This window comes from Brachybacterium horti (genome assembly GCF_054777615.1).
This window is the reverse complement of record NZ_BAAHAM010000003.1, coordinates 560,784-616,397: the sequence shown is the minus strand read 5'-3', so window position 1 is coordinate 616,397 and position 55,614 is coordinate 560,784. Positions and strand designations below refer to the sequence as shown.

Here is a 55,614-nt window from a genome sequence, read left to right as displayed (position 1 = left end):
GACCTCCACGTGCTGCCAGGGCTCCCCGTGCAGCCCCGCCTCGAGCACCTCGCGGATCGCGTCCATCGTGCGGCCGTGATGCGCGTGGACGGTGCGGCCGCCGAGCACGATCCGGTCCACGTCCACGAGCCGCACGAGATCCAGCACGATGCTCGCGATGATCCGGGCGGCGAGCGCGTCGTCGCCCGCGGCGAGGGCGGCCTGGTGCTCGGCCTGCGCGCAGCCGCGGCGACCGCAGGTGCACGGCTCGCCGTCGAGGCGCACGACCGTGTGGCCCACCTCGCCGGCGTGGGAGTGGGCGCCGCGCACGATCCGCCCGTCGAGGCAGAGCGCCGCGCCGAGGCCGTCCTCGACGAGCAGCAGGGCGGCGTCGCGCAGCAGTCCGGGCTGGGACCAGGTCTCGCCCACGAGGGCGGCGCGCGAGTCGTGGTCCAGGAGCACGGGGAGGTCGAGCTCCGCGGCGAGCAGCGCCCGCAGCGGGGCGCCGCGCCAGGGATCGGGCCAGGAGGTGCCGCGGTAGACGCCGTCGGCCGCGTCGACCGGGCCGGGCATGCCGAGGCCCACGCCGACGAGCTCCCCGTCGCCGTGCCCGGCGAGCTCGCGCGCCTGGGCGGCGAGGGTCGCGACGAGCTCGGGGACGGGCTGCAGCCGGCCGATCTCGAGCTCGCGGCGGGCGATGATCTCGCCGGAGAGGTCGGCGACGACGCCGTGCAGGCGGGAGCGGGTCAGGTGCAGTCCGATCGCGCGGCGGGAGCCGGGCTCCATGCGGTACAGGGTCGTGGGCTTGCCGGGGCCGGCGATCACGGTGCCGGCCTCCGCGACCAGGCCGCGGCCCATGAGGCGGCCCAGGATCTTGGAGATGGCCTGGGGCGTGACCTGCAGCGCGGCGGCGAGCTCGGCGCGGGAGACGGGCTCGCCGCGGCGTGCGACGGCGAGCACGGCGGCATCGTGCGCGCCCGCCACGCGGTCGAGAGCGCCCGGGGATCCCATCGCGCCATCGTCGCACGGGACGTGATCTGGGTCAGGTCCGCCCGGGAGTTCGGCCCCGACCCCTTGACGTATCGCAACAGCGTTTGCTTATTCTGGTGCCGGGTCGATGGAGCCCGTCCCTGCACGTACTCCCCGCAAAGGTCGAACGCCTCATGACCACCATCGACGACCAGACCGGCACCGCCGTCACCCGATCCGCCGAGCCCAGCACCAGGACCGGCGTCCACGCCGCCCTCACCCCCGCCCGCCGCCGCCTCGCGCTCCTCGCGATCGCCCTCGGCGGCTTCGGGATCGGCGGCTCCGAGTTCGTCTCCATGGGCCTGCTGCCCGGGATCGCGGACTCCCTCCTCCCGGGCCTCATGGCCACCGACCCCGAGCGCGGCATCGCCCACGCCGGCGTCGCCATCTCCGCCTACGCCCTCGGCGTCGTCGTCGGCGCCCCCGTGCTGGCCCTGCTCTCCGTGCGCTGGAGCCGCACCTCGATGATCGTCGCCATGGCGGGAGCCCTCGCCGTGGGCACCCTGCTCTCCGGCATCATGCCGACCTTCGAGCTCACCGTCGCCGCGCGCTTCCTCGCCGGCATCCCGCACGGCGCCTACTTCGGCGTCGCCTCCCTGCTCGCCGCCTCCCTCATGGGCCCCGGCAACCAGGGCAAGGGCGTCGCCTTCGCGCTCTCCGGCCTCACCGTCGCGAACCTCGCGGGCGTCCCCGTGCTCACCGCCGTCGGACAGGCCCTCGGCTGGCGCGCGGTGTACCTGCTGCTGACCCTCGTCTTCGTGCTCACCGTCGTCGCGCTCCTGCGCACCGTCCCGCGCGAGGCCAGGGTCGAGGGCCGACGCATGGTCGACGAGCTCGCCGCCCTGCGCCGCCTCCAGCTCTGGATCATCATCGGCATCGCCGCGATCGGCTTCGCGGGCGCCTTCGCCGTCTTCAGCTACATCGCGGACATCACCACGCGCGTCACCGGCGCCCCCGCGGCCGCCGTGCCGTGGGTGCTCGTCGCCGCGGGCCTCGGCATGACCATCGGCAACCTCGTGGGCGGTGCCGGCACGGACCGCTCCCTCGAGAAGACGCTGCTCATCGGCTTCCCGCTCTACATCGCCTCGCTCGTGGGCCTGTTCCTCGTCGCGCACACCTCGCTCACCGCGCTGATCGTGGGCTTCTTCCTCGTGAACCTCACGAACTCCGTGCTGAACCCCGCCATGCAGACCTGGCTGATCCGCGTGGCGCGCCGCTCCGAGGTGCTCGGCGCCTCCCTGAACCACGCCGCGTTCAACGTCGCCAACGCCCTCGGCGCCGCGCTCGGCGGTGCGGTCATCGCGGCGGGCTTCGGCTACCAGGCGCCGATGGTCGTCTCGATCGTGCTCTCCGTGCTCGGCTTCGTCATGGTCTCCGGGACGCTCGTCGCGCTCCGGGTGCGCGCCCGCCGCACCCTCCGGACCCTCCGCGAGAACGAGCTGCCCGTGACCGGCTCGATCCCCGCGGTCGCCGTCGACGCCTGAGACCCCTCGGGGGTTCGCTCCGGGCGGAGCCCGCACCCAGCCACGGTGCGGGAATGCCCGATAGAGTGGGCGCGTCGGCATTGTCGGGACGCTGGAGAACGGCACCTCGCGACCGGCACCGGCCCGCCACGACGTCCATCTGAGGAGCCCTCGCCCATGGCACGCCACAACATCATCCTCGGCCAGGACAAGGCCGTGCGGAACGCGTCCTCCGCGCCGCAGTTCGGCCAGTCCTCGCAGCAGAGCGCCTACGCCCAGCCCGACTCCCGCACCCAGTGGTCCTCCGGCTTCGGCCCGCAGGCCTCCCAGGCCCCGCAGTTCGGCGGCGGGCAGCAGGAGGACCTCGAGGCGATCTACGCCCGTCCCTCCGCGACCGGCCACGACACCGGCCGGATGACCATGCGGGACGCCCTGAACGCGATCACCGCGACCCTCGGCGTCATCGTCGTCATCGGCTTCGTCGTCGCGATCACCCCGGCGCTCCTGAGCGCGACCGGCGGCTCCGCCGGTGCGCAGGCGGGCCTCGCGATCACCGGCGTCGCGACCGCGATCGGCGCGATCGGCGGCCTCGTGCTCGGCCTCGTCAACGCCTTCAAGCGCGAGCCCTCCGCGATCCTCGTGCTGCTCTACGCCGTGGCGGAGGGCCTCCTGCTGGGCGGCATCTCCGGGACCATGGAGTACTACTACCCCGGCATCGCGCTGCAGGCCGTGGTCGGCACCCTCGCCGTCGCGGTCACCGTGCTGCTCCTCTTCCGCGCGGGCATCCTGCGCACCTCGCCCACGCTCACGAAGATCTTCGCGGTCGCGATGATCGCGTACCTGCTCTTCGGTCTCGTGAACATCGGCTACCTGCTCTTCACCGGGCAGAGCCTCCGCGACGGCGTGCTCGGCCTCGTCATCGGCGGCCTCGCCGTGTGCATGGCCTCCTACTCGCTCGTCATGGACTTCGAGGACGTCCAGCGCGCCGCCAACGCGGGCGTCGCCCGGAAGTACGCCTGGCGCTGCGCCTTCGGCCTCGCCGCGACCCTCGTGTGGCTCTACATCGAGATCCTGCGCATCCTCGCGATCCTGCGCGGCAACGACTGAGCCGGCGCTTTCCGTAGGCTGAGCGGCGGGTCCCCGGAACCGGGGGCCCGCCGCTCCGTCGTGAAGGGAGTGCCCGTGCAGGGTCTCTGGCAGTGGATCACCGAGCACGGCGTCGTCGTGGGCACCTACGCCCTGCTCGTCGTCGACATCGTCCTGCGCCTCGCAGCGCTCGTGGTGGTGCCCCGCAACCGGCGCCCCGGCTCCGCGCTCGCCTGGCTGCTCGCGATCATGGTGCTGCCGATCGTGGGCTTCCCGCTGTACCTCCTGCTCGGCAAGGCCCAGCTGCCCCGCGCCCGCCGCGAGAAGCAGCAGCAGGTCAACCGCCTCATGCGGGTGCGGGCCCAGGGCATCCCGGACAGCGAGCTCGACGAGGACAGCCCCAGCTGGCTGCAGTCCGCCGTGCGCCTGAACCGCGAGCTCGGCGCGTTCCCGCTCGTCGGCAACAACGACGTGGAGCTCGAGATCGACTACGAGACCTCCCTCGCCCGCATGGCCGCGGACATCCGCACCGCCCGCGAGGACGTCCACGTGCTCTTCTACACGATGGGGCTCGACGAGGTCACCGCCGACTTCTTCGGCGCCCTCGGCGAGGTCGCCGACCGCGGCGTCACCGTGCGCGTGCTCTACGACCACTGGGGCTCGGTGAGCCACCGCCGCGAGTACAAGGCCATGCGCCGCTTCCTCGACGCCCACGGCATCGCCCACTTCCCGATGATGCCCATGCGCCCCTTCCGCGACGGCGCCTTCCAGCGGCCGGACCTGCGCAACCACCGCAAGCTCCTCGTCATCGACGGCGCCCGCGGCTGGATGGGCAGCCAGAACCTCATCGCCTCCCACTACGACAAGCCCGCGAACATCCGCCGAGGCCTGCACTGGCAGGAGACCATGGCCCGGCTGCGCGGGCCGATCGTCTCGGAGCTCAACCTGCTCTTCGGCATCGACTGGTACTTCGAGTCCGACGAGGTGCTCGAGGACGAGGAGCTCGTGCGCCAGGCACCGGACACCTCCGGCACCTACGAGTGCCAGCTCGTGCCGAGCGGGCCGGGCTTCGTGCTCGAGAACAACCTGCTGCTGTTCAACCAGCTCTTCTACTCCGCGCGCCACCGCATCTGCGCCGTGAGCCCGTACTTCGTCCCCGACGAGTCGATGCTCGCCGCCCTCACGACGGCCGCGAAGCGCGGCGTCGAGGTCGAGCTGTTCGTCTCCGAGATCGGGGACCAGTTCCTCGTCTTCCACGCCCAGCGCTCGTACTACACGTCGCTGCTCGAGGCGGGGGTGCGGATCCACCTCTACCGGGCGCCCACGATCCTCCACGCCAAGCACGTGACGATCGACGACTCGGTGAGCGTCATCGGCTCCTCCAACATGGACATCCGCTCGTTCCTGCTGGACATGGAGAGCTCGATGATGGTGGGCGGCTCCGACTTCATCGAGCGCATGCGCGAGGTGGAGGACGTCTACCGCTCCCGCAGCCGGGAGCTGACCCTCGAGGAGTGGAAGAAGCGGCCGGCACCCATGATGCTGCTGGACAACCTCTGCCGTCTCGCCTCCTCGGTGGTCTGAATCAGCCGGAGAGGCCGGTGAGGGAGTCGTACGCGGTGTTCTGCGCCTCCTCGTGCTCGGTGACGCCGACGGCGACGTCGGAGATGAAGGCGGAGGGACCCTCGGGCGTGCTGATGACGGCGACCATGATCCGCGTGCCGTCGGTCTTCTCGAGCTTGTCCTGGCCGAAGTGCAGCACCCCGGTGGTGCGGTAGCCGGACATGCCCGCCACGGTCACCGGCTCGGTCACCTGGTCCTGCACGGAGCGTCCCGAGGTGCCGTCCCAGATGGCGCTGTTGGAGACGAGGCACGCGAAGATGCGCTCCGCGGCGTCGCGGTCCCCGGGGTACTCGACCCCCGGCTGCCACTCGACCTCGCCGACCGCGACGGTGGAGTACCAGGTGCCCTCGACCTTCGCCGCTGCCCGGGACGCGTCGGTCACGAAGTTCGCCTGGGTGGTGTCGGTGCGGTCGTCGAAGCCCTTCGGGGGGATCATCTCGAGGCCGCCGCCGCGCAGCTTGCCCGAGGGATTCTTCGAGCTGCGGGCCTGGTCGGGGGACCAGCACCGCTCCTCCTCCGCGGCGCTGGTCGCCTCCGTGGTCTGCTCGGTGCTCGCGCTCGCCGATTCGGTGGTCGCCGTCGCGCTCGCCGTCGGGTCACCGCCGCCGGAGCCGGGACGCAGCACGAGATAGCCGACGGTCGCCCCGACGATCAGCAGGAACACGACCGCGAAGGCGAGGCCGCCGATGAGCAGCGGCATGCCGCGGCCGCCGCCGGGTCGCTGGGGCCCGGTGCCGGGGCTCGTCGTGGTGCTCGGTCCGGTGTGCATCGATGCTCCTGAAGGGCGGTCCGGTGGGGCGGGTCGTCAGCCGACGACCTCGAGGCTCGCGATGATGTCCTCGAGGTTCTGGACGTGGTCGGGGTGGTCGGCGGCGACGTCGGAGGCGAGGGCGCTGGGACCGTCCGGGGTCTCCACCACGATCGAGGTGACGATCGAGGCGCTCGTGCTGCTGAACTGGTCCTGGTCCTCGAAGTGGTACGTGGCCTGCACGATCCACGCCGGCTGGCCGTCCACGGTCGTCGGCTCGGAGCGGTGGTCGGTGACCTCGGGGTTCTCCCCGAAGCCCACGAGCACGCCGGAGGTCGTCGCGTAGCACTGGAAGATCGTCACGGCGGCCTGCTCGAGGCCGGGGTAGCCGCCCTCGTCCTCGGTGAACTCGACCTTGCCGAGGTTGACGACGCTGTACCAGGAGCCCTCGACGTTGCGGCCCTGGGAGCCGACCTCGGACATGTAGGGCAGCGAGCTCTCGCTCCACGGGTAGTCCCAGCCCTCGGGGGGCGTGTACTGGAGGTTCCCCCCGCGCACCGTCCCCGGATCGGCGGCGGCGGCCGGCGCGTACTCCGGCATCGTGCAGTCCGTGGTGGGCGCCTGGGTGAAGATCGGGGGCGGCGGGGCGAGGGACGGGTCCTCCTCGTTGGGGACGTACTCCTCGTGGCCCTCGGCGCTGCGCGACGCGGTCGAGGAGGCGACGGTGCGCTCCTCGTCGTCGAGGCCGCGGAACACGGTCTGGGACAGCACGAGCGCCCCCACGGCGAGCAGCACGAGCGCGGAGCCGATCACGGAGAGCACGAGCACGAGGGTGCGGCGCCGCGCGCCCTCGGTGGGGCCGACGGGATCGTCGACGCCGTGCTCGTAGTCGGGGAGCCCGTCGGGGCCCGACCCGACGAAGTCGGGCAGCCCGGAGGCGGAGCCCGTGCCGGTGCCCTGATCCTGCGTCGGCGACATCCCGCCTCCCCTCACCCCTGGTCCGGCGGTCCCGATCGTGCCGCCCGGGGGCGATTCTCGCACGGGCGCGCGCGGTGCACGGCGAGCGCACGCCCATCGGGTCACCAGGACCCGCCGCTAGACTCCCCGCCAGCGAACGAACGGAGAACCCCATGCGCCCGCCCCTCGTCCTCACCGTCGCCGGGTCCGACGCCGCCGGCGCCGCCGGCGTCCAGGCGGACCTCAAGACCTTCACCGCCCTCGGCGTCTACGGGGCCAGCGCGATCACGCTCGTCACCTCCGTGGCCGGACACGGACCGCGCGGCACGCACCCGCTGCCCCCTGATGTCGTGCGCTCCCAGATCGACGAGGTGGTCCGCGACCTCCACGTGGACGTCCTGAAGATCGGTGCGCTCGGCACCGCCGCGATCGTCCAGACGGTCGCGGACGCCGTGCGCACGCACCGCGACCGGTTCGGGCCGATCGTGCTGGACCCGGTGATGATCGCCTCCGACGGCGCCCCGCTGATCTCCGCCGAGGGGGCCGATGCGCTCCGCTCGGAGCTCGTGCCGCTCGCGACCGTGCTCACCCCGAACCTCGCCGAGGCGGCGCAGCTGCTGGGCCGCCCGCAGGCGACGACGATCGAGGAGATGCGCGAGCAGGCCCTCGCCCTGCAGGGGCTCGGCCCGCAGGCCGTCGTCATGAGCGGCGGGCTGCTGCCCGCGGAGGACGACGCCGTCGACGTCGTGGTCCATCCCGGCGGCACGGACCTGCTGCGCGCCGAGCGCGAGGCGGGCCGGCACGTCGCCGGCGCGGGGGCGACCTACTCGGCCGCGATCGCCGCGCAGCTCGCACGGATCGCGGACTTCGACCGGGCCGGGGAGCTCGAGGAGATCGGCGAGGAGGGCGAGGACGACGACCTCGCGACCATCATCGCGACCGCCCGCGAGTTCGTCGCGAGCGCGACCGCGCACGCCGCGGACTGGGAGATCACCCGCTCCGCGCAGGTGCGCCGGCCGCTGAACCACCTCATCACCCTCGACAAGAGCTGACCGCCCCCTGGGCGGCGCGGGTGATCAGGAGCCCAGCAGGCCTCGCTTCTCCTTGAGCGCGAGCATCCGTCCCGCGGACTCCCGCACCCGGGCCGCCTGCTCGGGCGACTCCTGCGCCCAGGCGGCGATCGCCTCCGCGAGCTCGGCGGCGATCGACGGGTCCGCGGTGAGGACGACGTCGCCGCCCGCGGCCAGCAGGCGGGTCGCGCGCTCCGCGACGGGGACGTCCGCGACGGCCTTCGCGGCGCCGATGTCGTCGGTGACCACGAGGCCGTCGAAGCCGAGGCTCCCGCGCAGCAGGTCCGTCACCACGGCGGAGGAGAACATCGCGGCGTTGTCCGGGTCGATCCGCGGGTAGACGGCGGAGGCGAGCATGACGGCGTCCGCGCCGGCCGAGATGCCCTCCGCGAAGGAGTCGAGGAACGGGTCCTCCGCGCTCGTGGTGGTGTCCTCGATGCCCTCGGCGGAGAAGTCGGTGTTCTCCCGCACCCGGCCCAGGCCCGGGAAGTGCTTGAGGGAGGCGCCCACCCCCTGCGCGTCGAGCGCCTCGACGGCCGCGCGCACGCACGCGCCCACCTGCTCCGGGTCCGTGCCGAAGCCGCGGTCCAGCGCGCCGACGGGCCCGTTGTCCTCGCCGAGCTGGGGGTCGACGACGTCCGCGACGGGGGAGAGGGCCAGCGGGATGCGGCGCGCGGCGAGGTCCTCGCCGATGCTCGTGTAAGCCTCCGTGACCGCCTCCGCCCCCTCCTCGCCGAGCCGGGCGGCGGAGGAGGTGCGACGGGCGGCGCTCCCGCGCAGCATGCGCACCTGCCCGCCCTCCTGGTCCACGGCGAGCAGCGGGGGGAGGTCCTCGCGGCCGCCGTCGAGGGCGGCGTCGACGACCTCGTCCACGGCGTCGGCGGACTCCCACACGCCGAGCAGGAAGAAGCCGCCCACGGGATGCTCCTCGAGCAGCTCCGGGTCGATCGAGGTGCCCGTGCGCACGCCCACCATGACGAGCTGGGCGGCGAGGTCGTCCTCGGAGAGATCCTCGAGCAGCAGCTCCGCGGCGCTCGGCGGGGCGGGGGTCGTGGGCTCCGCGGTGGCCGCGCCGTCCGAGGCGCCGCCGCCGTCGGACGCGGAGCCGTCGGAGACGCCCCCGTCGGACGTCCCGCCGTCGGCGGTTCCGTCGGAGCCGCCGCCCGCGGTGCACGCGGCGAGGGCGGGCGGCAGGGAGAGCGCGAGGGCGAGGGCACGGCGGCGGGGGAGGGAGGACATGACCTCGAGTGTTCCACGGCTCCCCGTGACCGGGGACACGGGCGGGACCGTAGTCTGGCCCCATGCAGGACCTCCCCGTCACGATCCCCCCGCAGGAGCACGCCCAGGTCGCCGCGATCGAGCGCGCCACCGGCACCCCGCTCGCCGAGTGGACCGCGCGCCTGGACGCCGCCGGCGCGCGCGAGCTGGGCCACCGGGAGATCGCCCGGCTGCTCGTGGACCGCCACGGCGTCGAGGAGTGGTGGGCGCAGGGCGTGGCCGTCGCCTACGAGCAGGTCGTGGGGCTGCGCGTCGTGGGGCAGACCTGCGAGGGCGACTTCGCCGTCTCCGCCTCCCGCACCGTCCCCGGGGACAGGGACGCGGTGCTCGCCGCGTGGAGCGCCTTCATGACCCCCGAGCGCCGCGAGGACCTCCGGCTCGAGGAGCCCGCGATCAGCGAGACCGCGCGCTGGCGCTACTGGCGCGCCTCCGGGCTCGACGGCTCGCGCGCCTCGATCAACATCTGCGCCAAGGACGAGCAGCGCGGCCGCCTCCGCTGCACCCTCGCCGTCGCCCACAAGGGCATGGAGGACGCCGACCAGCGTGAGGCCTGGAAGGCCGCCTGGAAGCAGACCCTCACCGACTTCACCGACAGCCTCGACGCCACCACGGACACCACGCAGGAGCAGCGATGAGCACCACCCCCACCCCGTCCCTGCCCGCGCCGGACGGCTCCTCCGACCCGCACCTGTGGCTCGAGGACGTCACCGGCGAGAAGGCCCTGGACTGGGTACGCGAGCACAACGCGCGCGCCGAGGCGGAGCTCGACGCGGTCACCGGCCCGGACGGCGCGCCGCTCGCCGCGACCCTCCAGCGGGAGATCCTCGAGATCCTCGACGCGAGCGACCGCATCCCCGGCGTCACTCACCGTGGCGGCCACCTCTACAACGTGTGGACCGACGCCGAGCATGAGCGCGGCCTGTGGCGCCGCACGACGCTCGAGTCCTACCGCACCGAGGAGCCCGAATGGGAGGTGCTGATCGACGTCGACGCGCTCAACGAGGCCGAGGGCGAGGACTGGGTGTGGCACGGCGCCCGCCTGCTGCGTCCCGCCCCCGGGCAGCCCTACCGGCGCGCCCTCGTGGACCTCTCCCACGGCGGCTCCGACGCGGACACGACCCGCGAGTTCGACCTCGAGACCCTCACCTTCGTGCCCGCCGCCGAGGGCGGCTTCGAGCGCCCCGAGGCGAAGGGCAGCCTCGCCTGGATCGACGAGGACACCGTCTGGGCGTCCACCGACTTCGGCGAGGGCACGCTCACCAGCTCCGGCTACGCCCGGCAGGCGCGGATCTGGCGCCGCGGCACCCCGCTCGCCGAGGCCGAGCTCGTGCTCGAGGCCGCGGAGTCCGACCTCGCGGCCTTCGCCTCCCACGACTCCACCCCCGGCTGGGAGCGCGACTGGGTGCTGCAGGCCCACGCCTTCTACGACCAGACCCTCCACCTCGTCGAGGGGATCGGGACCGAGGACGGCGTGCGGCTCACGACGATCGACGTGCCGCGGGACCTCGAGGCGAACGCCCACCGCGACCTCGGCGTCTTCTCCCCGCGCAGCGACTGGACCGTGGGGGAGCAGGTGTTCCCCGCCGGCTCCCTCGTGGTCGGCGACTTCGCCTCCTTCCTCGACGGGGAGCCGGACCTCCACCTGCTCTTCGAGCCCACGGACTCCACCTCCCTCGACGGCATGACCATCACCCGCAGCACGATCGTGCTCTCGATCCTCGAGGACGTCGTGCACCGGCTCGAGGTCCACCACCGCGACGAGGACGGCGCGTGGATCAGCCAGGACCTCTACCCCGAGCTGCGCGGCGCGCTCGGAGTCGCCGCCTTCGACGCGGACGAGGACGACCGCGTCTGGATCACCGTCACCGACTTCGTGGAGCCCACGACCCTGCTGCTCGGCGACCTCTCCGAGGTGCCCCATGGCGGCGCCCCCGGCGAGCTCGAGACGATCAAGCGCGCCCCGGCCCGCTTCGACGCGGAGGGCATGGACGTCACCCAGCACTTCACGACGAGCGAGGACGGCACCCGCGTGCCGTACTTCGAGATCTCGCCGCGCGGCGCCGAGGAGGCCGCCGAGGCCGGCACCCCCGTGCCCACCCTGCTCTACGGCTACGGCGGCTTCGAGATCTCCCTGACCCCGAGCTACGTCGGCCCGATCGGGAAGGCCTGGATCGAGCGCGGCGGCCGCTACGTCATCGCGAACATCCGCGGCGGCGGCGAGTACGGCCCCCGCTGGCACCAGGCGGCGCTCACCGAGCACCGCCACCGCGCCTACGAGGACTTCGCCGCCGTCGCGAAGGACCTCGTGGAGCGCGGTGTCACGGACCGCGAGCACCTCGCGGTGCGCGGCGGCTCCAACGGCGGGCTGCTCACCGGCAACATGCTCACCCGCTACCCCGAGCTGATCGGCGCCGTGGTGATCCAGGTGCCGCTGCTGGACATGAAGCGCTACTCGCACCTGCTCGCGGGCGCCTCCTGGATGGCCGAGTACGGCGACCCGGACACCGAGGACTGGGAGTTCGTGCGCACCTTCAGCCCGTACCACCTGCTCGCGGAGGGGGTCGAGTACCCGCCGTCCTTCGTGCTCACCTCGACCCGGGACGACCGCGTGCACCCCGGGCACGCGCGCAAGCTCACGGCGGCGCTCGAGTCCCTCGGGGCGGACGTCCGCTCCTTCGAGAACATCGAGGGAGGACACGGCGGCGCGGCCACGAACGAGCAGGCCGCACGGATGAACGCCCTGCTCTACAGCTTCCTGTGGAGCACGATCGGGCGGGACGAGCGCACCGCGTGAGGTCCGTCGAGCTCTTCGAGCGCTCCGCGCAGGACGACCTGCTGCTGCTGCGCGGGGACGTCATGACGGTGCTGCGGGAGATCTCGGGGGTGGACCCGCGGCTGTTCCCGCTGCGGTACGCCCGGCGCACGCCGCGGCATCCGCGGCCCCAGGACCTCGAGGCCGCGCGCCGCGCCGGGGTCGCCGCCCCGCAGGTGCCGCTGCTGCTGATCCCCGACGGGCCCGGCCGCGCCTCGGTGCTGCCCTACGACCGCCTGCGCCGCACCCTCAGCGACCGCGGCATGGACGTCATCATGATGGAGCACCGCGGGGTGGGGCTCTCGCGGCAGGACGGCGCGGGCCGCGACCTGCCGCGCCACGGCATGCGCCTGACGGAGGTGCTCGCGGATCTCGTCGCCGTCCTCGACCACGCGCACGTGCCGGAGGCGGCCGTCTACGGCGCCGGCTACGGCGGCCATCTCGCGCTCGCCCTCGCCGCGCACCATCCGGAGCGCGTGGCCTCCCTGGTGCTGGACTCCCCGCTCATCACCCCGGACGACGAGGCCGCGGGCCGGGACGCGCTGCGCGCCGCCTACTGGGACGGGACGGTCCCGGCGACCTCCTCCACGGCGTCGGTGCTGCGGCGGCTCGTGGAGGAGGGGCAGGTGGAGGGCCGGCACGCGGGAGCGGTGGTGCTCGCGGTGCACGAGCACGGCGGGCCCGCCGCGGTGCGCGACCTCGTGGACCTCCTCGCACTCGGCCGCGGCCGCCTCACCTGGAGCAGCGTGCGCCAGGTGCTCGCCCAGGACTGGCTGCAGTCCACCCCGTACGTCGACGAGCACGACCTCGTCGCCCCGATCGCGCACACCGAGCTCGGATACGGGCACCATGCCGACGGCGGCCCGCTGGACCCGCTGGGCCTCGCCGCCTCGCAGGGCCACGGGGTCCCGCCCTTCGCCGGGGAGCCCTGGGACATGCCCCGCCTCGCCGCGGGGATCACGACGCCGACGCTCGTGCTCGCGGGGGAGCGGGACCTCGTGCGGCCCCCGCACCTCTCGCGTGCGCTCGCCGCGGCGATGCCGGAGGCGGCGATGCTCGAGGTGCCGGGCGCGGGCCACGTGCTGCTCGAGTCGCGCACGCCGCTCGCGCAGGTCGCCGCCCGCTGGGCCGTGAGCGGGGCGCAGATGGAGCTGCCCCGCCTCACCCGGTCGCTCGCGGCGCTCCCCGCGACGCCCGCGGACCAGACCCTCGCGGGCGGCCTCCGGCTCGCGCTCGCCGCGGAGCGGTACTCGCCGTGGCGCCTGCGCGTGGAGTCCGCGCGCACACGGCGGCACGAGGCGGCGGTGGATCCGACGGCCCGGCGCAGCCGCTCCGTGAAGCTCTGAGACCGCGCCGGACCGCACCGGCGTGACCTGCACGGACCCTGGTGTCGGGGTCCGGAATCTCCCGATACCCTGTGCGCATGCGCCGTCGAGCCACCGGGATCCGCAGCTCCCTCCCCCTGCCGCCGCGCCGCCGCACGCCCGTGCTCGCGGCCGCCTCGTGCCTCGTCCTCGTGGGCGGGCTCACGGGTCTCGGACTCGCCGGCATGGGACCGCTCGGCGCCCTCGGCGGATCCTCCGCACAGGACGACGCCGGCAGCGCCGTGGCCTCGACGCCGCCCTCCGCGTCGCCGAGCGCCTCGCCGTCCGCCTCGGAGGAGCCGACGGTCGCACCCCCGAGCACGGAGCAGCCGACGACCGAGCAGCCCGCGACCGAGGCGCCCGTGACCGAGGCGCCGACGACGGACGCGCCCGCGGTCGAGGAGCCCATCGCCCGCGAGACCGCGGCCGAGGGCACGACCCCCGTCGAGCCGGCGACCACGTCCTCGACGCGAGGCAGCACGACGCGCGGCACCGGCGGGGACCACGGATCCTCGGGGTCGGGGTCGGGGTCGGGGTCGAGCGGCGGATCCTCCTCGGGCGGGACGGGGTCGTCCGGTGGGAAGGGCGGCTCCGGCGGCAGCGGCACCGGCGGGTCGAGCACCCCGTCGGAGTCGGAGGAGCCCGCGAGCCCCTCGCCCTCCGACCCCGCCGATCCCGAGCCCACGACGCCGGACCCCACGGTGCCCGATCCCGATGACGGCACGCCGACCGGCGGCGCCCCGGGCGAGGGGACGCCGTCGGAGGGGACCGGCGATCCGGGAGGGCCGGGCGGGGGGACGTCCTCCGGCTCCGCCTCGCCGGTCACCGATCCCGCCGCGAGGACGGGCGCCGGGACGGGCGCGGAGGGCTGAGCCCCCCGTCCGGCGCTCAGGAGCGGCAGGCCACCACGAAGCCGCCGTCGTCCGAGGTCACGGAGTAGGTCGCCCCGTACTGCTCGTGCGCCCAGGCGGCGACGTCGGAGGGCGGGGCGCCGCTCCAGGAGAAGGCCTGCTCGTCCACGAGCACGCACTGCGGGACCCGCCGGTTCGGCCCGTGCACCCACTGCACGTCGTGGTCCGGGACCGCACGGGCGAGCAGGGTGATGTCGGAGGCGACGACGGCGCCCTCGGGCAGCGCGTCCAGGGCGCGCTCGGCCGCGGGGAGCCGCGGGCTCTCCTGCCAGGCGGAGGGACGCAGCACGTCCACGAGCGGCAGTGCCCCGCCCAGGGTCGCCGTCACCGCGAGGGACACACCGATCGCGAGGCCGCGCACCACGGCGCCGGGCCGGGCCGCGGAGGTCCCCGTCCAGTCGCCCGCGCGGCCCGTGCGGCGGTCGCCGAGCGCGTCGAGCAGCGCCGCGATCACGACCGGCATGAGGATCGCGCTGTAGTGCCAGGTCCAGTCCCAGTAGAACTCGACCGTGCCGGTGAAGCGCCAGGCGAGCGTGGGCAGCACGAGCACCAGGAGCGGCGAGCGCAGCCCCACCATCCCCGCCAGCGCGAGCAGCATGAGCACCACCTGCCACTTCGAGGCGGGGGTGAACACGTCGAAGACGGACCCGAGGTTGCCCGTGTAGTCGTAGCGCCCGCCCACGTTCAGCAGCGGCAGGATCACGAAGGTCGAGAGCACGAACCAGGCGAGCCCCCAGGCGGCGAGGCCGAGGCCCCAGCGCCGTCCCTCGGTGCGTGACCGCTCCTCGGCGCGTGACCGCTCCTCCGTGTGCGACCGCCATGCGATGACGAGCCCCAGCATCAGCACCGTGAGCCCCAGGTCCTCCTTGACCAGGACGAGCGCCCCGCCCCACAGCGCCGCCGCCCGCAGCCGCCCGCCTAGCAGGGCCGTGAGGGACAGGGCCAGCAGCGGCACCCCGAAGGCGATCTCGTGGAACTGCACGGCCGCCGCGGCCTGCAGCCCCCAGGACAGCGCGTAGGCGAGGCCCACGAGGGTGCCGGGGAGCGTGCCCAGGCGGTCGATCGCGAGCCGCGCGAGAGGGATCGCGGAGGCGCCCAGCAGCAGCGCCTGCGTCCACAGCAGCGCCGCGCCCGAGGGCCACACCCACCACACGGGGGCGAGCAGCACGAGGATCGGATGGAAGTGGTCGCCCAGCAGGTTCGCGCCGTCCCCCTTGATCGGCACGATCGGGGCGGAGAACGTGCCGTAGTCCTTCGCGAGCTGGGTGAAGATCCCCAGGTCCCAGGACGGCGCGTCGAGCGAGCGCCACTGCTGCACGCCCAGCAGCCCGTAGCCGAGCGCCGCGATCAGGGCGATCAGCGGCGGCACGAGCCCCCGCGCCGTGAGCAGGCTCCGCACCGGGCGGGGACCGGCGGCGACGGGGCGGGGCGGGTCGGCGGCGAGGGTCACGGCACGAGCGTAGCGGGAGCGGGACGGCGGGCCCCGGGCCGGCTCACAGGAGCACGATCGCCTGCACCACCAGGATCTTCACGACCATGCCGACGGCGAAGAGGGCGGAGTAGCCGGTCTCCGCGCGCTCGTCGTCCGTGAGCGACTGGACGTGGCCCAGCAGCACCGGCTGGCCCACGAAGCCGGCCATCGCGCCGAGCGTGCGCGGAGTGGACATGCCGAGCCGCCGGCCCAGCTCCCGCAGGGCGAGCACCGACGCGGCCGTGAGCACCGCGGCGAGCAGGGCGATCTGCAGGCCCGTGAGGCTGAAGGCGGTCGCCGCGAAGGAGTGGCCGCTCGCGAGGCCCACGCAGGCGAGGAAGAGCACGAGCCCCAGCTGCCGGATCGTGAGGTTCGCGGCGTTCGGCATCGTCCACACGAGCCGGCCCGTCCGCTCGATCCGGCCCAGCACGAGGCCCACGACGAGCGGACCGGCGGCCGCGCCGAGCGCGACGGAGGCCCCGCCGCCGAGCGGGACCGCGACGAGCCCCGCGAGCACGCCGAGGGCGATGCCGAGGCCCGCGCTCGTCCAGTCCACCTCGGTGATGCGCCGCTCGCTGTCCCCGAACAGGGCGGAGATCTCGCCCATCCGCTCGCGCGGCACGACCACGCGCACCCGGTCGCCGAGGTGCAGCGGCATGTCCGGCACGGCGAGCAGGTCCCGGTCCCCGCGGCGCACGCGGGTGATGATCCCGCCGAACCGCGAGGGGATCCGCAGCTGGGCGACGGTGCGTCCGGCGATCTGCGGGTCGGAGACCACCCAGCGGCGGTAGTCGACGACGGAGCGGTCGTCCGCGAGGTGCTCGGGGACCACGTGCCCCAGGGCCTCCGCAGCGAGCCGCACGGCCTCCGGCACCCCGACGAGCAGCAGGCGGTCGCCCACCTCGAGCGAGTCCTCCGGCCGGGCGACGCGCACGGCGCCGCCGCGCAGCAGGTAGGACATGCGCACCTGGCCGCCCGCGAGGCCCGTCGTCGCGGCGATGCCCGGGATCTCCCGCACCGTCATCGCCCGCTCGACCTCGACGGTCACGGTGAGCAGTCCCGCCGCGGAGGACGGCGCCGGGTCCCGGTGCCCCCGCAGCGGGCGGTGCGCGACGGCGGAGAGCACGAGCAGGGAGACGACGACCCCGACGGGGTACCCGATCGCGAAGCCGATCGCCGGCTGCGGGGAGCCGCCGGTCGCCGCGGTCGCCGTGTCGAGCGCAGGGGAGGCGGTGGTCATCCCCGCGAACATGCCGCCGATCGCCCCGGCGTCGAGGCCCAGGAGACGCACCGCGGCGAGGCTCGCGGCGCCCACGAGCACGAGCAGCACCGTCGCCCCGAGCACGAGCCGGGTCTGGGTGCGCAGGTCCCGGAACACGGTCGCGCCCGCGGCGAGACCCGTCGTGTAGACGAACAGGGCGAGGCCGAGGGCCTGCAGCAGCTCGAGCCCCTCGCCCAGGCGCGGGTCGAGCGCGCCGACGGCGAGGCCCACGAACAGCGCGCCCGCCGCTCCGAAGCGCACGGGCCCCAGCCGCACCGATCCGAGGGCCGAGCCCGCCGCCATGACGAGGAGCAGGACGAGCAGCGGGGAGGCGGCGAGGAGGTCCAGCATGCGACGAGCCTAGAACGAGGGGACCGTGACGCCGCAGGTCAGGGCGTGACGTGATCGGAACGTCACCGTGTCGTCCCGGTCACGGCCGCATAACGGTTTGCAGCACGGGGGCGGTTCCGGCCCCGTGACGCGGCGCACATGGTCGAATGCCGCCAGCGGTGCGCCCCGGGAACGGTCCCGGAGGCGCGCGAGCGCGGTGCACCGCCCATCCCCACCCCGGAGGTCCTCCTCGATGTCCGTCAGATCCACGCCGCCCTCACCCTCCTCGCCGCCGTCGTCCCCGCGCCGGCACCTCCCGCGGGCACGCGGGCTCCTCGCCGGGACCGCCGGCGCCGCCCTCGTCGCCGGGCTGCTCACCGCCCCCGCCGCCCTCGCCGCCCCCGCGGACCTCGACCCCCTGGGCTCCGCCTCGGAGCTCGGCGTCGACGTCCCCGTCCAGGACGACCTCCTCGACGGCGCCGCCGAGGCGATCCCCGGCCGCTGGCTCGTGCAGGTCTCCGGCGACCCCGCCCTCCAGGGCGGCAGCGCGGGCACCAACCGCACCACGCAGAAGAAGGTCGAGGACTCGGCCGAGGCCGCCGCGGTCCCCTTCACCGTGGAGCGCTCCTTCACCGGCGGCTGGAACGGCATGTCGGTCTCCATGGACGACGCCGACGTCGCCGCCCTCCGCCAGGTCCCCGGCGTCGAGGCCGTCTTCCCGGTGCTCGCCGTCGAGGCCCCGCGGCCCGCCGACGCCGCCCCCGAGGACGAGTACGGCAACGCGATGACCGGGGCGGACACGCTCCAGCAGGTCGACGGCCTCACCGGCGACGGCGTGAAGGTCGCCGTCATCGACTCCGGCATCGACTACAACAACCCCGACCTCGGAGGCGCCGGGACGGACGACGAGACCGCCGACTTCCCCGGCGATCGCGTGATCGGCGGCTACGACTACGTGGGCGACGACTACGACTCCTCGACCGCGGGCAGCACCCCGCAGCCCGATGCGTACCCCGACGACTGCGGCGGCCACGGCACCCATGTCGCCGGCATCATCGGCGCCGACGGCGAGGTCACCGGGGTGGCGCCCGAGGCGGACCTCCTCGCGTACCGGATCTTCGGCTGCGACGGCACGAGCGACACCGACGTGATCCTCGCGGCGATGGAGCAGGCTCGGGCCGACGGCGCCGACGTGGTCAACATGTCCCTCGGCGCCTCGTTCATGACCTGGCAGGACTACCCGACGGCGCAGCTCGCCGACTCCCTCGTCGCCTCCGGCACGACCGTCGTGATCTCCGCCGGCAACTCCGGCACCTCCGGCACCTTCTCGAGCGGCGCCCCGGGCGTGGCCTCCGACGCGATCACCGTCGCCTCCGTGGACAGCACCCACCGCCGCTCGCCCTTCGCGACCGCCGCCGGTGCCGACCGCGGCTACGCGGCCGCCGAGGGCGCCGTCGCCCCTCCCACCTCCGGTGAGCTCACGCTCGTCGCGGCGGGCGAGGCCGGCACCGACGCCGCGCTCGCGTGCGACCCCGCCGCCGTCCCCGCGGCGACGGGCGAGGGCCAGGCGCTGCTCGTCTCGCGCGGCACCTGCAGCTTCCGCGAGAAGGCGCTCGCCGGCGAGGCCGCCGGCTACGACGCCGTGATCCTCCACAACAACGCCCCCGGCTCCCTCTCGCCGACGGTCGAGGGCGACCCCGCCCTCACGATCCCCGTGGTCATGGCCTCGCAGGCGGACGGCCTCGCCCTCCAGGAGGCACTCGCCGCCGGCCCGGTCACCTGGGCCTGGCAGGAGGGCACCACGGTGCTCGAGAACGAGACCGCCGGCCTCGTCTCCGACTTCTCCTCCTACGGCCTGACCGCGGAGCTGGAGCTCAAGCCCGACATCGCCGCCCCCGGCGGCTCCATCTGGTCCACGCTCCCGCTCGAGGAGGGCGGACACGGCTCCATGTCCGGCACCTCGATGGCCGCTCCGCACGTCGCGGGCGCCGCCGCGCTGCTGCTCGAGAAGTCCCCGGAGCTCACCCCGGCGCAGGTCAAGTCCGCGATGATGAACACCGCCGACCCGCTGACCTGGTCCCTCGCCCCGGACCAGGGCTACCTCGAGCCCGTCCACCGCCAGGGCGCGGGCCTGCTCGACCTCGTCTCCGCCGCGCATGCGACGACCAGTGTCGCGGAGCCGTCGATCTCCCTCGGCGAGGGCGAGGACGGTCCCCGCACCGTGACCATCACGGTCGCGAACGACGCCGACGAGGACCGCACCTACGACGTCGGCGTCCGCCACGGCGTCGCCACCGGCGCCCCGACCTCGGACCCGGAGTTCTACGCCGCCGAGGGGATCGCGGAGCCCTCCGCGAGCACCGTCACCGTCCCCGCCCACGGCAGCGCCGACGTCGAGGTGACCCTCGGCGAGGACTTCGGCGAGGACGGCATCATCTACGGCGGCTGGGTGACGCTGACCGGCACCGACGAGGACCTCGTGGTCCCCTTCGCGGGTCTCTCCGGCGACTACCAGGCGCTCACCGTGCTCGACGACGCCGGGGCCGGCCTGCCCGCGCTCGGCGTCTCCGACGGCGAGGGGAACGTGGACCTCGATCCCGACGGCGGCCACACGTACACGATGCAGGACGGCGACGTCCCCTACCTCGCGTACTCCCTCGCCTACCCGGCGGAGCGCTTCGAGGTCCGCGCCTACGAGGTGAAGAAGAACGGGAAGCTGAAGATCGTGAACCCGTCCGTCGGCCACGTCGCCGCGGAGGACCACCTCGGTCGCACCGAGTCCCCCGAGGTCTGGGCCTGGGACGGCAGCTACGCGCTGAAGAACGAGAAGTCCAAGACCGTGAAGAACGGCGACTACCTGCTCGAGCTGCGGGTGCTCAAGCCGCTCGGCGACGCCTCGGACCCCTCGGACTGGGAGACCTCCACGTCCCCGACGTTCACCATCGCGAACCCGACGCCCGGCAAGCCCGGGGCGCACTGACGCGCTGACGCGCTGACGCAGGAACGGGCGGCGATCCCCTCGGGGGTCGCCGCCCGCTCCTTGTCCGGAGGGCGGATCAGGTCAGCGTGAGAGGATCCAGTCCATGTCGAGGCGCGCGACGCTGATCGCCGAGCCCACCCCCTCGTAGGCGAGCAGGAACTCGTCCCGGCCCACCGCGATGATCACCGAGTACCCGCAGTCGCCGGGGGCGAAGACCCGCTTCCGGGTCCAGGTGGCGCCGTCGTCCGTGGAGACCTCGATCGTGCCGTTCGCCCGCGTGCTCGGCACGTGCTCCGCATGCGAGAACAGCAGCACCTTGGCCTTGGCGGAGCCTCGCGGCGCCTCCGGGTAGGCGCGGGTGAGCTGCGCGTTGTTGCCCGGGTCCACGAGGGACGGATCCCGGTGGAGGTCCTCCCAGGTCTCGCCGCCGTCATGGCTGAGGGCGATCCAGCGTCGACCCGTGCGCACGTGCTCGCGAGAGTTCATGAGCAGCGTGCCGTCGGAGAGCTCCGCGACCTTGTTCTCGTCCATCTGCGTGCCCACGGGCTCGCCCATGGTCCAGGTCTCGCCGTGGTCGTCCGAGAACACCGAGTAGGCGCTGACGACCTCGGAGCCGTCCGCGGCGCGGAAGAAGCCCGCGTACTGCTGCACGAGCCGTCCCGCGTGCGGTCCGTAGCGCAGCTGCACGCCCGCACCCGAGGAGGCGAAGGTCGCGCGGCAGGAGTCGGGCTTGACGACCTCGGTCACCGAGCGGAGCTCCCACGTGCGGCCGTCGTCCACGCTCACCGAGACGGCGGCGCTGAGCACCTGGCGGTCCGCGTCATCGTTCCCGTACGCGCTGTTCCACACGCCCGTGTCCTTCGAGAACACGTGGAAGCAGAAGATCGTGCCGGTCGCGGTGTCCACGACGTAGGAGGGGTCGGAGTAGCCGAGCTTCTGCCCGGGCGCGGTGGCCTCGAGGCCCGCCACGACCACCGTGGGCTCCTCCCAGGTGCGGCCGCCGTCCCGCGAGCGGCGCTGCCAGATCGAGTTCGGCGCCGGGGCGTCTCCCTCGACGGGACGCTTGTCGAAGGCGGCGAGGAGGTCGCCGTTGGGCGCGACGGCGAGCGCGGGGATGCGGAAGTTCTTCACGCCCCAGTCGCCGGGGCCGGCGAGGGGCTGCTCCTCGTAGCTGCCCTGGCGGGTGCCCTCGTCCTTCGCGGGCGGGAGCGCGGCGGCCCCGGGCCGGGCGGAGGCACCGGAGGCGGTGGCGCCGAGGGCGGTCAGTGCGGCGGCGGTGCCGATCAGGCCGCGGCGGGTCATGCGGGGATCCATCGGGTTCTCTCCTTCATCGGGGTCCTTCTTCCTGGTTGCACCCTCGGATCGCGCGGGTGCGCGGTCAGGGGGCGAGTGCATCCCGCACGTCCCCCACGAGGACGGGCGCATGGGCGGCACCGGCGTTCGCCTGGTGGCCGAGCAGTCGCACCGGTGCGCCGCCGTCCTGCGTGATCCGCAGGTCGGAGAGGGCGCAGCCGGTGAGGTACCAGACGTCGGCGAGCAGGCCCCGCGCGGTGACGTCCGTGTACCAGAGGGTGTTGGCGCTGAAGGTGGGCGGCAGCACGCCCTCGAGCACGACCCCGGAGCCGGGGTCGCGGAGGGTGCCGCCGATCGGCAGCTCGAGGTGCCGCGTCCAGCGGCGGGCGGCGCCCGCGCTCGCATGGTTGAGGGTGCAGCCCGTGACGGAGCCGTGCCCCCAGTTGTCCTTCGAGGCCTCGCCGAAGGGGCCCGGGGCGGCGATCGAGTAGAGGGCGCCGTGGCAGCCGACGATCACGGTGCCCGTGAGGGTCCAGTTCCCCGAGGAGCACCACACCCCGAGCCGGCAGCTGGTGAGGACGCTCGAGGCGAGCAGCGAGTACTCGCTACGGTCCGCCGCGGAGAGCCCGATCGTGCAGGCCTCGAAGCGGCAGCCGGTGATCTGCAGGCCGTAGGAGAAGACGTCGTCCCCGGCGTCCCCGGTCGCGGCGATCCCCGCGCCCCGCCAGCCCACGAGGTCGCAGTCGGTCACGCGGAGGTTGCGCGCGCGGTGGGAGCGGATCGCGGTGTGCGCGGTCTCGAGCGGCACGTCGATCTCCGCGAGCGCGCCCTCGGCGTCGAGACCGGTCACACCGTGCAGGCGCAGCCCGCGCAGGGTGACGTCGGCGGCGCGATCGAGGGCGAACAGCCCGTGCTCCCGCGAGGAGGGGACGAGCACCGCGCCGTTGCCCTCCACGAGGGTCCCGCTCGGCAGGGCGACCGCCGCCGGGAGCTCGTAGCGGGCCCCGGCCTCGAGCTGCACCTGCGGCGTCGCGGCGAGCACCGCCGCCCAGTCGTCGCCCGGGTGCAGCACGGGCAGGCCGGTGGTGGCCGGCTCGGCGTGGGCGGCCGGGAGCCCGGCGCCCGGGGCGAACGAGGCGGCGAGCCCCAGGCCCGCCGCCCCCAGCCCGGCGAGCATCGCCGAGCGCGGGACGGCCCGGTGCAGGCGGGCGGTGTGCGGGTGACCGGACTGCCGGGGTCGTCGGGGATGGTCCTGCTCGGTCATGGCTGCTCCGTTCGTCGTCGATCGGATGGCGGGGTCGGGCGGGGCGGCGGCTCAGGCGCCGGTGACCGCCTCGCGGAACCAGGTGGTGATGCTGGAGGGGTGGGTGATGGCGGTGCCGACGACGACGGCGCCGGCACCGGCGTCACGGGCGGCGGCGGCCTGGGCGGGGGTGTGGACGCGGCCCTCGGCGACGAGGAGGGCGGTGTCGGGGAGGCGGGCCGCGAGCTCGGAGATCAGGGGGAGGTCGGGGCCGACGGTGCTGTCGCGGGCGGGGGTGTAGCCGGCGAGGGTGGTGCCGATGATGTCGATGCCGAGGTCGGCGGCGTGGAGGGCGGAGTCGACGCTGTCGCAGTCGGCCATGATGGGGCCGTCGAAGCGGGAGCGGATCTCCTGGATGGTCTGGTCGAGGGTGCGGCCGTCGGGGCGGGGGCGGTTCGTGGCGTCGAGGGCGAGGATGTCGGCTCCGGCGACGATGACGGCGAGGGCGTGGTCGAGGGTGGGGGTGATGAACACGCCGTCCTCGCCGTCCTTCCAGATGCCGATGACGGGGACGGTGACGGCGGCCTTGACCTGGCGGATGTCCTCGAGGCCCTGGGCGCGGACGGCGGTGGCGCCGCCGTTCTGGACGGAGGCGGCGATCTGGGCCATGGTGCGGGGGTCGCGCATCGGCTCGCCGGGGTAGGCCTGGCAGGAGACGATGAGGGTGCCCGCGAGCGGGGCGACGAGGGGATGCATGGGAGCTCCTTCTCGGGAGGGACGGTGGTCAGAGGGCGTGCGCGGAGGCGTGGGCCGCGGCGCCGAGCAGCGCCGCGTGCTGGCCCGCGCGGGCGGGGACGATCGGCGTCGCGGCGACGACGTCCATCGCCCCCTGGGCGAGGCCGGCATCGAGGGCGCGCCGCCACGGCTCGCCGTCCCCGCTCATGCCGTGCGCCGCGCTGACCCCGCCGGTGAGCACCACGAGGTCGGTGTCGAGCAGGTTGAGCGCGCCGCCCAGCACGCGCCCGGTCGCACGGCCCGCGATCGTGTAGGCGCGGGCCGCGGGGCCCTCGGGATCCGCGACGGCGAGCGCGGCGAGCGCCCGGCCGTCGGCCACGGGGGAGCCGTCGGATCCTGCGGCGCCGAGCCGCCGGGCGAGGGCGAGGATGCCGGGACCGGAGGCGAGGCCCTCGAGGTGTCCGCTGCGGCCGCAGGGGCAGGGGACCCCCTCGGCCTCGGGCACCGGGAGATGCCCCAGGTGCCCTGCCGCGCCGCGCGCCCCGGTGACGACCTCGCCGCCGATCACCTGGCAGCCGCCGATCCCCGTGCCCACCGCGAGCAGCAGCATCGAGGAGGCGTCGCGGCCGGCGCCGTGGAGCGCCTCGCCGAGACCGTGGGCGTGGACGTCGTTGAGCACCGCGACCGGCAGACCGAGGCGGGAGGAGACCGCCGCGGCGACGTCCGTGCCCGCCCAGCCGCGCAGGGCGTCCGTCGCATGGGTGATGCGGCCGCGCGCGGTGTCCACGACCCCCGCGGAGGCGACGCCCACCGCGAGCGGGGCGGCGTCCCCGGCGGCCGCCACCGCGAGGTCGAGGGCCGCCGCGAGGATCGCGGCGGGCCCCTCCTGCGCAGGGGTGGGGACCGTGAGCACCTCACCCGCGGCGCCGTCGCGGACGAGCGCGGCGCTGGTCTTGGTGCCGCCGATGTCGAGGGCGAGCACCCCGCCCGTCGACCCGGCGGAGGTCGGTGCCGGATCAGGCATCGGCGAGCAGCCCGGTGCTGCGGAGGATCCCGCGGATCTTCTCCACGGCCTCGCCCTCGAGCGCGGACATCGGCGTGCTCATCGTGTTCGTCGAGATCACGCCGAGCTCGCGCAGCGCCGTCTTGAAGGCGCCCACGCCGGCCGCGGGGCCGGTCTTCCCAACGGGCTGGAAGACGATCTCGAAGAGGGCCGCGAGGCGGTCCTGCTCGATCCGCACCGTCTCCCAGTCGCCGGCGCGGGCGGCGCGGTCCATGCGCACGTAGCCGGCGGGGTCCACGTTGCCGAGGCCCGGGACGGAGCCGTCGGCCCCGGCGAGGTAGGCGCCGTCGACGACGACCTCGTGGCCCGTGAGAAGCGTGAGCGGGGAGCCGGCGGCGCGGTTCATCGCCGCCAGGCGGCGGAAGGAGACGTCGTCCCCGCTGGAGTCCTTCACACCGGTGAGGACGCCGTCGACGCCGAGCTGCACGAGGTGCGCCGGGGAGAGCTTCGTGTGCACGCACACGGGGATGTCGTAGGCCCAGACGGGGACGCTCGCCGCGGCGCCGATCGTGCGGAAGTGGGTGTCGATCTCCTCGGGGCCGGTGATCGCGTAGAACGGCGCGGTGACGACGTAGCCGGCGAGGTCCAGCTTCTCCGCGGCCCGCAGGTGCTGGAGCACGCGGGAGGTCTGCGTGTCGATGAGGCCGGCGAGCACGGGCACCTGGCCCGCGACGAGCGAGGTGACGACCTCGAGCACCTGGGCGCGCATCGCGTCGTCGAAGAAGGCGATCTCGCCGCTCGAGCCGAGCGCGAAGAGGCCGTCGACGCCGCCCTCGAGGTGACGGGCCACGAGGCGCTCGAGCGAGGGGACGTCGAGGGCGCCCTCGGGGGTGAGCGGGGTGAGCAGCGGAGGGACGACACCCGCCAGGGGAGCGGTCTCGGTCGTGGTCGCGGGGGCGGTGGTGGTCATGGGAGCTCCTGAGGTCTGAGTGAGGAAGGTGAGAGGTGGGAGGGGAGGGGTCAGAGGAGGGACGGGGCGGCGGCCAGCAGGCTGCGCGTGTACTCGTCGGTCGCGGAGGCGAAGACGCTCGCCGCGTCGCCCTGCTCCACGACCTTGCCGCGGTGCATGACGATGATCGAGTCGGAGACGAAGCGGACCGTCGAGATGTCGTGGGAGATGAACACGAGGCCCAGTCCCAGCTCCTGCTTGAGGTCCGTGAGCAGGTTCAGCACCTGTGCGCGCACCGAGACGTCGAGGGCGCTCGTGGGCTCATCCGCGACGATGACGTCCGGCTGGAGCGCGAGCGCGCGGGCGATCGCCACGCGCTGGCGCTGACCGCCGGAGATCTGCCGGGGCAGCACGTCGAGCGCGGAGGCGGGCAGGCCCACCTTGTGCACGAGCTCGGTGACCGTCGCGAGGCGCTGCGCCTCGGTGCCGATCCCGTGCACGCGCAGCGGGTCCATGAGCGCCTCGCGCACGAGCATCCGCGGGTTCAGCGCCGTCGCCGGGTCCTGGAAGACCACGGAGACGGTGCGGCCCAGCTCTCGGCGCGCCGCCCGGGAGCGGCCCAGGGCCTTCCCCTGGAAGAGCACCTCGCCGCTGGTCACCGGCTGCAGGCCGGTCATCACGCGGGCCAGGGTGGACTTCCCGGAGCCGGACTCGCCGACGATCCCGAGGACCTCGCCGCGGCCCAGCGAGACGCTGATGCCGTCCACGGCGCGGATCGTGTCCGGTCGCAGCAGGGAGCCGGTGCGCAGCTTGTGCACGACGTGCACGTCCCGCAGCTCGATGACGGGGGTGGTGGTCTCGCTCATCGGTTCTCTCCTGCCTCGGCGGTGGCCAGGGCGCCGGGGAGGTCCCCGGTCGCGGCCACGAGATGGGTGGTGCCCGGGACGGTGAGCAGCCGCGGCGGGAGGTCCGCGCGGGCGGCGGGGTCCTGGCTGCGCGGGGCGAAGCGGTCGCCGCGCGCGAACTCCCGCGGGGAGGGCACGGTGCCCGGCACCTGGAGCAGACGCTCGGCCTGCGCCTCGATCGAGAGCACCGAGCCCAGCAGGCCGCGCGTGTACTCGTGACGGGGATCCACGAGCAGGTCCCGGGTGTCGCCCTGCTCGACGACCTGGCCGGCGTACATGACGGTCACACGGTGGGCGAGCTGGGCGACGAGGGCGAGGTCGTGGCTGACGAACACCATCGCGAAGCCGAGCTCGTCGCGCAGCCGCAGCAGCAGCTCGACGACCTGCTTCTGGACGGTGACGTCGAGGGCCGTGGTGGGCTCGTCGGCGATGACCACGCGCGGGTCCCGGGTGAGCGCCATGGCGATGAGCACGCGCTGGCGCTGGCCGCCGGAGAGCTCGTGCGGGTAGGAGGCGAGCGTGCGCTTCGCGTCCAGTCCCACGAGCTCGAGCAGCTCGGCGGCGCTGCGGGTGCCGCCGCGGCGGGTCAGCTGCGCCATCTGGGAGCGGATGAGCATCGAGGGGTTCAGCGAGCTCAGCGCGTCCTGGTAGATCATCGCGACGCCGTGGCCGCGCAGCTCGTTGAGCCTGCGGGCGTCGAGGTCCAGCAGGTTCACGCCGTCCAGCAGGACCTCGCCGGAGACCTTCGCGGTGCGGGGCAGGAGCCCCATCACGGCGAGGCTTGTGACGGACTTGCCGGAGCCGGACTCGCCCACCAGGCCCATCGTCTCGCCGGGGCGCACGGTGAAGGAGACGCCGTCCACGATGTCCACGTCGCCGTGGGCCTCGGGGAAGGAGACGTGGAGGTCCTTGACCTCGAGCACGGGGGCGGCGGCGCGGTCGATCCCGGTGCGGGCGGGGCGCGCGAGCTCCGCGGTGCGCAGGCGCCGCAGGGACTCGGCGAGCACGTGGTCGGTCGTGGAGTGGTCGACGGCGCCGAGCACCTCGCCGGCCTCGGCGTCACCGGCGGTGCCCGCGGCCTCGACGGCGCGCTCGTCGGCGTCGACGTCGACCTTGTGCTTCACGCGGGGGCTCGCGAGGGCGTCGGTGAGCCCCTCGGAGAGGATGTTCAGCGAGAGCACCGTCAGCAGGATCGCGACGCCCGGGAAGAAGGTGGGCCACCAGTAGCCGGCCAGGAGCACGGCCTTGCCCTCGGCGATGATGTTGCCCCACGAGGGGTTCGGGGGCTGCACGCCGGCGTTGATGAAGGACAGCGACGCCTCGAAGACGATCGCGTCGGCCACGAGCACGGTCGTGAACACGAGGATAGGGGCGAGGCAGTTGCGGGCCACGTGCTTGATCAGGATCCAGCCGGTGGAGGCGCCCATGACCTGGGAGGCGGCCACGTAGTCCTCACCGAACTGGGCGAGCACGTTCGCGCGGACCACACGCGCCAGCTGCGGCACGTAGAGGAAGGCGATCGCGAAGATCAGCACCGGCAGCGAGGTGCCGAACACGGCGACGAACACGGCGGCGAGCGCAATGCCCGGGAAGGACATGATCACGTCGAGCACGCGCATGAGGATCTCGGAGGGGATCCGGGCGGCGGTCGCCGCAAAGGAGCCCAGCAGCGCGGCGACCACGAGGGCGGCGCCGGTCGCGCAGAGGCCGATCAGCAGGGAGGCGCGGGCGCCGTGGAGGATCCGGCTGAGCACGTCGCGGCCCACCGAGTCGGTGCCCATGAGGTGCTCGCCGCTCGGCGGCTGCACGGGGGTGCCGGTCGCGAGCGGGTCGTAGGGGGAGATGAGGGGGGACAGCGCCGCCGCGAGGATCAGCAGCAGCAGGAAGCCCACCGCGACCCTCGAGGAGAGGGGCAGCTCGCGGAGGGCGCCGAGGCGGCCGCCGGAGACGGAGGTGAGTCGGTTCTGGAGTCGCGCTCGCATGTCAGATGCTCCTGATCCGCGGGTTGACGAGGACGTACAGCAGGTCCACGAGGATGTTCACGACGATGAAGGCGATCGCGACGGTGAGGGTCACGCCCTGCACGAGGAACACGTCGTTGCGCTTCACGCCGTCGAGGATGAGCTGGCCCATCGCCTGGATGTTGAAGATGATCTCGATGATCACGGCGCCGCCCATGAGGTAGCCGACCCGCAGGCCGAGCACCGTGATCGGGGTGATCAGGGCGTTGCGCAGCACGTTGCGGGAGACGACGACGGGGTAGGGGACACCGGCGCCGACGGCGGTGCGGACGTAGTCGCGGTCCAGCTCCTCGACCATCGCGGTGCGGACCACGCGGGTGAGGGAGCCGGTGACGGGCACGCCGAGCGCGATCGCGGGGAGGGCGACGTTGCGGGCCCAGGTGGCCGGGTCGGCGAGGGCGCCGACCCACTTCGCGACGAGGGCGGGGAAGACTCCCCAGCCGCCGGGCACCTCGCCGAGCCACTGGATGAGCAGGATCGCGAGCCAGAAGCTGGGGGTCGCGAGCGCGGCGATCGAGAGGACGCGGATCACCTGGTCCACCCAGCGGTCGCGGAAGAGGGCGGCGAGCACGCCGAGCACGGCGGCGACGACGATCGCGAAGGCGAGGCCCAGGAAGGTCAGCTGCAGCGTGATCGGGAAGGCCTTCGCGACGACCTCGGTGACCGGGGTGCTGCCGGAGGTGGTGCCGAGGTCCCCGTGCAGCATGCCGCCGAGGAAGGAGAGGTAGCGGACGATCAGCGGGTCGTCCAGGCCGTTGGCCTCCCGGTAGTTCTGGAGCGCCTCGGCGGAGGCGGACTCCCCGAGCGCGAGACGCGCGGGGTCCGAGGGGGAGAAGGACATGACGACGAAGACGAGCAGGGTGACGCCGAGGATCATCAGCGGCAGGGAGACGAGGCGTCGTCCGACGAGTCGGAGGAGCTGGGTCACGGGAGGGCCTCCAGGAGGGCCGGGTGCGGCGGGCGGTGGCGGGCGGGGCACGTCGCGCGGCGGCGACGGGCCCCGCCCGCGGGAGGGGCTGGGGCGGGGGTGCCCTACTGGGCGGAGCCGACGCCCACGAAGCTCAGGCCGGTGAGGGCCGTGGGAGTGAAGTCCACGAGCGTGGAGGCGTCCCAGGCGGTGGGGGACTTGCGATGCAGCAGCGGGTACAGCGGGACCTCGTCGGAGAGGAGGTCGAAGAGCTCGTGCCAGATGTCCACCTGGGCGGCCTCGTCGGTCTGCTCCATGCCCTGGTCCAGGAGGTCGTGGACCTTCTGGTAGCTGTCCGAGCCCTTCCAGTGCATGCGGCCGTCGGTCCAGGTGTCGCCGTAGTACCACCAGCGCATGAGCAGGTCGGGGTCGTTGCCGAACACGGAGGGGTCGCCGGGGGCGATGACGACGTCGAACGCCTCGGGCTTGCCGTCGATCGTGTTGTAGACGTCCGCGGACTGCTTCTCCGTGAACTCGATGGTCACGCCGGCGGCCTCGAGGGACTGCTGGATGATCGGGGTGACCTGCTTGACCCAGTCGTGGTCGGTGCACAGCAGGCGGAACGAGGTCAGGCCGGTCTCCGCGAAGAGGCCCTTGGCCTTCTCGAGGTCCTGCGCGTAGACCGTCGAGGCCTCCTTGTACTGCGGGTGGTCCTTCTGGACGAAGCTCGTGGCGGCCTCGGCCTGGCCGGCGAGGCCGTCGGTGATGACCTTCTCGATGTCGACCGCGTAGAGGAACGCCTGGCGGTTCTTGACGTCCGCGAAGGGGTTGCCCTCGGCGTTGTTGAACATCGCGAACAGGAGGCCGAAGCCCTGGGCGGACTCGACGGTGCTCGTGGCCTTCAGCTGGTCGATCGAGAGGTAGGGCACCGAGTCGACGGCCTGCGCGGTCTTGGACTGCAGCGCGTTGGTGCGGGTCGAGGCGTCCGGGATGATCTGCCAGGTCATGGACTTCGCGAGCGCCGGCTGCGGGCCGTTGTAGGCGTCGAAGCGCTCGAAGGTGACGGCCTTGGAGGACGCGCCGCCGTCGGTCATGGTCCAGGGGCCGGAGCCCACGGGCTTCGCGTCGAAGGCCTCGGGGTCCTTCTCGACGGCGGCCTTGGGGACGATCTTCACGACGCTCAGGCGCTCGGCGAGGATCGCGACCGGGTGCTTGAGGGCGATGGTGACGGTCGAGTCGTCCTTCGCGGTGACGCCGTCGACGAAGTCGATGAAGCTCGCGTAGAGCGAAGCGTTCTCCGGGTCGAGCACGCGCTCGAAGGAGAAGACGACGTCGTCCGCCGTGACGGGGGTGCCGTCGTGGAAGGTGGCGCCGTCGCGCAGGGCGACGTCGACGCTGGTCTCGGTCGAGGTGGGGAGCTCCGCGGCGAGGGCCGCGTAGACCTCGCGGGTCACCGGGTGCAGCTCGGTGAGACCCTCGAGGGTGTGCCAGTTGACGGCGACGGTGAGGGCGGCGGAGGTCGTCATCGGGTCGTAGCCGTTGGTGCCGAGCTCGTAGGAGATCGCGGCGGTGATGGTGCCGTCCTCCTTGGCCTCGGCGGCGCCGGCGTCGGAGGCCTGGCTCCCGGTGCCGCCGGAGGTCTCGCGGGGGGCGCAGGCGCCCACGGTCGCGACGATGCCGGCGGCGCCGGCGAGGATGGTCGTGCCGCGGAGGAAGCCGCGGCGGCTGGTCGAGGTGCTCACGGGGTGCATCCCTTCGGTCGGGCGGTCCGTTCTGGACCGGCTCCACGCTGAAGAGCTCCGGCGGACGTGGTGGACACCCTCAGTGGTGCCCTTCTGGCGACGGTTCGCGACCCGCTGCGTTGTGAGAGCGACCGCTTCGTCCTCCGGAACATCAGACGTATGATGTCTGATGTTCGGGACTGTACAGCCTTCCCCGCCGCGACGCGAACCGCGATCCGGGGGCCGTGACCTCATCGAGACCTTCGTGGTCCGACGAGGGGACCCGGGCAGAATGGACCACGCCCGATAAGGAGACGACATGGCACGCAGCAGCACCACGGAGGGGACCGCGGTACGGCGCATCCAGGACCTCATCCTCGAGGAGGGACTCCGCCCCGGAGACCCGATGCCGACCGAGAGCGCCCTGTGCGAGCGGCTCGAGATCTCCCGCTCCTCCCTCCGCGAGGCCATGCGCACCCTCGCCTCGCTCGACATCGTCGAGGTGCGGCACGGGCACGGCACCTTCGTCGGCGGCCTCTCCCTCGCCCCGCTCGTGGACGGACTGCTCTTCCGGGCCCAGCTCGACGACGGCTCCGACCTCCGCGCCCTGCGCGAGGTGGTCGAGCTGCGCATCGCGCTGGACCTCTCCGTCGCCCCTGCGCTCGCGGACCACTACCGCGGCAGCGCCAACCCCGAGCTTGAGGTCCTCGTGGGGGAGATGCGCCGGCTCGCGGACGCCGGCGAGCCCTTCCCGGAGGCGGACGCCGCCTTCCACGCGAAGCTGCTCGCCCCCGTCCCCAACCACCTGCTCGTCCAGCTCGCGCAGGCCTTCTGGGAGATCCACACCTCCGCGGTGCCGCTGCTGGGGCTGCCCCCGGCGACCGACATCCTCGACACCGTCGAGGCGCACCACGCGATGGTCACCGCGCTCGAGGCCGGGGACGTCGAGGCCTACCGGGCCGCCGTCCACGCGCACTACGCCCCGCTGTCCCGCGTCCTCGCGGCGGCCGGGGACGCCTGAGGGCGCGCTCAGGGGGAGGGGGAGGCGCTCAGCCGATCGAGCAGGCCACGCCGTTGAACCCGTGGTTGCAGTACCCGCCGGGGTTCTTCGCGAGGTACTGCTGGTGCTCGGGCTCCGCCGTGTAGTAGCGGCCGTCACCGGCCTCCGCGAGCGGGGCGAGCTCCGTCGTGATCGCGCCGCGGCCCGCAGCGTCCAGATCGCGCTGGTAGCGCTCGGCGCTGTCCCGCACCACGCGGCCCTGGGCCTCGGAGGTCCAGTAGACGGCGCTGCGGTACTCGGTGCCCACGTCGTTGCCCTGGCGGTTCGCCGTCGTGGGATCGTGCTGCTCCCAGAAGGCGGTGAGCAGGGTGCGGAGGGTCTCCTCGCCGCCCGTGTAGACCACCCGCACGGCCTCGGCGTGACCCGTCCGCGCGGAGAACACCTCCTCGTAGGTGGGATGCGCGGTGAAGCCGCCCGCATAGCCGGCGGAGGTCGTGTGCACACCCGGCACCTCCCAGGCGATGCGCTCCACGCCCCAGAAGCAGCCGCCCGCGAGGACGATCTCCTCGGCGCCCGCCGGCCAGGGGGCCGCGTCCGTCGGCGCGTCGGGGCCGAGCATGTCCGTGCCGAGCACCGCGTGCTCGCGCACCAGGGGATAGGCGTAGTCGGGACGCCCCGAGAGGGCCTCCTCGCGCGAGACCATCTGCTTCTTGTGCCCGTACAGGAGGTCCATCATCTGCCACATGCCGGCCACGCTAGACCTCCCGCGCACGGCGGTGGAAGCGGAGGTCGCGCACGGAACACGGGGATCCGCCCAGGGCGTACCGGACCGGCCCCCGACGGCCGACGGGACCCGCCTCAGCGCTCCCGGCGGGGGAGCACCACGACCGTGAGCGCGGCGAGCGCGAGCACCGCGGGGACCAACATCCAGGGGCCGAGGTCCACCCGGGAGACGAGCAGCACGAGGCCGGCCCCCGCCGCGGAGGCCACGAGCACCACCAGGTGCGCACGCCCCGTGAGCGCCCACGCGGCGCGGGTGAGGCGGCCGTGCAGCGGGATCGTCGCCGCGAGCGCCCAGGCGCAGTGCGCCGCGAGCAGGCACAGCGCCACGAGCACGGCCCGGCCCGCGGTCAGCTCCGTCTGCGGCACGAGCGCGAGCACCACGGCGGCGGGGGCGAGCAGCCCGAGGTCCGAGTCCGGTGCGAGGGTCGAGGCGATCAGCCCCGCGATCGCGGCGAGGGAGAGCAGCGCCGGGCCGAGTCCCGAGAACAGGCCCCCGGGCATCGCGAGCAGCAGCGCGGCCACGGTCGCGGCGAGGCCGAGCAGGCGCAGCCCCGTCTGCTCGGGGCTCACCGTGCGCAGCAGGAGCAGCCCCCGGGCGAGCGGGTCGACGAACCGCTGGACCCACTGCATCAGGACCGCCTCCGTCGCGGCGCGGTGCGGGCGGCGGTCAGCGAGAGCAGCACGGGGGCGAGCGAGCTCGGCCCCTCCCAGGGCGTGACAGGCACCCCGGACTCCCGCAGCTCGCGCACGGTCTCCTCCCGCTGCAGGCGCCGCAGCGCCCAGGCCTCCGCCCAGAAGCGCTCGCTCGCGCGGCCGTCCACGGCGAGCGGCCGGCCGTGGAGCACCGAGGTGTCGCCCACGCTCGCGGGCAGGGTGTCCACGACGACGACGTCCGCCCCGTGCGCGACGAGGACGCCGATCTGCTCGATCGCGGGCACGGCGAGCAGCGGGGAGCAGACCACCACGAGGGTGCCCGGCCGCACCGACCGCAGGCGCCGCGCGGGCTTCGGCGCGCCCGTGTCACGGGCGGCCCGCGAGAGGGTGTCGGTGAGCACGCGCAGCTGCCGCGGCCCGGTCCCCGGGCGCACGGGGCCCAGCAGATGGCCCACGTCGAACACGCCCACCCGGTCCCCGGCGGTCAGGTAGTGGCGGGCCACGGCGGCCGTGGCCCGCACGGTCACGTCGAGGCTGCTGGGGGCGTCCGGTCCCGCCCACGGCGAGGGCAGGACGTCCGCGATCGTGTCCGTCACGATGAGCACGTCCGTGTCCTGCTCGGTGAAGGTCGCGTTGGTGTGGAGGGTGCCGGTGCGGCTCGTGACCCGCCAGTTCACGCGGTGCAGGCGGTCGCCCGGGCGGAAGGCGCGCACCTCCGCGAGGGCCGTGCCGTCCCCGCGCCGGCGGGAGAGGTGCACACCGCTCACGCCGATCGGGGTGGGCACCTCGACGGGGGCCTCGAGCACCGAGGCGTCCGGCAGCACCTGCACGTGCACGGGGGCGAGCTCGACCTGCGCGCGCGAGGCGCCGAGGGGATCGGAGGCGAGGACGTGCAGCGGGCCCACCGCGATCCGGCCCCAGCGCCGGGCGCGCACCGCGATCCGCACCGTGCCGTCCCCCGCGAGGGAGCCGTGCGGCGGCGTGAGGTCGCTGTGGCTGGTGAGCGGCACGGTCACCGCGGTGAGCACCCCCGGCCCCGTGCGCACGTCCACCGCGACGCTCGAGCCCTCCTCGACGATCCGTCGCGACGCCGCGACCTGCGCGGAGGGCACGCCCTCGGGATCACGGCGGAGCACTGCGACGAGCGCCCACACGAGCAGCGGCACGACGACGAGGAGCACGAGCGGGCGCCCCACGAGCACCGCGAGCAGCGCCCCGCCGCCGCCCACGGCCCCGGCGCGCACGAGCGCGGCCGACGGCCGGTCGTGCAGGCGCCGGGTCGTCGCCGGGGGAGCGGGGGAGGAGGTCATCCGGCGCTGCCGGCCCGCTCGCCGGCGGGCCCGACGGTCCCGGCCGCCGAGGGCTGCTCCGCGGCAGGGACGGGGACCTGCTCGAGCACCGCGGAGACCACGCCCGCCCCGGTCGCGTTCTGCAGCCACAGCTCGGGCTTGACGGTGACGCGGTGGTCGAGCGCCGGGTGGGCGAGGGCCTTGACGTCCTCGGGGACCACGTAGTCGCGGCCGCGGATCACCGCGAGCGCCCGCGCGCACGTGATGAGCGCGAGGGTGCCGCGGGGCGAGGCGCCCACGAGGGCGTGGGCGTGCTCGCGGGTGCGGCCCACGAGCTCGACCGCGTACCGGCCCACGGCGTCGGCCACGTGCACCGTCTCCACGGCGGCCTGCACGGCGAGCAGACCCTCGCCGTCCAGCACCTGGGGGACGGACTGCTCCTCCTGGCGCCGCACGAGCCGGCGGGAGACGACGTCCCACTCCTCCTCGGGGGTCGGGTAGCCGAAGGAGAGCCGCAGCAGGAAGCGGTCCAGCTGGGCCTCGGGGAGCGGGTACGTGCCCTCGTGCTCGACGGGGTTCGCGGTCGCGAGCACGTGGAAGGGGCGGGGCAGCGGGCGGGTCGTCCCCTCGACGGAGACCTGCCGCTCCTGCATCGCCTCGAGCAGCGCGGACTGGGTCTTCGGCGGGGTCCGGTTGATCTCGTCGGCGAGCAGGAGGCCCGTGAAGACGGGACCGGGCCGGAACACGAACTCACCCGTGCGCTGGTCGAACACCTCGGCGCCGGTGAGATCCGCGGGCAGCAGGTCCGGCGTGAACTGGGCGCGCGTGAAGGGCAGCCCGAGCGCCTGCGCGAAGGAGCGCGCGGCGAGGGTCTTGCCGAGCCCCGGGAGGTCCTCGAGCAGCACGTGGCCGCCCGCGAGGACCCCGGCGAGCACGAGCTCGAGGGCGGTGCGCTTGCCCACCACGGCGCCCTCGACGGCGTCGAGCACGCGGGCTGCCGCACGGCTCGCGGCGGGCACGTCCTGCGGCGGGGGCGCTCCCGCTCCGGTCGTGGGGGCGGGGTGCTGCGGGGTGTCGGTCATGGGAGCCTCTCCTCGTCTGCGGCGGCGAGCTGTCTCAGGTGGCGGTGCAGGGCCGCCCGGTCCACGGGCACGGCCTCGGGGCCGTCGGGCCCGCTGCGGCGCGGCAGGTCCAGGTGCACGCCGCGCGCCGCGGCGAGGCCCTCGAGCTCCCGCACGAGCGCGCCGGTCGTCATCCGGCGGCGCGGGCCGGCGCCGTGGATCGTCTCCTCGAGCCGCCGCACCCGCTGGTCCTGCGCATGGGGCAGGGCGTAGTCGACGTCGAGGTCGAGCGGCGGGGAGTGCAGCTGGTCGGCATGGTCCACGCCGACGTGCACCCACCAGGCGATCGCGCCCGCCGCGAGGCCGAGGGCGAGCGGCAGCGGGAGCGCGAGCTGCAGGTCGAACAGGGAGCACACGAGCACGACGACGAGCGCGGTCGCGGCGCCGATCAGCAGCCGCACCGCGAGACCCGTGCCGCGCCCGTTCACGATGCCTCCTGCAGCTGCGCCTCGAGCCGCTCGAGCAGCAGCAGGGCGCGGTCGCGGTCCGCCTCGACGAGCGGGTGCGGGTCGAACAGGGCGCGCCGGTACAGTCCGGCGAGCTCGTCGAGGGCGGAGGCGTCGAGCGCGAGCGCGCCGAGCACCGCCACCACGTACTCGAGGGTCGTCTGCGAGGGCGCCCGGCTCACCCCGGCCCGTCCGATCGCCCGCTCGAGGGCCAGCCAGGCGGCGATCACCGCGTCGTGCGCGGAGACGACGGTCGAGAGCGAGCGGCGGGCCTCGGCGAGCGCGTCCCGGGCCTGCTCCGTCGTGAAGCCCGCCTCGTCCTCCACCTCGCCGGCGCTGCGCAGCCGCTCCGGGGCGAGGCGCCACATGCGGTGGGCGACGAGGGCCACGAGGGCCGCGGCGATCACACCGAGCACCACGAGGATCCGCACGAAGGACTCCCGGGACATGGGCTGGATCGGTGGGGGGATCGTGGGCTGGTCCTCCGTCGCCCACTCGGGCTCCTCGTAGGCCTGGCCCTCGGCGGGCGGCGGGGGAGCGGTGCGCTCCTGCCCGTCGAACAGGGCGAGCGTGCCGCGATCCGCCCCGGCGCCCAGGGCGAGCATCACCAGGGCGAGCACGCCGAGCAGGACCAGCAGCGGCGCGAGCGCGCGGCGGCGTGGGGCCCTGCCCGGGGCGGTCATGCCCTCGTGCTCCCGTGCGGTGACGCGACGATCACCGACTGCTCCCCGGCGATCCGGGTGAGCACGAGCGTCGCGGCCTCGTCGCCGAAGCGGCGGGGACGCAGCCTGCGGCGCAGCTCCTCGGGCTCGACGGCGGTGCCCCGCTTCTTGATCTCGAGCACCCCGATCCGATGCTCGCGCAGGTAGCCCGTGAGGGCCTTGATCGAGAAGGGCATGACGTCGCGGACGGCGTACCCGCGCGCGAGGGGCGAGTCGATGCGGCGGTCCGCGGTGAGATAGGCGATCGTCGGGTCGAGGGTGCGCGCCCCGAGCCGCTCGGCGAGGGCGCAGAGCAGACCGGCCCGGATGACGGCGCCGTCGGGCTCGTAGAGATGGTCGCCGAGCGCCCCGGGCACCGGGTCGCCGGGGGAGTCCGCGCGCAGGTCCAGGCGGTGCGCCCCCTCGCGACCGATGACGAGGGCGGAGGAGCGGACCCCCTCGCGCGCGAGCGGGCCGCACCACAGGACCGCCTCGAGCACGCTCCCGTGCAGCGACAGCCACTGGACCTCGACGTCCTCGGGCAGCGCGGAGCGGTCCACGGCCGGGCCGAGCTTCGCGCCGAGCGCGCCGAGCGTCCCGGGCGCGGCACCGCCGCGCTCCCCGAGCCGGCGGGCGAGGTCGAGCACGAAGGACAGCGGCGGCTCGTACTCCTCGGGGTCGTGGAGCCGGCGGGCGCCGCGCGCCGAACCGCGCGCGGGAGCGCGGCGGGCGGGATCCAGCCAGATGCCGTCGGTCAGCGCGGGGTCGTGGTCCTCCGCGCTGCCCAGGTGCACGGCCGCGGAGGGGAAGGGGCGCAGGTTGACGGTCGCGACGGCCACCGTGAGCGGGTCCCGGTCCACGGCGCGCACGTCGTGGCCGAGGCCCGCGAGGGCCATCGCGTCCCCGCCGATCCCGCAGCCCAGATCCGCCACGGCGGAGACCCCCGCGCGCTGGAAGCGCTCCGCGTGCAGGGCCGCGACCGGCAGGCGGGTCGCCTGCTCGAGGCCGTGCTCGGTGAACAGCATGGAGCGCGCAAACTCGCCGAACTTCTCCTCCCCGCGGGCGCGCAGGCGCGACTGGGTGAGGGCGGCGGAGACGAGCTCCGGGGAGTGCCCCGCCTCGCGCAGGGAGCTCGAGCGGGACAGGACGTCCTGCTCCCGGTACGGCGGGAGGGAGTTCAGCAGCGCCCACCCCTGGGGGTGCAGCAGGGGCTCGATCGCCCGTGCGGCGTCGTCGGCAGGGGCGGAGGGCATGACCGACACCCTACCGGCGGCGACGCGCCGGGGCGGGCGTTCAGGCGTGCGCGTCCAGCACGAGCTTGCCGCGCGTGTGGCCCTCCGCGAGCAGGCGGTGCGCGCGGGCGATCTCGCCGAGCGGCAGCACCGTGGAGGCCTCGAGCGGGTAGGCGCCCGAGCGCAGGCCCTGCACGAGGTGGTCCAGGCGGTCGCGGCCGGGCACCAGCTGCGGCACGTGCACCTCGATGCCGCGCTCGGTCGCGGGGGCGGTGTCCGCGAGGGTGGGGAGGGTGACGATCCGCCCGCCCGGGGCGAGATGGTCCAGGCTCGGCACGAAGGTCGTGAAGTAGTGCGTGTCCAGCACGACGTCCACGCCGCGGCCGCCCGTCGCCTCGTCGATCTCGGCGCGCCAGTCGGCGTCGTCGTACGCGATCGGGGTCGCGCCCAGCTCGCGGATCCGCTCCGCGTTCGCCGCGCGGCCCGTGGCCCACACCCGGGAGGCGCCGGCCTCGAGGGCCATGGGGATCAGCAGCTGGCCCACGCCGCCCGCGCCCCCGTGCACGAGCACCGTCTCGCCCTCGGCGATCCGGGCGCTGTCGCGCACCGCGGCGATCGCCGTGAGGCCCACGAGGGCGAGGCCCGCCCAGCGCGGGAGCTCCTCGGCGGTGACCTCGTCCGGGATGGGGGCGAGATCGTCCGCCGCGATCGCGATGACCTCGGCGGCCGTGCCGCGCTGGTCCGCGGCGGCGCGCATGCCGAACACCCGGGTGCCGGGGGCGACGCCGCGCGCCTCGAGCTCCGCCTCGTCGAGGTCGGGACCGGCGGAGAGGACCACGCCCGCCATCTCGCGGCCCGTCCCGGCCGGGAGCACGAGGTCCTTCGAGCGGCCGGAGGAGCCGTCGCGGATCTTGTAGTCCAGGGGGTTCAGGCCCACGTAGGAGACCTCCACGAGCACCTCGCCCGGGCCGGCCACGGGCTGCGGGGCGTCGGTGTGGAGCGTCAGGACCTCGGGGCCGCCGAAGCTGTCGAAACGGATCTCACGCATGACTCCATGATGCACCGGGAGACGGGGAGGTGGCAGGGTGCACCATGGGAACGGACCGTGATGGGACGATGCCACCGAGCACGGCCCCGCAGGCCGGGGAGGAGCAGCATGGGCGAGCACCGGGGCGATCCGTGGCAGTGGCGGGACGAGATCGTGCAGGCGCACCGCGCACTGCGGGACAGGACCCTGCATGACAGGACCCCGCGCACCTCCCGAGTCCCGCTCGCGGAGGCGGCCGGCCGGGTGCTCGCCGCGCCCCTGACCAGCCCCGAGGAGCTCCCCTCCCAGGACCTCTCCGCGATGGACGGCTTCGCGGTGCGCCGCGCCGAGCTCACCGCCCCCGGCACGACCGTGCTCCCCGTCGTCGCGGACCTCCCCGCCCGTCCCGGGCACCCCGCACCGCTGCCGACCGGCACCGCCGCCCGCATCATGACCGGCGCCCCGCTGCCGCCCGGGGCGGACGCCGTCGTCCCCGTCGAGGACACCGATGCGGATCCCGTCGGCCCCGCCCCCGCCGCCGTGCGGATCACCCTCGCGTCGCCCCTGCCCCCGCGCAAGCACGTGCGCGGGCCCGGGGAGGAGGTCACCCGCGGCGAGGAGCTCGCCGCCGCCGGGACCCGGGTGGGCGCCGCCCTCATCGGCCTCGCCGCCGCCCTCGGCGTGACCGACCTCGAGGTGCACGCGCCGCCGCGGGTGAGCATCGTCGTCACCGGGGACGAGCTCACGGGCGCCGGCCCGGCCGTCCCCGGGACCGTCCGCGAGTCCAACGGGACGATGCTCGCCGCGGCGCTCGTGACCCACGGGGCGATCCCGCGGGTGCTCCGCGGCCCCGACGACCCCTCCCGGCTCCGCGACGTGCTCGCGGACTCCGCCCGGGATGCGGACCTCGTCGTCACGACCGGCGGGATCGGCCACGGCGCCTACGACGTGGTGAAGTCGCTGCTGGGCCCGGGCGGCGACGGCACCTCCCGCTTCGCGCACCTCGCCCTGCGGCCCGGCGGGCCGCAGGGGCACGGGACCCTGCCACCTGCCGTCGGGGCCGACCACGGCACGCCCGTCGTGCACCTGCCCGGCACCCCCGTCGGCGCGCTCGTGGGCTACCACCTCTTCGTGCGCCCGCTGCTGCCGGGGCCCGCCCCCGCACCGCGCCGCGTGCTCGTGGGGGAGGGCTCCTTCGCGGTGCGCCGCCCGGGGCTCACCGTCGTCGCCGGAAGGCTGCGTCGCGGGGCCGACGGCCGCGAGAGCGTGGACACGCTCCCCGGACGTCGGCTCGCCCCCTACGGCCGGGCGGACGCGCTCGTGCTGCTCGACGGCACCCTCCGCAACCCGGCCGACGCCGCGGCCGGGGAGAGCGTGCTCGTCCTCGATCTGTGAGCAGGTCATGACCAGGCGGTTCCATTACCGTGGGCGCATGCCCGCCGCGCCCGATCCCGCCGCACCGCTGACCCTGCGCCCGCGCAGCGCGGAGGTGATCACGATCGTCGTCGCCGTCGCCGCGGCGCTGCTCGCCCTCGACGCGGTGCTGCGCGCCGGGCTCACCGGTGCGCTGCTGCTGCCCGGGCTGCTGCTGCTCCTCGCCGTCGTCTGGGCGCTCCTGTGGGCGCCCCGGGTGGTGCTGCACCGCGAGAGCCTCGAGATCCGCAACGTGTGGCGCACCCACGTGCTGCCCTTCACCGCGATCCGCGAGGTGCGCCTCGGTGCCATGCTCCGCGTCGACGCGATCACGGCCGACGGCACCGAGCAGACCCTCACCGCCTGGAACGCCCCCGGCCTGCGCCGCGACAACCCCCTGCGCCGCCGCGAGGCCGCGGCCGACGGCGGCCCCCGCGTGCGCATGGGCCCCGAGGAGCGCCTGCGCAAGGACCAGCGCGACTCCCGCAGCGCGATCGTCGTGGACCGCGTCGAGGCTTGGCAGGAGCACCACGAGGCGGAGGTCGGCACCGGCCGCGCCCGCACCCGCTGGAACCTGCCCGTCATCGCCGTGCTCGGAGTGACGCTCCTGCTCGTCGTGCTCCGCGCGGTGCTCTGAGCGCACAGCGAAGGGCCCGGCCACCGCAGGTACGGTGACCGGGCCCCGTTCGCAGTACGTCGATCAGGCTCTGCTTCTCTCGCCTGATCTCCTACCGCTCGTTCCTCGCAGTACGTCGATCAGGCCTTGATACCGACCTGGGTCCAGTCGGTGCTCTCGAACTGGGACGCGCCGTGGTTCACGACGCCCTTCTTCACGCCCACGATGTTCGGGGTCGCGTAGAAGGGGATGAGCACGAAGGACTCGGCGATGACCTTCGAGATCTCGTTGGCGACCTTGTGGCGCTCGTCGAGGTCGAAGGCGGCCTTGATCTGCTTGTCCAGATCGCCCAGGCGGTCGTCCGCGAAGTTCGTGTAGTTCTGCTGGGAGTCCAGCGGGTACACGAGGTTCACGGAGGAGGACTCCGGGAACTGCGAGCCCACCCACGAGAAGGTCACCATGTCGAAGGTCTTCGGGTTGATGTAATCGTCGAAGTACGCGTCGGAGGGGACCGTCTGCAGCTCGACGTTCAGGCCCACCGCGTTGAGGTTGGTCTGCACCTGGCGGGCGCGGTCGGAGTTCGACTTGGTGTCCGCCGGGATGATGATCGAGAGGTCGAAGGTCTTGCCGTCCTTCTTCCGCTTGTCGCCGTCGAGCGCCCAGCCGGCCTCGTCGAGCAGCTTGCCCGCGGCCTCGGCGTCGTACTTCAGACCCCCGAAGGAGTCCTCGTAGCCGTCCTGGCCGGGCATGTACACGAAGTTGTCGACCAGCTGGATCGGGGCCTCGAGCGGGCCCACCACGGCGCGGCCGATCGCGTCGCGGTCGATCGCGCGGGCGATCGCCTCGCGCACCTTGACGTCCTCGAGCTTGCCGTCGGCGCCCTTGACGTTCATGGTCAGGTGCGTCCAGGTGAGGCCGTTCGTGGACTGGATCTCCGCATCGGAGCGGGTCTTCGCCTGGGAGAGCACGTCACCGTTCGCGATATCGAGGATGTCGATCTCGCCGTTCGCGAAGGACTGCGGCTGCGTGGTCTGGTCCACCACCGAGAAGGTGATCGTCTCGAGCTTGGGGGCGCGGCCCCACCACTTGTCGTTGCGCTTGAGGTTCACGACGCCGCCGGTGGTGTCCACGGAGTCCACGGTGAAGGGGCCCTTGGAGGGGGTCGGGGTCGAGACGTAGGACTCGTTCCACGCCTTCGCGGACTCCGAGACCTTCTTCGGGACGTCCGGGTGCACCACGGTGATCCAGTCGATGAAGGGATCGGAGAAGACGATCTCACCGGTGTACTCGTCATCGGTCTGGGTGATCGACTTGATCTGGTCCCAGCCCACCGTGGAGCCGATCTGGTAGTCCTCGTTCTCGCCCGAGTTCGCCTTCCACTGCGAGATGAGGTCCTCGACGACGATCGGGGAGCCGTCGTCCCACACGCCCTTGGGGTTGTAGGAGAAGGAGACCGTCTGCGGGTCCTCGCTGGTGAGCTCGGCCTTCGCGATGTAGTCCGTGTTCAGGGTCTTCTCGCCGGACTCGGAGTAGGTGATCTCCGCGCCGGCGCCGAGCGGGCCGCGGATGTCGGAGAGGTCGGCGAGGAGACCGTCGGCGTGGTTGTAGTTCCAGTTGTTGGGCAGCTGGGACACGGCGAGCTTCAGCGAGCCGCCGTCCGGCACCTGGTCGTAGTCCAGACGCTCCCATGCGGTGCTGGGCAGCGCGGCCGCGTCCTCCGCCGCCGAGGAGTTCTCCTCGGCGGCCTGGGAGGCCTGCTCCTCGGCGGACTGCTGGCCGCAGGCGGCGAGCGCGGCGGCGCTGCCGACCACGCCGGTGCCGGCGAGGAACAGTCGGCGGGTGCTCGTGATCTTCATGGTGGTTCTCTCTTCCTGGGTGGGATGCTGCGTCAGGCGCTGGTCACGGACGACTGGGAGGCGGCGTCGACGGTGTCGAGCCGGGAGATGGAGTCCACGTGGTGGCAGGCCACCCGTGAACCCCCGTGGAGCACGGGGACCGGGTCCTCGCCGCGGCACCGCTGCTGCTTGCCCTCGGGGAGGAGCGAGATCAGCGGGCACCGGGAGGCGAAGTTGCAGCCGGCGATGTCCTCCGCCGGGCTGGGCTGGTCGCCGGCGAGGATGATCCGGCGGCGCGTGCGCTCGACCTCGGGATCCGGGACCGGCACCGCGCTCATGAGCGCCCGCGTGTACGGGTGGCGCGGCGAGGCGTAGACCTCCGCGACCGGCCCGTACTCGACGATGCGCCCCAGGTACATGACGGCGATCGTGTCCGCGATCTCGCGGACGATCGCCAGGTCGTGGGCGACGAACAGGTAGGACAGGCCCAGCTTGTCCCGCAGGTCCTCGAGCAGGTTGACGACGCCCGCCTGCACCGACACGTCCAGCGCGGAGACCGGCTCGTCGAGCACGAGCACCTTGGGCTCGGTGATCAGCGCGCGGGCGATGCCGATGCGCTGGCGCTGTCCGCCGGAGAACTCGTGCGGGTAGCGGTCCGCCATCTCGGGGTCCAGGCCCACGAGCTCGAGCAACTCGGCGACCTTGCGCTGGCGCTCGGCGCGCGGGACCTTGTGGACCGTCAGCGGCTCGGCGACGATGTCGCCCACCGGGAGCCGCGGGTCCACCGCGGCCATCGGGTCCTGGAAGACGATCTGCACGTCCTTGCGCATCGCGAGACGGTCGGCCTTGCTCAGCGTCGCGACGTCGTGACCGGCGACGTGGAGGCTGCCCGCCTGCGGCGCGGTGAGCTCCATGAGCTCGAGGCTCGTCGTCGACTTCCCGGAGCCGGACTCGCCGACGAGGCCGAGGGTCTGGCCGGGCAGCACCTCGAAGTCCACGCCGTCCACGGCCTTGACCGTGCCCACGGCGCGGCGGAACACGGCGCCCTTGTACAGCGGGAAGTGCTTGACCAGGCCCTTCGCGGAGACCACGGGCTCGGTGTCACGGTCCTCGAGGACCTCGCGCTCGTGGAACGGGGGCCGCGGGAAGATGTCCACCGGACGCAGCGTGCCCGCGGCGATCTCGTCCGCACGATGGCAGGCGACCTGGCGGCCGGTGCCGTCGGTGACGAGCAGCTCGGGCTCCGCCTCGCGGCAGCGATCCTGCGCGGCGGGGCAGCGGGCCGCGAAGGGGCAGCCCTGGGGGAGCTTCGCGAGGTTCGGCGGGCGCCCCTCGAGCGGGACGAGCCGGCTGCTGCCGGCCGTGAGCATGTTCGGCACCGAGCGCAGCAGCCCCATCGTGTACGGCATGCGCGGGGCGGAGAAGATCTCGTCCACGGGGCCCGTCTCGACGAGCTTGCCCGCGTACATGACGGCCACCCGGTCCACGTTGCCGGCGACCACGCCGAGGTCGTGCGTGATGAGCACGACCGAGGCGCCCGTGACCTCCTTGGCCTTCTGGAGGACCTCGAGGATCTGCGCCTGGATCGTCACGTCCAGGGCGGTCGTGGGCTCGTCGGCGATGATCAGCGACGGATCGTTCGCCATGGCGATCGCGATCATCGCGCGCTGGCGCATGCCGCCGGAGAACTCGTGGGGGAACGCCTTCACGCGGCGCTCCGCGGCGGGGATGCCGACGATCTTCAGCAGCTCGACGGCCCGCTTGTGGGCGAGGTCGCCGCTGATCCCCTTGTTGTGCAGCGTCAGGGCCTCCTCGATCTGCTGGCCCACCGTGTAGACGGGGGTGAGCGCGGAGAGCGGGTCCTGGAAGATCATCGCCATCTCACGGCCGCGCAGGCGGGAGAGCTGCTTGTCGCCCATCCCCAGCAGCGACTGCCCGCGGAAGGTGATGTCCCCGGTGATCCGTGCGGAGGAGGGCAGCAGGCCCATGACGGCGAGCGAGGAGACGGACTTGCCGGAGCCGGACTCGCCGACGATGCCGAGGAACTCGCCCTCGGCGACCGAGTAGTCGACGCCGCGCACCGCGCGGACGTCGCCGCTCGCGTTCGGGAAGGAGACGGTCAGGTCCTTGACCTCGAGAAGGGGCTCAGGCACGGTTCACCTCACTGGTGGGATCGATCGCGTCGCGCAGTCCGTCGCCGATCAGGGCGACGGCCGTGAGGAGCGTGACGAGGAAGCCGGCGGGGATCAGGAACAGCCACGGCCGGGAGACGGCGGCGCTCGTGCCGTCCTGCAGGAGCGTCCCGAGGGAGACGTCCGGCGCCTGGATGCCCAGGCCGAAGTAGGACAGCGAGGTCTCCGCGAGGATCGCGGAGGCCACGCCGAGGGTGGCGTCGATGATCAGCAGCGAGGCGACGTTGGGGATGATGTGGCGGCGCAGGATGGTCAGCGTGCCGACCCCCATGTAGCGGGCCGCCTTGACGTACTCCCTCTCCTTGAGGGACTTCGTCTGGTTCTTGACGATCTGGGCCATGATCATCCAGCCGAACAGGCCGATCGCGACGACCAGGATCACCCAGCTCATCGAGGACAGCAGCGGCGAGATGATCATGAGGACGTAGAACACCGGCAGCACGAGCAGCAGGTTGATGACCCAGTTGGTCGCGGTCTCCACGAAGCCGCCGAGGTAGCCGGCGAGGGAGCCGATGAAGGCGGCGAGCACGGTCGCGAGCGGCGCGGCGAGGAAGCCGATCAGCAGCGACTTGCGCAGCGCCTCCGTCATCGAGGCGTAGAGGTCCACGCCGATCGCGTCGGTGCCGAAGAAGTGCTGGCCGCTGGGCTTCGCGTTGAAGCTGTACGGGTCCTGCTCACCCAGCTCGTAGATGTTCAGCAGGTCGCCGAACAGGGCGAAGAGGACGATCAGCGTGAGGATCACGGCGCCGATCCAGAAGTTCGGCTTGCGCCGCAGGCGACGCCAGACGAGGCGGCCGCGGGAGACGGGACGGTAGGCCTTCTGGGCCGCGGAGCCGGCGCCCACGCCGGCCTCCTCCGCGAGGGAGGCGGTGGGCTCGAGGTCCGTGGGGAGGTCGACGGCCTGGTCGGTGGGAGGGGTCGGAGTCATCGACATGGGTCAGACCCTCACTCTCGGGTCGAGCGCCGCGTAGAGGACTTCGGAGAGCGTGGAGCTGATCAGCAGCAGGATCGCGGTGAAGCAGACGGTGCCCGCGAGGGCGTTCACGTCGGACTGCTGGACCGCCATGATCCCGTACTGGCCCATGCCGGCCCACGAGAAGATGATCTCGAGGAAGGCGGAGCCGGAGACGAGCGTGCCGAAGTTGTACGCGAAGTAGGTGGACATGGGGATGAGGGCCACGCGCACGCCGTGCTTGACGAGGGCGTGGGTGCGGGTCGCGCCCTTGGCGCGGGCCGTGCGGATGAAGTCGCTGCCGAGCACGTCGAGCATCACCGCGCGCTGGTAGCGCGAGTAGCCGGCGGCGCCGAACAGCGCGAGCGCGATGGTGGGCAGCAGCAGGTGCACGCCCTTGTCCATGAGCTGCGGCCAGAAGCCCGTGATGCCGGGGGTGTAGGCGCCCGTGAAGCGGATCAGCTGGTGACCGGTCGCGTTGTTGAAGTTCGTCGCGAGGATCTGCAGGATCACGCCGCCCACGAAGGTCGGGGTCGAGATGAGGATGAACGAGGCGTAGGAGACGATCTGGTCCGAGGCCTTGTACTGGCGCACCGCGCCCCACACGCCGAGGACCACGCCGAGGATCGCCGCGATGATCGCGCCCGCGAGCAGCAGCTGCAGGCTCACGCCGGCCCGGGAGAAGATCTCGGAGATGACCGCGTTGTTGCCGAGGTCGTGCCCGAGCTTGTCCGGCAGTGGGTTCGTGACGATGCGCTCGATCCACCACCAGGTCCGCAGGAGGACCGGGTCCTTGTCGTTGATGCCGTATCCGGTGAGGATGCTGTCGATCGAGTCCTCGGGGATCGGGGGGTTGCGCCCCAGGTACCGGCGCCGAGGATAGAAGAACGTGGACGCGGCGATGTAGACGAACACCGTCGCGAGCGCCGTGAGGATGGCGTAGTTGACGAAGCGTCGCAGGATGTAGCTGGTCACGCAGCGGCTCCTCGTCGTGCACGCGCTCCACCGATGGTGCGGTCGACGTCACTGGACCCGATCGCGGGGCGATCGGGGAGCCGTCCCGACGGGGGCGGTGAGAAGGGGTGGAGCACGAGAGGGTCCTCACGGATCGGAAGGTGGTTCCCGCTTCGGTGCGGGACCTGTCAGTAAGTTGTGGAGACTGTATGCCGAGTCACAGGGTGTTCAGCGCCAGATCGAGAGGCCATGGCCGAATCGTTATCGAGGGACACGGAAGCGCCGGTGAGAGCGACGTGCCTCACATGGTGGACGGCGATGGCGGAGCGGGAGCGGGAGCGGACGTGCAGGGAAAAAGTGCTGGACAGGTGTCGGAACAGGGTGCGCTGGGGCCCCGCTATGCCCGGCAGCGACGGCTGCCCGAGCTCGGCGACGCGGGCCAGGAGCGGCTCGCGGCCTCCCGAGCGGTCGTGATCGGCGCCGGCGGCCTGGGCGCGCCGCTGCTGTCCTATCTCGCCGCCGCCGGCATCGGCTCGCTGACGGTCGTGGACCCCGATCTCGTGGACCTCACGAACCTCCACCGCCAGGTGCTGTTCACCCCGGCGGACGTCGGCCGCGCGAAGGCCGAGGTCGCCGCGGAGCGGCTGACCCTCCAGAACCCCGAGGTCGAGGTGCGGGCCGTCGTGGACGCGGTGACCCCCGCGACCGCGCTCGACCTCCTCGCCGGCCACGACCTCGTCCTCGACGGCAGCGACAACTTCCCCACCCGCTACCTCGCCTCCGACGCCTGCGAGATCCTCCGCCTCCCGCTCGTGTGGGGATCGATCCTCGCCTTCTCCGGGCAGGTGGCCGTGTTCCGCGCCGACGCCGGCGGCCCCACCTACCGCGACCTCCACCCCGTGCCCCCGCGACCCGGCGAGGTGCCGTCCTGCGCCGAGGCCGGCGTGCTCGGCATGCTGTGCGGCGTCATCGGATCGTCCATGGCGCTGGAGGCCGTCAAGGTGCTCACCGGCATGGGGGACCCGCTCCAGGGGAGGGTCGCGCTCTACGACGCGCTGCGCTCGCGCTGGGACGAGCTGCCGCTCGCCCGCGACCCCTCCCGCGCTGCCGTCACCGAGCTCGAGGACCTGCGGGTGACCTGCGCGCTCCCCGGCCCCTCGGGACCGGCGGGATCCGCGGCGGCGCCCGAGGTGCTGCCCGTGGAGCTCCCGGCCCTGCTCGCCGCCGGCGTGCGCGTCATCGACCTGCGCGAGAGCGCGGAGATCGCCGAGCGCGGCGAGGTCGCGGGCGCGGAGCACCTGCCGCTCGCGGAGCTGCTCGCGCTCACGGGGGAGGCGCGGACCGCGCTCGAGGGAGCGGTGCTGCTGTGCGCGGGCGGCACCCGCTCCGGCAGCGCCCAGCGGGTGCTCGCCGAGCACGGCGTGGGCGTGCGCTCCCTGCGCGGCGGGGCAGAGGCCCTGCGCGCCCTCCGCACCCGCTGACGCGGCCGCAGCGGCGGGCTCAGCCGCCCGCGAAGGGCGGGAGGACGTCGATCCGGTCGCCGTCGGCCAGCGCCCTCCCGGGATCGGTGCAGGCCACGGCGTTCACGAGCAGGCTCGAACGGCCCACCACGGTGCGGGCCTCCGCGGAGGCCCCCTCGAGCAGGTCGGCGATCGCCGCGCCGACGGTCGCCCCGTGCACGGTCGCGTCGTCGGCCCCGAAGGCCGCCGCCGCCCCGGCGAACAGCCGCACCCGGATCGCCGGGCTCCCTGCTGCGCTCATGCTCATCCTCCGATCGCGCTCATGGGCCGCTCGGGCGGCACGAAGTCGGCCCGGTCCATGCCGTGCCCGGCCTTCTTGCCCCAGTGGGCGGCGCGCCAGAGGTCCGCGATCTCCGCGTCCGCCGCACCGGAGCGCAGGGCCGTGCGCAGGTCCGTCTCCTCGCGGGAGAACAGGCACGTGCGCACGCTGCCCTCCGCGGTGAGCCGGGTGCGGCGGCAGTCCGCGCAGAAGGGCTCGGTGACCGAGGCGATGATCCCGAGACGCCCCCGGTGCTCCCCGCCGTCCCGGGCGGCGACGTCGAACAGCTCCGCGGGCGCGCCCTCGCGGGCCACCGGCGCGGGGGAGAGGACGAAGCGCTCGTCGAGGATCTCCCGCACCGCCCCGGCGGTGACCATCGCGCCGCGGTCCCAGGCATGGTCCGCGTCCAGCGGCATCTGCTCGATGACCCGCAGCTGCAGGTCCCGCTCGAGGCACCAGGACAGCAGGTCCGGCAGCTCGTGGTCGTTCACGCCCGGCAGGATCACCGCGTTGATCTTGATCGGGGAGAGCCCGGCCTCCCGCGCCCCGTCGATGCCCTCGAGCACGCGGTGCAACAGCGGGCGGCGGGTGATGCGCTCGAAGGTCTCGGAGACCACCGTGTCCAGGGAGACGTTGATCCGGTCCAGCCCGGCGGCGGCGAGCCCGGCCGCCCGATGGTCCAGACCGATCGCGTTCGTGGTGAGCGAGAGCTCGGGCCGGCCGGGCAGGGCCGCGCAGCCGGCGAGGATCTCCTCGAGGTCCGGGCGGGTGAGCGGCTCCCCACCGGTGAAGCGCACCTGCTCCACCCCCAGCTCCTCGACGCCGATCCGCACCAGGCGGACGATCTCCTCCGCGGAGAGCAGCTGGTCGCGCTTCAGGAAGGTGAGCCCGGACTCCGGCATGCAGTAGCTGCAGCGCAGGTTGCAGAAGTCGGTGAGCGAGACCCGCAGGTCCGTCGCCGCGCGGCCGAAGCGGTCCACGAGGGCGGGGGAGGAGGGACGGTCGGAGACGTCCGGCAGGGCGCCGCGGGGATCGGTGCGGCGGGGCACGGGCATGCCGAGCGCGATGCGGGCCATGCGGCGGCTCCTTCCGTGGCGCGGGATGGCGGGCGTCCCTCCAGGATAGGCCGGGCGCTACCCTCGGTGGTGGCCCCCTCACCGCGCCGGATCGGTGAGGAGGTGCCCAGAAGGAGGCCCCGCCATGGCATCGCGCCGCATCCCCCTCGCGGACCACGTGGCGGACGTCACCGCCCTGGTCGCTGAGACCCTGGGGGCGTTGCCGGTGCCGCTGGGCGCCGCGGCCCTGGGGCGCGTGGCCGCGCAGGAGCTGCGCAGCCCGCTCGACGTCCCCGCGGCGGACGTCTCCCAGATGGACGGCTATGCGGTGCGCGCGGCGGACCTCCCCTACCCGGGCGAGGAGGTCACCCTGCCGCTCGGGTCGATGATCGCCGCCGGCGACCTGCCCGGCGAGCTCGCGCCCGGCACCGCCCGCGCGATCATGACCGGCGCTCCCGTCCCCGCCGGCGCGGACCTGGTGGTCCCCGTCGAGGAGAGCGCCGCCGGGCGCTTCGTGCCGGGTGGATCCGACGGGGCCGACGGCGGCGCGGGCTCCGTGGTGCTGTCCCCGCTCGGGACTGCTCCCGGGCGCTTCGTGCGCCCCCGCGGCTCCGCGACCCGCCGCGGGGACACGATCCTGCGCGAGGGGCAGGTGCTCACCCCCGGCCGGATCGCCCACCTCGCCGCGTGCGGCGCCCGCGAGGTCGAGGCCCGCACCCCGCCGCGCGTGCTCGTCCTCTCCACCGGCAGCGAGGTCGCCCCCGCGGGCGGCGACCCCGGCCCCGGGCGCACCCATGACGCGAACGGGCCCGGTCTCGCCGCCGCGCTCGCCGAGGCCGGCGCCGAGGTCGTCGGCACGGCCGCCGTGCCGGACGACCCGGCCCTCCTGCTCGAGCGCCTCCACGCGGAGCTCGAGAGCACCGATGCGGACCTGATCGTCACGAGCGGCGGCGTGAGCCAGGGCGCCCGCGAGGTGGTGCGGATGGCCGCCGAGCACGCGGACGTGACGCTCGCCTTCCCGACCCTCGCCCTCCAGCCCGGCGGGCCCCAGGGCATCGGCACCCTGCTCCACGAGGGACGCCGCGTGCCCTGGATCGCCCTGCCCGGCAACCCCGTCTCCGCGCTGCTCAGCTGCGAGCTGATCCTGCGACCGGCACTCGGTGCCCCGCCCCGGCGGCGCCTGCGACTCCCGCTGCGGCTCGAGGACCCCACCCGCCCCGAGCCTTCTCCCGCCCACCTGCTCCAGCACCGGCGGGCGCGCGTGCTCCCCTCGGGCCAGGTGCGGCTCGTGGGCGGCCCCGGCTCCCACCTCGTCGCCGCGCTCGCCGCCGCGGATGCCCTCGTCGCCGTGCCGGTCGGCACCGACCTTCTCCACGACGGCGACCTCGTCGAGACGATCCTGCTCACGGAAGGCTCCTGATGACCCGACCCGACGGCCTCTCCCATGTGCGCGCGGACGGCTCCGCCCACATGGTCGACGTCACCGACAAGCCCGTGACCTCGCGCGAGGCCACCGCCCGCGGGCTCCTGCGCACGCGGCCGGACGTGCGCGAGCGGATCCTCGCCGGGGACCTCCCCAAGGGCGAGGCGGTGCCCGTGGCCCGCATCGCCGGGATCATGGGCGCGAAGCGGACGAGCGATCTCGTGCCGCTGTGCCACCCGCTGCCGATCTCCGGCGTCACCGTGGACGTGGCCCCCGCGGGGGAGGACGCCCTCGAGATCACCGCCCGGGTGCGCACCACGGGCGTCACCGGGGTGGAGATGGAGGCGCTCACCGCGGTGAGCGTGACCGCCCTGACCCTCTACGACATGATCAAGGCCGTGGACCGGGAGGCGAGCATCGAGGGGATCCGGGTGCTCGCGAAGTCCGGCGGCCGCAGCGGCGACTGGCAGCGCGAGGAGGACCGATGAAGGAGATGCCCGCACGGCGCAGCGACGCCGACTGCTCCGCCCGCTTCGAGGACGCGCCGCCGCCCGCCCTGCGCGGCAGGGCGCACGTGGTCGTCGCCTCGACCCGCGCGGCGGACGGCACCTACGAGGACCGCACCGGCCCGCTGCTCGTCTCCTGGCTCGAGGGCAGGGGGCTGGATCCCGTCGTCCGCGAGGTCGTGGCCGACGGCCCCGAGGTCGGCGCCGCGATCCGTCGCGGACTCGACGCGGGGGCCGACGTGGTCGTCACGACCGGCGGCACCGGCATCGGCCCTGCGGACGTGACGCCCGAGCAGACGGCGCCCCTCATCGAGCGGGAGATGCCGGGCGTGCTCGAGGCGGTGCGTCGGCGCGGGGAGGCCGCCTCGCCCGCGGCGCTGCTCAGCCGCGGTCTCGCCGGCATGGCCGGCCGCTGCTTCGTCGTGAACCTGCCGGGCTCCCGCGGCGGTGTGAAGGACGGCATCGCCGTGCTCGACCCGATCCTCGACCACCTGCTCGAGCAGCGCGACGGGGCGGGGCACGAGTGAGCGCCGACGATCCCGCGATGGGTGAGGCGGCGGAGCGTCTCCGGCACGCCGGGGTGACGACCGCGGTCATCGAGGCCGCCGCGATGGTCGAGGCGGTCGCCGATCCGCGCTGCGGCGCCGTGGTCACCTTCGACGGCGTGGTCCGCGACCACGACGAGGGCAGGGGCGTCACGGCGCTCACGTACACGGCGCATCCGTCGGCCCAGGAGGTCCTCGCGCAGGTGGCGCACGGGATCGCGGAGCGCTTCCCGGAGGTGCGCCTCGCGGTGGCGCACCGTCACGGACCGCTCGCGATCGGGGACAGCGCGCTCGTCGCGGCGGTCGCCGCCGCGCACCGCAAACAGGCCTTCGCGGCGTGCGACGCGCTCGTGGACGAGGTCAAGGCGCAGGTGCCGATCTGGAAGCACCAGCGGTTCACCGACGGCACCGACGAATGGGTCGGGGCGCTCGGCTAGAGGGTTCGCTCGCTCGGACAGGGGCGCCCGTTCACCCGCGGGACACCCCCGCTCGCTACGGTGCCCGCATGCGCATCCTCCAGATCACGGACACCCACCTCTACGGCGACCCCGCCGCCCGCCACTACGACCGCATCGACACCGGCGCGGCGCTCGAGGGCCTGCTCGCGGCGCTCGGCCCGATCGGTCCCGTGGACGCCGTGGTGCACACGGGGGACGCCTCGGAGGACGGCACGGAGGAGTCCTACCGGCGCCTGCACGCGATCCTCGACCCCGTCGCGGAGCGCCTCGGCGCGCCGCTCATGGTGACGATGGGAAACCATGACGTGAGCGCGGCCTACGCGGCGGTGCGGGGCCCGGGGGCGCGGGGCACGGAGGTGCAGGACCGGGTGCACGCGCTCGCGGGCGGCGGCCGCGTCGTGGTGCTCGACTCGAGCCGGCCGGGCGCGGGCTACGGGGAGCTGACGGGGGAGCAGCTGGACTGGCTGCGCGCGGTGCTTGCGGAGCCCGCGGCGGGCGGGACCGTGCTCGCGATCCACCACCCGCCGCTCGTCGCGGCGACCCCGCTGCTGCGCAGCCTCGACCTCGAGCCGCTCGAGGAGCTCGCGGAGGTGCTCGCGGGGAGCGACGTGCGGATCGTGCTCGCGGGGCACTACCACCACGAGATGAGCGGCAGCATCGGCGGGGTGCCGGTGCACGTCGCCCCCGGGATCACGAACGTGGTGGACCCGCTGGGGGCGGGGGAGAGCGAGCGGGCGCTCGCGCTGAGCGGGGCGAGCCTCGTCGAGAGCGGGGAGGGCGCCCCGCGCGTCGTCACCTCGGTGCTGCCGAGCGCGGGGGACACGCTCGGGGACGTGACCGTGCCGGTCTACCTGTTCGGACCGGACCAGGTGCGGGCGATCGCGGAGGCCGCGGGGCGCTGAGCCCCGCGTCCGGCTCTCAGCGGTCGTCGATCAGCGATCGGCGGTCAGCGGCCCAGACCGAGGGGGCTCACGCCCTGGGAGGTGCGGGCCTGGGTCACGGCGGCGACGTCGCCGCCCATGCGGTTGCCGATGACGGCGTTGTGCCGCTCGACGTCCTGGCCCTGCATGCGGTCGGCCATGCGGCCGAGGGCGGTGGAGAGGCTGCGGAGGAAGGTCATGGGGGTCTCCTGGTGGATCGGTCCTCGTGCGGGCCGCCCGGGGTCTCCGGTGCGGCCGTGTCCCTCTTGTTGTACGCGGGCGCGGGCGAGCCGTCACGGGTTCCGACATGTCCAGTTGCCAGGTTCACAATAAGTGTGTGACCTGGGGCGCAGGAGAGTTCGCCGGAGGCGGACGTCCGGCCGTTAGCACTCGTCTTGCATGAGTGCCAGGACGGTCCTAGAGTGGTCCCGTTGGCAGTCGAAGGCCGAGAGTGCCAGAGGCTGCCGTGAGGGTCCCGTCCCGGTCGGCACCGCGACGACGTCCAGGACACCGGGTCCCTCCGCCCAGAACTCAGCAGAGTCCATTCTTCTATGAAGGAGTGAGCCGCATGTCGGTCTCCATCAAGCCCCTCGAGGATCGCGTCGTCGTCAAGCCGCTCGAGGCCGAGCAGACCACGGCCTCCGGCCTGGTCATCCCGGACACCGCGAAGGAGAAGCCCCAGGAGGGCGAGGTCGTCGCCGTCGGCGAGGGCCGCTTCGACGACAAGGGTGCCCGCATCCCGGTCGACGTCAAGGTCGGCGACAAGGTCGTCTTCTCCAAGTACGGCGGCACCGAGCTCAAGTACGGCAACGAGGAGTTCCTCGTGCTGGGCGCCCGCGACATCCTCGCGATCATCGAGGCCTGATCCATGGCCAAGGAGATCCTGTACAACGAGGAGGCGCGCCGCGCCCTCGAGCGCGGCGTCGACAAGCTCGCCGACACCGTCAAGGTGACGCTCGGCCCCAAGGGCCGCAACGTCGTCCTCGACAAGAAGTGGGGCGCCCCCACGATCACGAACGACGGCGTCACCATCGCCCGTGAGATCGAGCTCGAGGACCCCTACGAGAACCTCGGCGCGCAGCTGGCGAAGGAGGTCTCCACCAAGACCAACGACGTCGCCGGCGACGGCACCACCACCGCCACCGTGCTCGCCCAGGCGCTCGTCCACGAGGGTCTGCGCAATGTCACCTCCGGTGCGGCCCCGGCCGCGCTCAAGCGGGGCATCGAGAAGGCCGTCGAGGCCGTCTCGGAGAAGCTCGGCGAGCTGTCCATCCCGGTCGACGGCAAGGAGCAGATCGCGTCCGTCGCGGCCGTCTCCAGCCAGGACCGCGAGATCGGCGAGCTGCTCGCCGAGGCGTTCGACAAGGTCGGCAAGGACGGCGTCATCACGGTCGAGGAGTCCTCCACGACCGCGATGGAGCTCGACTTCACCGAGGGCATGCAGTTCGACAAGGGCTTCATCTCCCCGCACTTCGTGACCGACGGCGACCGCCAGGAGGCCGTGCTCGAGGACGCCCAGGTGCTGCTGCACCAGGGCAAGATCTCGGCCGTGGCCGACATCCTCCCGCTGCTCG

General features: G+C 73.9%; 50 protein-coding genes (2 of these 50 running past the window's edge). 20 read left to right on the top strand and 30 right to left on the bottom strand.

Annotation, left to right across the window (positions count from 1 at the left end; genetic code table 11):
• Nucleotides 1–990 carry the 5' portion of an ROK family transcriptional regulator gene (locus ACYVAP_RS12240; protein ID WP_137771466.1) on the bottom strand. The gene continues 102 nt to the left of window position 1, outside the view, so only the first 990 of its 1,092 coding nucleotides appear in the window; the start codon lies at nt 988–990; the stop codon falls past the left edge of the window.
• A 152-nt stretch (nt 991–1,142) separates the two neighbouring features.
• On the opposite strand from ACYVAP_RS12240, the gene ACYVAP_RS12235 reads away from it, so the two are divergent.
• The 3 genes from ACYVAP_RS12235 to cls all read left to right on the top strand — a co-directional run bounded on the left by ACYVAP_RS12235 (nt 1,143) and on the right by cls (nt 5,141).
• Complete coding sequence (locus tag ACYVAP_RS12235; RefSeq protein WP_498860832.1) at nt 1,143–2,492, top strand: MFS transporter; 1,350 nt, start codon at nt 1,143–1,145, stop codon at nt 2,490–2,492.
• 156 nt (nt 2,493–2,648) lie between these two features.
• Nucleotides 2,649–3,578: a Bax inhibitor-1/YccA family protein gene (locus tag ACYVAP_RS12230; protein WP_498860831.1), complete on the top strand. Its 930-nt coding sequence runs from the start codon at nt 2,649–2,651 to the stop codon at nt 3,576–3,578.
• A 75-nt stretch (nt 3,579–3,653) separates the two neighbouring features.
• The gene (gene cls, locus ACYVAP_RS12225) at nt 3,654–5,141 is read left to right on the top strand and encodes a phospholipase D-like domain-containing protein (RefSeq protein WP_498860830.1); all 1,488 of its coding nucleotides are present in this window, start codon (nt 3,654–3,656) and stop codon (nt 5,139–5,141) included.
• 1 nt (nt 5,142) lies between these two features.
• Here the strand turns inward: cls and ACYVAP_RS12220 are convergent, their stop codons facing one another.
• Nucleotides 5,143–5,949: a hypothetical protein gene (locus ACYVAP_RS12220; RefSeq protein WP_498860829.1), complete on the bottom strand. Its 807-nt coding sequence runs from the start codon at nt 5,947–5,949 to the stop codon at nt 5,143–5,145.
• Between the two features lie 36 nt (nt 5,950–5,985).
• Entirely contained in the window at nt 5,986–6,906 is a 921-nt protein-coding gene (locus ACYVAP_RS12215) for a hypothetical protein (RefSeq protein WP_498860828.1), read from the bottom strand.
• A gap of 152 nt (nt 6,907–7,058) precedes the next feature.
• Here ACYVAP_RS12215 and thiD point away from each other — a divergent pair, with 152 nt between their 5' ends.
• Nucleotides 7,059–7,937 (top strand): bifunctional hydroxymethylpyrimidine kinase/phosphomethylpyrimidine kinase, encoded by an 879-nt coding sequence (thiD, locus tag ACYVAP_RS12210; protein ID WP_498860827.1) that lies wholly within the window; start codon nt 7,059–7,061, stop codon nt 7,935–7,937.
• Between the two features lie 24 nt (nt 7,938–7,961).
• Here the strand turns inward: thiD and ACYVAP_RS12205 are convergent, their stop codons facing one another.
• On the bottom strand, nt 7,962–9,194 hold the full coding sequence (locus ACYVAP_RS12205) for a glycoside hydrolase family 3 protein (protein ID WP_498860826.1): 1,233 nt from the start codon (nt 9,192–9,194) through the stop codon (nt 7,962–7,964).
• 62 nt (nt 9,195–9,256) lie between these two features.
• Between ACYVAP_RS12205 and ACYVAP_RS12200 the strand changes: the two genes are divergently transcribed.
• From ACYVAP_RS12200 to ACYVAP_RS12185, 4 genes are all read left to right on the top strand, one after another.
• Nucleotides 9,257–9,868, top strand: coding sequence for a hypothetical protein (locus tag ACYVAP_RS12200; protein ID WP_498860825.1), 612 nt, complete (start codon nt 9,257–9,259; stop codon nt 9,866–9,868).
• Nucleotides 9,865–12,027: a prolyl oligopeptidase family serine peptidase gene (locus ACYVAP_RS12195; RefSeq protein ID WP_498860824.1), complete on the top strand. Its 2,163-nt coding sequence runs from the start codon at nt 9,865–9,867 to the stop codon at nt 12,025–12,027. The genes ACYVAP_RS12200 and ACYVAP_RS12195 overlap by 4 nt, the downstream gene beginning before the upstream one ends.
• Complete coding sequence (locus ACYVAP_RS12190; protein ID WP_498860823.1) at nt 12,024–13,391, top strand: alpha/beta hydrolase; 1,368 nt, start codon at nt 12,024–12,026, stop codon at nt 13,389–13,391. Before ACYVAP_RS12195 ends, ACYVAP_RS12190 begins: the two co-directional genes overlap by 4 nt.
• A gap of 77 nt (nt 13,392–13,468) precedes the next feature.
• A complete protein-coding gene (locus ACYVAP_RS12185; protein ID WP_498860822.1) occupies nt 13,469–14,281 on the top strand; it encodes a hypothetical protein in 813 nt (270 codons plus the stop codon).
• 16 nt (nt 14,282–14,297) lie between these two features.
• Here the strand turns inward: ACYVAP_RS12185 and ACYVAP_RS12180 are convergent, their stop codons facing one another.
• Together ACYVAP_RS12180 and ACYVAP_RS12175 are read right to left on the bottom strand one after the other, a co-directional pair.
• Nucleotides 14,298–15,770: a DUF2079 domain-containing protein gene (locus ACYVAP_RS12180; protein ID WP_498860821.1), complete on the bottom strand. Its 1,473-nt coding sequence runs from the start codon at nt 15,768–15,770 to the stop codon at nt 14,298–14,300.
• 43 nt (nt 15,771–15,813) lie between these two features.
• Nucleotides 15,814–17,403, bottom strand: coding sequence for an aspartate:alanine exchanger family transporter (locus ACYVAP_RS12175; RefSeq protein WP_498860820.1), 1,590 nt, complete (start codon nt 17,401–17,403; stop codon nt 15,814–15,816).
• A gap of 232 nt (nt 17,404–17,635) precedes the next feature.
• On the opposite strand from ACYVAP_RS12175, the gene ACYVAP_RS12170 reads away from it, so the two are divergent.
• Nucleotides 17,636–20,362: a S8 family serine peptidase gene (locus ACYVAP_RS12170; RefSeq protein ID WP_498860819.1), complete on the top strand. Its 2,727-nt coding sequence runs from the start codon at nt 17,636–17,638 to the stop codon at nt 20,360–20,362.
• A gap of 81 nt (nt 20,363–20,443) precedes the next feature.
• Here the strand turns inward: ACYVAP_RS12170 and ACYVAP_RS12165 are convergent, their stop codons facing one another.
• The 9 genes from ACYVAP_RS12165 to ACYVAP_RS12125 form a co-directional block, all read right to left on the bottom strand.
• The gene (locus tag ACYVAP_RS12165) at nt 20,444–21,676 is read right to left on the bottom strand and encodes a sialidase family protein (RefSeq protein ID WP_498860818.1); all 1,233 of its coding nucleotides are present in this window, start codon (nt 21,674–21,676) and stop codon (nt 20,444–20,446) included.
• Nucleotides 21,677–21,740: 64 nt separating this feature from the next.
• On the bottom strand, nt 21,741–22,919 hold the full coding sequence (locus tag ACYVAP_RS12160; RefSeq protein WP_498860817.1) for a hypothetical protein: 1,179 nt from the start codon (nt 22,917–22,919) through the stop codon (nt 21,741–21,743).
• A gap of 51 nt (nt 22,920–22,970) precedes the next feature.
• A complete protein-coding gene (locus tag ACYVAP_RS12155; protein WP_498860816.1) occupies nt 22,971–23,654 on the bottom strand; it encodes an N-acetylmannosamine-6-phosphate 2-epimerase in 684 nt (227 codons plus the stop codon).
• A 28-nt stretch (nt 23,655–23,682) separates the two neighbouring features.
• The gene (locus ACYVAP_RS12150) at nt 23,683–24,657 is read right to left on the bottom strand and encodes an ROK family protein (protein ID WP_498860815.1); all 975 of its coding nucleotides are present in this window, start codon (nt 24,655–24,657) and stop codon (nt 23,683–23,685) included.
• Nucleotides 24,650–25,606 carry a dihydrodipicolinate synthase family protein gene (locus tag ACYVAP_RS12145; protein WP_498860814.1) on the bottom strand — a complete coding sequence of 319 codons (957 nt, stop codon included), beginning with the start codon at nt 25,604–25,606 and terminating at the stop codon, nt 24,650–24,652. Before ACYVAP_RS12145 ends, ACYVAP_RS12150 begins: the two co-directional genes overlap by 8 nt.
• Before the next feature lie 50 nt (nt 25,607–25,656).
• Nucleotides 25,657–26,451: an ABC transporter ATP-binding protein gene (locus ACYVAP_RS12140; RefSeq protein ID WP_498860813.1), complete on the bottom strand. Its 795-nt coding sequence runs from the start codon at nt 26,449–26,451 to the stop codon at nt 25,657–25,659.
• Nucleotides 26,448–28,472: a dipeptide/oligopeptide/nickel ABC transporter permease/ATP-binding protein gene (locus ACYVAP_RS12135; protein ID WP_498860812.1), complete on the bottom strand. Its 2,025-nt coding sequence runs from the start codon at nt 28,470–28,472 to the stop codon at nt 26,448–26,450. Before ACYVAP_RS12135 ends, ACYVAP_RS12140 begins: the two co-directional genes overlap by 4 nt.
• 1 nt (nt 28,473) lies before the next feature.
• Complete coding sequence (locus ACYVAP_RS12130) at nt 28,474–29,439, bottom strand: ABC transporter permease (RefSeq protein ID WP_498860811.1); 966 nt, start codon at nt 29,437–29,439, stop codon at nt 28,474–28,476.
• A 104-nt stretch (nt 29,440–29,543) separates the two neighbouring features.
• Nucleotides 29,544–31,169, bottom strand: a complete 1,626-nt coding sequence (locus ACYVAP_RS12125; protein WP_498860810.1) for an ABC transporter substrate-binding protein — start codon at nt 31,167–31,169, stop codon at nt 29,544–29,546.
• 289 nt (nt 31,170–31,458) lie between these two features.
• Here ACYVAP_RS12125 and ACYVAP_RS12120 point away from each other — a divergent pair, with 289 nt between their 5' ends.
• The gene (locus ACYVAP_RS12120) at nt 31,459–32,160 is read left to right on the top strand and encodes a FadR/GntR family transcriptional regulator (RefSeq protein WP_498860809.1); all 702 of its coding nucleotides are present in this window, start codon (nt 31,459–31,461) and stop codon (nt 32,158–32,160) included.
• A 28-nt stretch (nt 32,161–32,188) separates the two neighbouring features.
• Here ACYVAP_RS12120 and msrA read toward each other — a convergent pair whose 3' ends face one another.
• The 8 genes from msrA to ACYVAP_RS12080 all read right to left on the bottom strand — a co-directional run bounded on the left by msrA (nt 32,189) and on the right by ACYVAP_RS12080 (nt 39,413).
• A complete protein-coding gene (gene msrA / locus ACYVAP_RS12115) occupies nt 32,189–32,884 on the bottom strand; it encodes a peptide-methionine (S)-S-oxide reductase MsrA (protein WP_498860808.1) in 696 nt (231 codons plus the stop codon).
• Nucleotides 32,885–32,997: 113 nt separating this feature from the next.
• Nucleotides 32,998–33,552, bottom strand: coding sequence for a hypothetical protein (locus ACYVAP_RS12110; protein ID WP_498860807.1), 555 nt, complete (start codon nt 33,550–33,552; stop codon nt 32,998–33,000).
• Nucleotides 33,552–34,886: a DUF58 domain-containing protein gene (locus ACYVAP_RS12105; RefSeq protein WP_498860806.1), complete on the bottom strand. Its 1,335-nt coding sequence runs from the start codon at nt 34,884–34,886 to the stop codon at nt 33,552–33,554. The genes ACYVAP_RS12110 and ACYVAP_RS12105 overlap by 1 nt, the downstream gene beginning before the upstream one ends.
• A complete protein-coding gene (locus ACYVAP_RS12100) occupies nt 34,883–35,947 on the bottom strand; it encodes an AAA family ATPase (RefSeq protein WP_498860805.1) in 1,065 nt (354 codons plus the stop codon). Before ACYVAP_RS12100 ends, ACYVAP_RS12105 begins: the two co-directional genes overlap by 4 nt.
• The gene (locus ACYVAP_RS12095) at nt 35,944–36,414 is read right to left on the bottom strand and encodes a hypothetical protein (RefSeq protein ID WP_137771451.1); all 471 of its coding nucleotides are present in this window, start codon (nt 36,412–36,414) and stop codon (nt 35,944–35,946) included. Before ACYVAP_RS12095 ends, ACYVAP_RS12100 begins: the two co-directional genes overlap by 4 nt.
• A complete protein-coding gene (locus tag ACYVAP_RS12090; protein ID WP_498860804.1) occupies nt 36,411–37,115 on the bottom strand; it encodes a DUF4129 domain-containing protein in 705 nt (234 codons plus the stop codon). Before ACYVAP_RS12090 ends, ACYVAP_RS12095 begins: the two co-directional genes overlap by 4 nt.
• Entirely contained in the window at nt 37,112–38,386 is a 1,275-nt protein-coding gene (locus ACYVAP_RS12085; protein ID WP_498860803.1) for a class I SAM-dependent methyltransferase, read from the bottom strand. Before ACYVAP_RS12085 ends, ACYVAP_RS12090 begins: the two co-directional genes overlap by 4 nt.
• A 40-nt stretch (nt 38,387–38,426) precedes the next feature.
• The gene (locus ACYVAP_RS12080) at nt 38,427–39,413 is read right to left on the bottom strand and encodes an NADP-dependent oxidoreductase (protein WP_264450991.1); all 987 of its coding nucleotides are present in this window, start codon (nt 39,411–39,413) and stop codon (nt 38,427–38,429) included.
• 108 nt (nt 39,414–39,521) lie between these two features.
• On the opposite strand from ACYVAP_RS12080, the gene ACYVAP_RS12075 reads away from it, so the two are divergent.
• Both ACYVAP_RS12075 and ACYVAP_RS12070 read left to right on the top strand, forming a co-directional pair.
• On the top strand, nt 39,522–40,787 hold the full coding sequence (locus tag ACYVAP_RS12075; RefSeq protein ID WP_498860802.1) for a molybdopterin molybdotransferase MoeA: 1,266 nt from the start codon (nt 39,522–39,524) through the stop codon (nt 40,785–40,787).
• A gap of 37 nt (nt 40,788–40,824) precedes the next feature.
• The gene (locus tag ACYVAP_RS12070; RefSeq protein ID WP_498860801.1) at nt 40,825–41,442 is read left to right on the top strand and encodes a PH domain-containing protein; all 618 of its coding nucleotides are present in this window, start codon (nt 40,825–40,827) and stop codon (nt 41,440–41,442) included.
• Between the two features lie 119 nt (nt 41,443–41,561).
• On the opposite strand, the gene ACYVAP_RS12065 is transcribed toward ACYVAP_RS12070, so the two are convergent.
• Genes ACYVAP_RS12065 through ACYVAP_RS12050 form a run of 4 tightly spaced genes read right to left on the bottom strand, consistent with a single transcriptional unit; the run spans nt 41,562 to nt 47,375 of the window.
• The gene (locus tag ACYVAP_RS12065) at nt 41,562–43,277 is read right to left on the bottom strand and encodes an ABC transporter family substrate-binding protein (protein WP_498860800.1); all 1,716 of its coding nucleotides are present in this window, start codon (nt 43,275–43,277) and stop codon (nt 41,562–41,564) included.
• A 32-nt stretch (nt 43,278–43,309) separates the two neighbouring features.
• Nucleotides 43,310–45,409, bottom strand: coding sequence for an ABC transporter ATP-binding protein (locus tag ACYVAP_RS12060; RefSeq protein ID WP_498860799.1), 2,100 nt, complete (start codon nt 45,407–45,409; stop codon nt 43,310–43,312).
• Nucleotides 45,402–46,376: an ABC transporter permease gene (locus ACYVAP_RS12055; protein ID WP_264451015.1), complete on the bottom strand. Its 975-nt coding sequence runs from the start codon at nt 46,374–46,376 to the stop codon at nt 45,402–45,404. The genes ACYVAP_RS12060 and ACYVAP_RS12055 overlap by 8 nt, the downstream gene beginning before the upstream one ends.
• Before the next feature lie 9 nt (nt 46,377–46,385).
• Entirely contained in the window at nt 46,386–47,375 is a 990-nt protein-coding gene (locus ACYVAP_RS12050) for an ABC transporter permease (RefSeq protein ID WP_264450996.1), read from the bottom strand.
• Nucleotides 47,376–47,722: 347 nt separating this feature from the next.
• Between ACYVAP_RS12050 and ACYVAP_RS12045 the strand changes: the two genes are divergently transcribed.
• Complete coding sequence (locus tag ACYVAP_RS12045; RefSeq protein WP_264450997.1) at nt 47,723–48,835, top strand: ThiF family adenylyltransferase; 1,113 nt, start codon at nt 47,723–47,725, stop codon at nt 48,833–48,835.
• Between the two features lie 19 nt (nt 48,836–48,854).
• On the opposite strand, the gene ACYVAP_RS12040 is transcribed toward ACYVAP_RS12045, so the two are convergent.
• Nucleotides 48,855–49,115, bottom strand: coding sequence for a MoaD/ThiS family protein (locus ACYVAP_RS12040; RefSeq protein WP_264450998.1), 261 nt, complete (start codon nt 49,113–49,115; stop codon nt 48,855–48,857).
• Nucleotides 49,116–49,117: 2 nt separating this feature from the next.
• Nucleotides 49,118–50,209, bottom strand: a complete 1,092-nt coding sequence (moaA, locus tag ACYVAP_RS12035) for a GTP 3',8-cyclase MoaA (RefSeq protein WP_498860798.1) — start codon at nt 50,207–50,209, stop codon at nt 49,118–49,120.
• Between the two features lie 124 nt (nt 50,210–50,333).
• Between moaA and ACYVAP_RS12030 the strand changes: the two genes are divergently transcribed.
• The 5 genes from ACYVAP_RS12030 to ACYVAP_RS12010 all read left to right on the top strand — a co-directional run bounded on the left by ACYVAP_RS12030 (nt 50,334) and on the right by ACYVAP_RS12010 (nt 54,022).
• Complete coding sequence (locus ACYVAP_RS12030) at nt 50,334–51,608, top strand: molybdopterin molybdotransferase MoeA (protein ID WP_498860797.1); 1,275 nt, start codon at nt 50,334–50,336, stop codon at nt 51,606–51,608.
• Complete coding sequence (gene moaC, locus ACYVAP_RS12025; protein WP_137771439.1) at nt 51,608–52,099, top strand: cyclic pyranopterin monophosphate synthase MoaC; 492 nt, start codon at nt 51,608–51,610, stop codon at nt 52,097–52,099. The genes ACYVAP_RS12030 and moaC overlap by 1 nt, the downstream gene beginning before the upstream one ends.
• On the top strand, nt 52,096–52,644 hold the full coding sequence (locus ACYVAP_RS12020) for a MogA/MoaB family molybdenum cofactor biosynthesis protein (RefSeq protein ID WP_498860796.1): 549 nt from the start codon (nt 52,096–52,098) through the stop codon (nt 52,642–52,644). Before moaC ends, ACYVAP_RS12020 begins: the two co-directional genes overlap by 4 nt.
• A 17-nt stretch (nt 52,645–52,661) precedes the next feature.
• Entirely contained in the window at nt 52,662–53,099 is a 438-nt protein-coding gene (locus ACYVAP_RS12015; RefSeq protein ID WP_498860939.1) for a molybdenum cofactor biosynthesis protein MoaE, read from the top strand.
• A 68-nt stretch (nt 53,100–53,167) separates the two neighbouring features.
• A complete protein-coding gene (locus tag ACYVAP_RS12010; RefSeq protein ID WP_498860795.1) occupies nt 53,168–54,022 on the top strand; it encodes a metallophosphoesterase family protein in 855 nt (284 codons plus the stop codon).
• A gap of 44 nt (nt 54,023–54,066) precedes the next feature.
• Here the strand turns inward: ACYVAP_RS12010 and ACYVAP_RS12005 are convergent, their stop codons facing one another.
• Nucleotides 54,067–54,240: a hypothetical protein gene (locus ACYVAP_RS12005; RefSeq protein ID WP_343906330.1), complete on the bottom strand. Its 174-nt coding sequence runs from the start codon at nt 54,238–54,240 to the stop codon at nt 54,067–54,069.
• Nucleotides 54,241–54,608: 368 nt separating this feature from the next.
• Here ACYVAP_RS12005 and groES point away from each other — a divergent pair, with 368 nt between their 5' ends.
• A complete protein-coding gene (gene groES, locus ACYVAP_RS12000) occupies nt 54,609–54,905 on the top strand; it encodes a co-chaperone GroES (protein ID WP_137771436.1) in 297 nt (98 codons plus the stop codon).
• A gap of 3 nt (nt 54,906–54,908) precedes the next feature.
• On the top strand, nt 54,909–55,614 hold the beginning of the coding sequence (gene groL, locus ACYVAP_RS11995; protein WP_137771435.1) for a chaperonin GroEL. The gene runs 881 nt beyond the window's last position; the window shows 706 of its 1,587 coding nt (coding positions 1–706); its start codon is at nt 54,909–54,911; its stop codon lies beyond the right edge, outside the window.

Bases quoted from the DNA above. Each gene is read 5' to 3' on its own strand.
- ACYVAP_RS12235 (WP_498860832.1), top strand. From the start codon at position 1,143: ATGACCACCATCGACGACCAGACCGGCACCGCCGTCACCCGATCCGCC.
- ACYVAP_RS12230 (WP_498860831.1), top strand. From the start codon at position 2,649: ATGGCACGCCACAACATCATCCTCGGCCAGGACAAGGCCGTGCGGAAC.
- ACYVAP_RS12220 (WP_498860829.1), bottom strand. From the start codon at position 5,949: ATGCACACCGGACCGAGCACCACGACGAGCCCCGGCACCGGGCCCCAG.
- ACYVAP_RS12215 (WP_498860828.1), bottom strand. From the start codon at position 6,906: ATGTCGCCGACGCAGGATCAGGGCACCGGCACGGGCTCCGCCTCCGGG.
- thiD (WP_498860827.1), top strand. From the start codon at position 7,059: ATGCGCCCGCCCCTCGTCCTCACCGTCGCCGGGTCCGACGCCGCCGGC.
- ACYVAP_RS12205 (WP_498860826.1), bottom strand. From the start codon at position 9,194: ATGTCCTCCCTCCCCCGCCGCCGTGCCCTCGCCCTCGCGCTCTCCCTG.
- ACYVAP_RS12200 (WP_498860825.1), top strand. From the start codon at position 9,257: ATGCAGGACCTCCCCGTCACGATCCCCCCGCAGGAGCACGCCCAGGTC.
- ACYVAP_RS12195 (WP_498860824.1), top strand. From the start codon at position 9,865: ATGAGCACCACCCCCACCCCGTCCCTGCCCGCGCCGGACGGCTCCTCC.
- ACYVAP_RS12185 (WP_498860822.1), top strand. From the start codon at position 13,469: ATGCGCCGTCGAGCCACCGGGATCCGCAGCTCCCTCCCCCTGCCGCCG.
- ACYVAP_RS12175 (WP_498860820.1), bottom strand. From the start codon at position 17,403: ATGCTGGACCTCCTCGCCGCCTCCCCGCTGCTCGTCCTGCTCCTCGTC.
- ACYVAP_RS12170 (WP_498860819.1), top strand. From the start codon at position 17,636: ATGTCCGTCAGATCCACGCCGCCCTCACCCTCCTCGCCGCCGTCGTCC.
- ACYVAP_RS12165 (WP_498860818.1), bottom strand. From the start codon at position 21,676: ATGGATCCCCGCATGACCCGCCGCGGCCTGATCGGCACCGCCGCCGCA.
- ACYVAP_RS12160 (WP_498860817.1), bottom strand. From the start codon at position 22,919: ATGACCGAGCAGGACCATCCCCGACGACCCCGGCAGTCCGGTCACCCG.
- ACYVAP_RS12155 (WP_498860816.1), bottom strand. From the start codon at position 23,654: ATGCATCCCCTCGTCGCCCCGCTCGCGGGCACCCTCATCGTCTCCTGC.
- ACYVAP_RS12150 (WP_498860815.1), bottom strand. From the start codon at position 24,657: ATGCCTGATCCGGCACCGACCTCCGCCGGGTCGACGGGCGGGGTGCTC.
- ACYVAP_RS12145 (WP_498860814.1), bottom strand. From the start codon at position 25,606: ATGACCACCACCGCCCCCGCGACCACGACCGAGACCGCTCCCCTGGCG.
- ACYVAP_RS12140 (WP_498860813.1), bottom strand. From the start codon at position 26,451: ATGAGCGAGACCACCACCCCCGTCATCGAGCTGCGGGACGTGCACGTC.
- ACYVAP_RS12135 (WP_498860812.1), bottom strand. From the start codon at position 28,472: ATGCGAGCGCGACTCCAGAACCGACTCACCTCCGTCTCCGGCGGCCGC.
- ACYVAP_RS12125 (WP_498860810.1), bottom strand. From the start codon at position 31,169: ATGCACCCCGTGAGCACCTCGACCAGCCGCCGCGGCTTCCTCCGCGGC.
- ACYVAP_RS12120 (WP_498860809.1), top strand. From the start codon at position 31,459: ATGGCACGCAGCAGCACCACGGAGGGGACCGCGGTACGGCGCATCCAG.
- msrA (WP_498860808.1), bottom strand. From the start codon at position 32,884: ATGTGGCAGATGATGGACCTCCTGTACGGGCACAAGAAGCAGATGGTC.
- ACYVAP_RS12110 (WP_498860807.1), bottom strand. From the start codon at position 33,552: ATGCAGTGGGTCCAGCGGTTCGTCGACCCGCTCGCCCGGGGGCTGCTC.
- ACYVAP_RS12105 (WP_498860806.1), bottom strand. From the start codon at position 34,886: ATGACCTCCTCCCCCGCTCCCCCGGCGACGACCCGGCGCCTGCACGAC.
- ACYVAP_RS12100 (WP_498860805.1), bottom strand. From the start codon at position 35,947: ATGACCGACACCCCGCAGCACCCCGCCCCCACGACCGGAGCGGGAGCG.
- ACYVAP_RS12090 (WP_498860804.1), bottom strand. From the start codon at position 37,115: ATGACCGCCCCGGGCAGGGCCCCACGCCGCCGCGCGCTCGCGCCGCTG.
- ACYVAP_RS12085 (WP_498860803.1), bottom strand. From the start codon at position 38,386: ATGCCCTCCGCCCCTGCCGACGACGCCGCACGGGCGATCGAGCCCCTG.
- ACYVAP_RS12080 (WP_264450991.1), bottom strand. From the start codon at position 39,413: ATGCGTGAGATCCGTTTCGACAGCTTCGGCGGCCCCGAGGTCCTGACG.
- ACYVAP_RS12075 (WP_498860802.1), top strand. From the start codon at position 39,522: ATGGGCGAGCACCGGGGCGATCCGTGGCAGTGGCGGGACGAGATCGTG.
- ACYVAP_RS12070 (WP_498860801.1), top strand. From the start codon at position 40,825: ATGCCCGCCGCGCCCGATCCCGCCGCACCGCTGACCCTGCGCCCGCGC.
- ACYVAP_RS12065 (WP_498860800.1), bottom strand. From the start codon at position 43,277: ATGAAGATCACGAGCACCCGCCGACTGTTCCTCGCCGGCACCGGCGTG.
- ACYVAP_RS12055 (WP_264451015.1), bottom strand. From the start codon at position 46,376: ATGACTCCGACCCCTCCCACCGACCAGGCCGTCGACCTCCCCACGGAC.
- ACYVAP_RS12040 (WP_264450998.1), bottom strand. From the start codon at position 49,115: ATGAGCGCAGCAGGGAGCCCGGCGATCCGGGTGCGGCTGTTCGCCGGG.
- moaA (WP_498860798.1), bottom strand. From the start codon at position 50,209: ATGGCCCGCATCGCGCTCGGCATGCCCGTGCCCCGCCGCACCGATCCC.
- ACYVAP_RS12030 (WP_498860797.1), top strand. From the start codon at position 50,334: ATGGCATCGCGCCGCATCCCCCTCGCGGACCACGTGGCGGACGTCACC.
- moaC (WP_137771439.1), top strand. From the start codon at position 51,608: ATGACCCGACCCGACGGCCTCTCCCATGTGCGCGCGGACGGCTCCGCC.
- ACYVAP_RS12020 (WP_498860796.1), top strand. From the start codon at position 52,096: ATGAAGGAGATGCCCGCACGGCGCAGCGACGCCGACTGCTCCGCCCGC.
- ACYVAP_RS12015 (WP_498860939.1), top strand. From the start codon at position 52,662: ATGGGTGAGGCGGCGGAGCGTCTCCGGCACGCCGGGGTGACGACCGCG.
- ACYVAP_RS12010 (WP_498860795.1), top strand. From the start codon at position 53,168: ATGCGCATCCTCCAGATCACGGACACCCACCTCTACGGCGACCCCGCC.
- ACYVAP_RS12005 (WP_343906330.1), bottom strand. From the start codon at position 54,240: ATGACCTTCCTCCGCAGCCTCTCCACCGCCCTCGGCCGCATGGCCGAC.
- groES (WP_137771436.1), top strand. From the start codon at position 54,609: ATGTCGGTCTCCATCAAGCCCCTCGAGGATCGCGTCGTCGTCAAGCCG.